Genomic DNA, 57,671 nt, shown 5'->3' on the forward strand with positions numbered 1-57,671 from the left:
GGTTGTTTATCTTTAGAAGTATCATCTTTTTTATTAGTTTTTACATCTTGCTTTTTAGTAGTATCGCTTACTTGAGCTGCCGGTTTTTTAGTATCTTGTTTTTTGTCAGTAGCTGTTTGTTGATTTTTAGAAGCGTCATCTTTTTTAGCTTGATTATCAGTTTTATCATTTTGATTGTTAGTAACAGTATCGCTTACAGGCGCTGAAGGCTTTTGAGTCGTGTCTTGTTTTTTATTAGCATCAGGTTGTTGATCTGTAGAAGCGTTATCTTTTTTGTCCTGACTATCAATTTTAGTGTTTTGATTATTAGTATCAGTATGGTTTACCGGAGCTGATGGTTTTTCATTTTTAGCTTGATTATTACCAGCATCAGGTTGTTCTACATTCATATTATCATTTTGTTTAGCTTGGTTTTGAGTAGCCGTTGGTTCTGGGTCCTCAATAGTAGGGATGACACTTTCTAATTCAATATGTGTTGTATATTCATGATCATATTTTAAAGCAGGTATTACAATATGAACTTTACTAATAATATTATTCATACCTGGTGTTACTTCCATATTTACTGTTTTAGTATCTTTCTCAGTATTATCATCTACAACTGTAGTGGGTAATTCAGTTTCATTTTCATCGAAAAATCGAAAACTCTTCCACCATGAGGCGTTGTCTAAAGTGATTTGGAAGTAGTACTTATCATCTTTTTTTATTACTTTACCAGGATGCTGCACATATTGATCCATGTGAGAAACGTCGTTTGTTTTATCTTTTTGAACTTGGAAATTTAAAGTTTGAGAAAGTTCATTCGACTTTGAATTACTATTGTTTGTATTAGTAGTTGGCGCATTTTGCGTAGTAGCTTGGTTATTTTGAGTATTTGAATTTTGAGTAGCAACCGTATCGGCTGGTTTGGACTGCGCTTGTTGCGCTGATTGATTCGTATTTTTGTTAGTTTGGTCAATAGTTGTAGAGTTTTGAGTACCTTGACTATTATTGCTTTCAGCGGCTTGAGCTTCATGGTGTGCACCAATAATAAGTGCTGAACCTAATGTGATTGAAGCTACTCCAAATTTAAGCTTTCTAATTGAAAAGAAATTATTTAAAATGAGTGTGTTTTTCTTATGTTGATGTTTCATGTTGTGAACAACTCCTATGTAATTTTTATTGATATTATTTATCAATTAACACAAAGATATTATACACTAATATAAAATTAAGTGAATGATTTTTTAATAATTTCATTATTATATTTTAAAACATAAAAAACGAGCTAATCTTGATTAGATTAGCTCGCCATGAAATTTATAACTATTTAGATTCTTTTCTTTGTCTTCTTAATAGTAATAATGATGCAGCTAAAGTTATTGTGCCGAATACAGTAGTAGCGTAGTCTGATTCATCGCTTAATCCAGTTTCCGGTAATTCAGATTTATCTTTTGAACCATTTGAAGTTTTAACCTCATCGTTAACAACAGTTTGTTTGTTATCACTATCAGTGTTGCCAGTGTCTCCACCAGTTTGACCACCTTTGTCTTCACCAGTATTTCGTCCAGTGTCTCCACCAGTTTGAGTATCTTTGTTTGAACCAGTATTTCCGCTAGTGTCTCCACCAGTTTGGCCATTTCCAGGTTTTTGATCAGTACCAGGTTTAGGATTACCGTTTTCATTAGGTGTTGTTACTTCAGTATTTTGATCTGGATTAGCTGTACCAGGTTTAACACCAGCACCTAATTGGCCATTTTGTTCCGGAGTAGTAGGTTTAGCTTGTCCATTATTATTAGTATCTGGTTTTTCTTGATTATCTTGACCACTTGGTGTTGTTTGACCAGGAGTACCAGTTGAACCGTTATTAGTATCAGGAGCAGGAGTTCCTGTAGTACCAGTAGTACCTTGTCCAGATTGGTTGTTTTGATCAGGAGTAACTGTACCAGGTTTAGGATTACCGTTTTCATTAGGTTTAACTTCAGTATTTTGATCAGGATTAGCTGTACCAGGTTTAACACCAGCACCTAATTGGCCATTTTGTTCCGGAGTAGTAGGTTTAGCTTGTTCAGCATTATTAGTATCTGGTTTTTCTTGATTTTCATTGCCAGGAGTACTTGGTTTTTCTTGATTATCTTGACCACTTGGTGTTGTTTGACCAGGAGTACCAGTTGCACCGATATTAGTATCAGGAGCAGGAGTTCCTGTAGCACCAGTAGTGCCTTGTCCAGCTTGGTTGTTTTGATCTGGAGTATCTGTACCAGGTTTTTGATCAGTGTCAGTACCTTGGTTAGGAGTAGTAGCACCAGCATTATTGTTAGTATCAGGTTTAGCGACACCATTGTCATTAGGTTTTACTTCAGTATTTTGATCAGGAGAAGGCGTTACAGTAGTGCCTGCACCATTTTCACCCGTTTGAGTACCTTGACCAGGAGTACCTGTTTGAGGTGTGTTTTGGCCTTGTTGATCATTACCAGGAGTACTTGGTTTTTCTTGATTATCTTGACCACTTGGTGTTGTTTGACCAGGAGTACCAGTCGCACCGTTATTAGTATCAGGAGCAGGAGTACCTGTAGTACCAGTAGTGCCTTGTCCAGCTTGGTTGTTTTGATCTGGAGTATCTGTTCCAGGATTTTGATCAGTGCCAGGTTTAGGTGCAGTACCTTGGTCAGGAGTAGTAACCCCAGCGTTGTTATCAGTACCTGGTTTAGTTTGGTTTTCATTACCAGCTTGGTTTTGATTAGGAGAAGGCGTTACAGTAGTGCCTGTACCATTTTCACCCGTTTGAGTATCTTGACCAGGAGTACCTGTTTGAGGTGTGTCTTGGCCTTGTTGATCAGTACCAGGAGCGCTTGGTTTTTCTTGACCATTTGGCGTTGTTTGACCAGGAGTACCAGTTGCACCGTTATTAGTATCAGGAGCAGGAGTTCCTGCAGTGCCTGCAGTACCTTGTCCAGCTTGGTTGTTATTTTCAGGTGCAGTAGTTCCAGGAGTACCAGTCGCACCGTTATTAGTTTCAGGTGCAGGAGTACCTGCAGTGCCTGCAGTACCTTGTCCAGCTTGATTATCTTTATCAGCAGGTGGAGTCACAGTAGTTCCTGCATTTTGATTGCCAGCCTCAGGTTTAGCTTGTGTATCTGTAGTCCCTGTATTTTGAGCTGTCCCTGTTTCAGTTGTACCAGGTTTAGATTGAGTACCTTGAGTATCTTGTCCTGTAGTTCCAGGTTGTGGAGTTGTGGCAGCATCATTATTAGTATTACCTGGTTGAGTATCTTGATTGTTTGGAGCAGGTGTAGCTTGATTAGGTTTAGTTTCGCCAGGAGTACCTGCAGCATTTTGAGCATTACCAGCTGAAGTACCTGTTTGTTCTCCATGATCTTCTGTATTAGGTTTCTCTTGATCAGTAGTACTAGTACTTGGTTTAGCTGAACCTGTAGTGTCTGTATTAGGTTGTGTTTCAGGTTGAGATGGAGTAGGTGTTCCAGCACCTACAGTACCAGCTTGAGCACCTTGACCTGTACTATTGTTTTCAGTAGTACCTGGTTTAGATGTAGCATCTTGACCAGTCGTTGCCTCTGGTTTTGTTGAAGCTGCTGGGGAAGTTGCATCATTTTGAGGACTAGGAGTCACAGTAGCTCCATTACCTTGATCTGCTGTTTCAGCATGAGGTTTAGCTTGAGTATCTCCAGTAGCTGTAGTTGGCGCAGTTTGACCTGTGCCAGCAGTTTGAGTTCCTTGTGGAGTACTAGTAGCTTGGTTATCTTGTCCGGTAGTATTTGGACTAGGGTTTGTTTGTGTAGCATCGGCTTGATTAGTTTGAGTTCCTGTAGCTTCTGCAGTGCCTTGACCTTGGTGGTCGGCAGTGTTTGTTTTAGCTCCATCTTGACCTGTTTGTGTAGCAGCAGGAGTACCTGTACCAGCTTGATTATTTTGGTCTTGACTTGTAGTGCTCGGTTGACCAGCTGTGTTAACGGTACCTACAGCTTCTCTTTGCCAAGTATTACCTTCCGTGCCTTCTTCAGCATGTGCCTGTCCGAAGAAAAGGAATGAACCTACAATAATAGAAGCAGTACCAACCGTGAATTTTCTAATTGAATAGTGATTTTTCTGAGTGGGTTTGTCATTTGAAAAATTGTTAGGTTTGTTCATAACTTATTCTCTCCTTTGATAAGTAGTTGTCTCAGTTGTCTTTTGAGAAGTTATAGAATTAGAGTGAAATAAAACATTATCCAATGATAATGGTCAAACAATATATTAGCATATTTTTATAACTTTAAACAACTAATTAAAAATATTATCAATTTTATATTGACGTTGATAACTATTTTCATTTATTATTTTTACAAGAATTAGGGTGAGTAATTTATCAAGTTTTATCACTCTTATGGAGGTTGTATAAATGAAAGTGACTTATAAAACGTTAAGTTTTGTTTTAGTTTTAATAATATTTTTAGTGAATTGGGGACCTAATGTAAGTTACGCAGCCGAAGGTAAGTCTATTAATTTTGAAGTTTTAAAATATAATACAAATGATACTTCGATGGCAAATGACTATTTTGAGAAGCCTGCAAAATTAATTGAAAAAGATGGGAAGAAAGTACTTCAAATCACAGTTAATCATAGTCATTGGATTACTGGAATGACTATTGAGGGTAGCAAAGAGAAAATTATTAGCAAAGATGCTAGTAAAGACATGAGAACATCTGAATTTGTGGTAAACAAAGCTTCTGGTAAAGTAAACGGAACAATTGCAGTTTACATCAATGAGCCAGTAAATGGTAAGCCATTTAAATATGATCATCATTACAATATTACTTTTAAATTTGATGGTAAAGATGGTGGAGCGACTGGATCACCAAATATTGTCCAAGATAAATCAACTGCTGAAAATCCTCAAACTAGTGGTGGAATCCCTACATATACATATTTAATTCCTATAGCTTCTCTATTTGTATTAATTACAATTTCAGTTTTGTCATTCAAATTAAAAAAAGGTAATGAATAATGAAATATTGTAGTCGCTTAATGATGAAATTATTCGTTATAGCGTTTACTTTAGGAATATCTTTAAATAATGATACTTATCAAGTAAAGGCTGATGATAAAAATCTATCATCAGCCGATTATTATATTAAAGAAAGCTTTGAAAAAGATAAAAATCATGCGAAACGCCATAGTGATCATCAACAAATTAGAAATAAGATAGAACAAACGATAGAATTTTACGTTCGTAAACAGAATAATAGGGATGTTTCACATATGGATGAGTATGTAAAACATCCTGGTTATATTGTTAATGACGGTAATCAAACATATTTTGTAATGACTTTATTAAACAGAGAATGGTGGGAAAGTTATAAATTCTACCAACATGATAAAGAATTAAAAGTGAAGATTGTAAATGAGGATAAAGAACAAGATACGGTAACCATTCAAATACCCCTTATTAACATAAAAGAAGAAATAAAATCTCGTATCCACATTAAAATACCATCGATACATTACGACCATACGTATACCACTTATATCGTTATGAAACATAGCGAAAAGAATGATGAAAAGGTTAACCACAAAGACGCTCAGAATAACAAGTCTAATCAGTTTGATGATAAAGAGAGCCTAAAAAAAATTTTAAAAACAGAAGAAGGACAATTTAATGAAATAAAAAATGAGAATAGTCATCTAAAAGAGTCAAAACAATCAACTCAACAAGATATGTCGTCAAATCAGATTATCAATAGAGAAGAACAAAATAAATTTTCTAATTCAAATAGCAATCTATCAATTAAACCAAGTACAGATAAACCGAGCTCAGATTCATTAAATCGGACTAATTCAAATACTCCAGCTAGTTTAAATACAAATACTAATTCTAGGTATAGCCAATTGCCTCAACTTAATCCTTTTAAAAAGGAAAAAGATAAACCTAATCCAAGCTTCAATAGAGATGCTGATAAGAAGAAAGTTGCAAAAAAAGACCATAATGAGGATGTACTCCCTAATCATAGAAATACATACTATCTTCTTGGCTCTGTTATTTTATTGGCAATTTTAGCTTTAATCGCAACATATTTTGTTAAAAGAAAGAGTGAGTCGAAAAAATGAGAAAAACCCGAAAAATTTTTACTATCATATTATTTATCGTTTTACTCAGTGGTTGCGAGGCGGATAATAGCAATAAAAAGAAAGATAAAGCTGAATCGAAGGGTATTCGTATCGTACCTACTACCGTCGCTTTAACGATGACATTAGATAAGTTAGATTTACCTATTGTAGGTAAGCCCACATCTTATAAAAAGTTACCAGATCGATATAAAAATGTTCCAGAAGTCGGCCAACCGATGGAACCAAGTGTAGAGGCAGTTAAAAAAGTGAATCCTACACATGTTTTGAGTGTATCTACTATTAAAGATGAAATGAAGCCCTTTTATAAACAGTTAAACATGAAAGGTTACTTCTATGATTATGATAGTTTAGATGGCATGGAGAAATCTATTACTGAACTTGGTAAACAGTTTAATAGGGAGAAGAAGGCTAAAGAACTAAATCATCACCTTAATTCCGTGAAAGCGAATATTGAAAGTAAAGTTGCAAAACAAAAGAAACATCCTAAGGTACTGATACTTATGGGGATACCTGGCAGTTATTTAGTTGCCACTGATAAATCATATATTGGAGATCTCGTAAAAATCGCTGGTGGAGAGAATGTCATACAAGACCATTCTAAACAGTATATTTCTTCTAACACGGAACATTTAGTTAATGTTAATCCCGATATTATATTAAGACTTCCTCACGGGATGCCAGATGAAGTTAAGAAAATGTTCCAAAAAGAATTTAAACAAAATGATATTTGGAAGCATTTCAAAGCAGTTAAAACGGATCAAGTTTATGATTTAGAGGAAGTACCATTTGGTATCACTGCAAATGTAGACGCTGATGATGCTATGACACAGTTATACAATCTATTTTATAAAAAGTGATGGGGGAAATAATGTTACAACACTACTCTAAATTACTCTTTCTAATTTCAATTATTCTCCTATGTGTGACAGTATATGTGTCATTTATTGTTGGTACGATACCTATTTCTCTTAAAGATATATTAACCCAATTTACTACTGGTCATGTTTCTAATGTAGACACAATCATTGATTTAAGATTACCTAGAATCATTATCGCTTTATGTGTTGGTGCAATGCTTTCGGTATCTGGAGCATTATTGCAAGCAGTTTTGCAAAACCCTTTAGCTGACGCGCAACTACTCGGTGTTTCATCAGGAGCACTTGTCATGCGTATGATTCTATTATTGGTGACACCCCAATTATTTTTTGTCGTACCTTTACTTAGTTTTCTAGGAGGAATGATACCTTTTCTATTATTATTTCTCTTAAGTGTGAAATTCAAATTTCAACCGACACGTATGATATTAATCGGTGTAGCAATGTATGCAATGCTAACCGGAGTACTTGATTTATTTGCACAGAATCCATTTCTGAAAATACCTCAAGGACTAACTATGAAAACATGGAATGATGTTAAGATTATCGGAATATCAGCGAGTATAGGTTTAGTAATCACATTGCTTTTAACATCTAAAGTAAATTTATTAGCTTTAGAGGATAAGCAAGCTAATAATTTAGGCTTTCACATTACTAAATATAGATTAATCATTGGGGGCGTAGCTGTACTTCTAGCGAGTGCTTCTTCTGCAATTGTAGGTCCACTAGCTTTTGTAGGCTTAATTATTCCACATATTGTACGTAAGTTAATTGGTAGTAATTATAAAGAAGTGATACCACTATCTATAATTTTAGGAGGATGGTTTGTTGTTACAACTGATTTGTTAGGTAGAACGTTACATCCACCACTCGAAATACCAGCGAATGTCATTATGATGCTTATAGGTGGCCCAATTTTAATCTATCTTATTTGTAAGGGAGCTGTTAATGATGCGAGTTAAGGGGCTTCATTTTCAATATAAGAATGATTCGGAAATTATAAAAAATCTCTCATTAACATTTAGCTCTAGTGCAATTACTTCTATTATCGGACCGAATGGATGTGGAAAATCCACTTTGTTAAAGTTACTTTCTCGAAATTTGAAGCCTTCAAAAGGAGTTATATATTTAGATGAGTTAGATTTGAAAACATTTAGTAAGAAAGCATTTGCACGTAAACTTGCTACAGTACATCAAAAGATGAATATTCCGGAAGGATTCACTGTAAGACAATACATAGAACTTGGAAGATATAGTCATGAAAGTTGGTTGAAAATGGATGTTAAAAAAGAAACAATTGTTCAAAACATTCTTCAACAACTGAATTTAGTAAATCTTCAGAATAAAAAATTGGCGTCATTATCTGGAGGTGAAGCACAAAGAGTATTTTTAGCAACTGCATTAGTGCAAGAACCTCGTTACATCTTATTGGATGAGCCAACCACTTATTTAGATATTCATTACCAATATCAAGTTTTAGATACTATTCGTACTTTAAAAGATCATTATCATATTACTTTTATTATGGTACTTCATGATATTAATCAAGCAATAGAATATAGTGATGAAGTGATTTGCCTAAATGATAAAGGAGTTATTGCGCAAGGTGCGCCTCAAGAAGTGATTAATGAAACAATTTTAAAAGAAATGTATCAAATTGACGCTAAAGTTATAAATGACAGTGAATGTGGCATGATTGTTTGTAGAAAAAGGGTGAGGGATTCAAATGATTAAATTCGTTAGACTTATTCAAATTGTATTAATAGCAGTCATCCTTATCTTTAGTTATCAGTTGTTTAAAACTTATCTTGAAGACAAAGCGTCAGCTAAAAGGTATAAAAATTTACAACAACAATTTAAGTCAGAGTCCCTGTCTAACGAAAATGAGGTACGTCCACAATTTTCTAAATTAGAATCTATTAATAAAGATATTGTTGGATGGATACAACTTAAAGGGACATCATTAAATTATCCAGTATTACAAGGTAAAACCAATCATGACTATTTAAGAGAAGATTTTGATCATGAAAAGACACGTAAGGGAAGTATTTTTATGGATTATCGAAATTCTGTAAAAACTCCTAATTCGAATACTATTATTTATGGTCACCACATGGGTGATAATACAATGTTTGATGTACTAGAAAAGTATTTAAAGCAAAGTTACTTTGATCAGCATCAAAATATTCAATACGACACGAAATATGGTAAATATCAATTGCAAGTCTTTAGTGCATATCGCACTACTACGAAAGATAACTATATACAAACAGATTTTAAAACACCATCTGAATTTCAACATTTTATAGATAATACAAAGAAAAAATCGGAGATACAAACAAAAGTTCAAATTACTAATCAAGACAAGATAGTTACTTTGTCTACTTGCGAGGACGCTTATAACCAAACATCAGGAAGAATTGTTGTTGTGGCGAAGATAGTCAAAATAAATTAACAGAAAAGAGGAAAACATCATGAAATTTATGGCTGAAAATAAATTAAAATTAGATAAAGGAACAGCTCAAGATATAATAGAAAGGTTCTACACAAGACATGGTATTGAAACACTTGAAGGCTTTAAAGGGATGTTTGTAACAAATACTAAAGAACAACCAGATTATGATGAAGTAAAAATTTTAACATTATGGGAATCTGAACAAGCTTTTATTGATTGGTTACAATCAGATGTGTTTAAAAAAGCACATAAAAATGTTCGTCACCAATCAGCAGATGCATCAAGCCCAATTCTTGAAAATGTAGTTAAGAAATATGATATTGGATACCAATACTTTAAATAATGTGTACTGTAATTAAAAGAAGTAAGTGTGATTAATTGAAATTAAAAAAACTTGATTTCGATACAAACTAAAGCAAGTCGAGAGTTTGTTGTCTAAACATAATTGAAACAAATTATGTCAATTTCAAACCTTCGCTTGCTTCTTTTTATAGTAGTAATTAAATTTAAAAATTATAGTGGACTTTGAAATCAATTGATATTAGATTACAATATGAATACATTAACTTAAGAGTTGGAGAAATGATCATGGAACAAATTACGTCTGCTCAAAATAATAAAATAAAAAATGCAAATAAGTTAAAAAAGAAACGTGATCGTGATAAGACAGGTCTAGCTTTAATAGAAGGAATACACCTTATCGAAGAAGCGTATCAAAGTGGTATTGAAATAAAGCAATTATTTGTAATAGAACCTGACAGAACAGATGAGGACCTAATTGATTACGCGAATGAAACATATGAAATTAATATGAAAGTGGCTGAAGCTCTATCTGGTACTGTAACACCTCAAGGTTTCTTTGCGGTGATTGAAAAGCCACATTATAATGATACCGAAGCGCAACAAGTATTATTAATTGATCGAATTCAAGATCCAGGTAATTTAGGTACATTAATTCGCACTGCAGATGCTGCTGGCATAGATTTAATTGTAATGGAAAAGGGTACTGCAGACCCATATCAAGATAAGGTAATGAGAGCGAGTCAGGGTAGTATATTCCATATTCCTATTGTTATTAAGGGTTTAACAACTTACATTAATGAATTTGATGGCCCAGTGTATGGAACAGCACTCGAAGATGCAGTAAGCTTTAAAGAGATAGAGGCTCAATCACGATTTGCTTTATTATTAGGCAACGAAGGTGAAGGTGTAAACCAAGAATTATTACAACAAACAACACAAAATCTTATCATACCCATTTATGGTAAAGCTGAGAGTTTAAATGTTGCTATTGCAGGTAGTATATTACTCTACCAGTTGAAAGGTTGACCCTTTGTTCAAATTTCGGCTATAATAGTTGATGAATTTATTAAAAAATGAAGTATTCATTAGCTATACATCACTGAAACAATTAAATGATCAACCGATAAAAAGACGTAAATTATTTAGAAAGTTGAAAAGGGAGAATAACCGTGACTGAAAGTTATTCCAACTTGAAATAATTTTGTTCATCTTTTTGGTTACTTAAAGAAATTTAAGTCGGAATTGTCATTCCGTTATCAATAGATATACAAGTGTATGCTTAGGCATAAATTTGGGTGGTACCACGGAAAGCTTTCGTCCCAGTTCGATATGGGGTGAAAGCTTTTTTGATGTTGAAGTATTTGAGTTTTCATTTTCAAAAAATAAAATAGTGGCATTAAAAGGAGGAGTTCGGTCATGACTCAAAATGATACGATGGCGGAATTAAAACAACAAGCTCTCGTTGATATTAATGAAGCAGATAATGAACGTGCATTGCAAGATGTAAAGGTTAAGTATTTAGGTAAAAAAGGTTCAGTAAGTGGTCTAATGAAAAATATGAAAGATTTACCTAATGAAGAGAAACCTGCATATGGTCAAAAAGTAAATGAATTGCGTCAAACAATTCAGAATGAATTAGATGAAAGACAAAAGTTATTAAAAGAAGAGAAATTAAACCAACAGCTTGCTGAGGAAACGATTGATGTGACATTACCTAGTCGCCATATTGAGATGGGTTCAAAGCATCCTCTTACTCGCACAGTTGAAGAGATTGAGGATTTGTTCCTCGGTTTAGGTTATGAGATTGTAGATGGGTATGAAGTTGAACAAGATTATTATAATTTTGAAGCTTTAAATTTACCTAAGTCTCACCCTGCACGAGATATGCAGGATAGTTTCTATATTACTGAAGAAATATTAATGCGTACGCACACGTCACCAGTTCAAGCACGAACAATGGAGAAACGTGGTGGACAGGGTCCAGTTAAAATTATTTGTCCGGGTAAGGTGTACCGTCGTGACTCGGATGATGCGACACATAGTCATCAATTTACACAAATTGAAGGATTAGTCGTTGATAAAAATATTAAAATGAGTGATTTGAAAGGTACTTTAGAGTTATTAGCCAAGAAATTATTCGGTGCTGAACGAGAAATTCGTCTACGTCCAAGTTATTTCCCTTTTACAGAACCATCAGTCGAAGTTGATGTCTCTTGTTTCAAATGTAAAGGAGAAGGTTGCAATGTCTGCAAACATACAGGTTGGATAGAAATTTTAGGCGCTGGAATGGTACATCCAAACGTTCTTGAAATGGCGGGCTTTGATTCTAATGAATATTCAGGATTCGCATTTGGAATGGGGCCAGATCGAATCGCAATGTTGAAATATGGTATTGAAGATATTCGTCATTTCTATACAAATGATGTTAGATTCTTAGATCAATTTAAAGCAGTAGAAGATAGAGGTGACCAATAATGTTGATTTCAAATGAGTGGTTAAAAGATTATGTCAATGTTGATCAACCTGTTCAAGATTTAGCTGAAAGAATTACACGCACAGGTATTGAGGTTGATGACATTATCGATTATACGAAAGATATAAAAAATTTAGTGGTTGGTCATGTTGTGTCAAAAGCACCGCATCCAGACGCCGATAAATTGAATATTTGTCAAGTTGATTTAGGCGAGGATGAGCCGGTTCAAATCGTATGTGGTGCTCCAAATGTTGATGAAGGTCAGCATGTCATTGTTGCGAAAGTTGGAGGTCGTCTACCTGGTGGCGTTAAAATTAAACGTGCGAAGCTACGTGGTGAACGCTCAGAAGGTATGATTTGTTCGTTACAAGAAATAGGTATTTCAAGTCACGTTACGCCTAAAGCGTTCGAATCAGGTATTTATGTATTTCCAACAGAAGTGACTCCAGGTACAGATGCGCTTGAAGCATTATATTTTAATGATCAGGTGATGGAATTTGACTTAACTCCTAACCGTGCAGACGCATTAAGTATGGTGGGCACAGCTTATGAAGTAGCTGCTTTATACCAAACTGAAATGACAAAACCTCAAACTTCAAGTCAAGAAAGTGATAAATCAGCCAGTGATGAATTATCTGTTACAGTTCAAAATGAAGATAAAGTACCTTATTACAGTGCAAGAATCGTTCATGATGTAACGATTGCGCCATCACCAGTATGGATGCAAGCACGCTTGATGAAGGCGGGAATTCGCCCTATTAATAATGTGGTAGATATTTCTAACTATGTTCTATTAGAGTATGGTCAGCCACTTCATATGTTTGACCAAAATCAAATTGGTTCACAAAAGATTGAAGTAAGACAAGCAAATTCAAATGAAAAAATGACGACTTTAGATAACGCCGAGCGCGACTTATTAGATTCAGATATCGTTATTACAAACGGCAATGAGCCGATAGCTCTAGGTGGCGTTATGGGTGGAGACTTCTCAGAAGTTACTGATCAAACACGCAATGTTGTTATCGAAGGTGCGATCTTTGATCCAGTATCTATTCGTCATACTTCTCGTCGTTTAAACCTAAGAAGTGAATCATCAAGCCGTTTTGAAAAAGGTATTGCAACTGAATTTGTTGATGAAGCAGTTGATAGAGCTTGTTATTTACTAGAAAGATATGCAACAGGTACAGTGTTAAAAGATAGAGTAGCAGCAGGTGATTTAGGAGCAATGGTTACTCCAATCAATATTACTGCTGAAAAGGTAAACCAAACAATTGGATTTAACTTAAGTGACGATGATATCGTTAATATCTTTGAACAACTCGGGTTTGAAACCCAAAATCAAAATGGACAATTAACAGTTAATGTGCCATCTCGTCGTAAAGATATTTCAATTAAAGAAGATTTAATTGAAGAGGTTGCACGTATATATGGTTATGACGAAATTCCTTCAACGCTTCCTGTATTTGAAGATGTAACAAGTGGATCACTAACAGATCGTCAATATAAAACACGTACTGTAAAAGAAACTCTTGAAGGTGCTGGGCTTGATCAAGCTATCACTTATTCATTAATATCTAAAGATCACGCTAAGGACTTTGCTTTACAAGATCGTCCTACTATCGAATTATTGATGCCAATGAGTGAAGCGCATTCTACGTTAAGACAAAGTCTTTTACCTCATCTTATTGAAGCTGTGGCATACAATGTTGCGCGTAAAAACTCAGATGTTAAATTGTATGAAATTGGTCGTGTCTTCTTCGGTAATGGGGAAGGAGAGTTACCAGATGAAGTCGAATATTTAAGCGGTATTTTAACGGGACAATATGTTAATCATGCTTGGCAAAGTAAAAAAGAGTCAGTAGATTTCTATTTAGCTAAGGGTGTTGTTGATCGTGTAGCTGAAAAACTAAATATTAAATTTGATTATAGAGCAGGTCAAATCCAAGGTTTACACCCAGGTAGAACAGCTATAGTTTCGTTAAATGGAGAAGATATTGGTTTTATTGGTGAGTTACATCCAACACTTGCTGCAGAAAATGATTTAAAACGCACATATGTATTTGAATTAAATTATGACGCTATTATGAGAGTGTCTGTTGGTTATATTAATTATGAACCAATACCTAGATTCCCAGGTGTATCAAGAGATATAGCGTTAGAAGTGAATCATGAAGTTCCTGCTTCAGATTTAATATCTACTATTCATAATAATGGGGAAGACATTTTAAATGATACGTTAGTATTTGATGTATACGAAGGTGAACACTTAGAAGAAGGTAAAAAATCAGTAGCTATTAGATTGAATTATTTAGATACTGAAAATACTCTTACAGACGAACGTGTAACAGCAGTACACGACAAAATTTTAGAAGCCTTACAACAGCAAGGTGCTACAATAAGATAATTAACTAAAAAAGACCTATCCTTAAAATGAAATTTTTAATGAGGATAGGTCTTTGTATATTTAAGTATATTTTTTCTCGATTAAAGCTAGTGCTTTATCTCGATTTTTAAAATGTTTCTTAGATATAGCATCAAGTTGGCTTAAGCCAGATTTTTGAATGATTTTAGCCGCGAATAAGTCAACTTTATTACTTGCACCTTTTGGAACTTCCATTTTAATTTGTTGTGTTATTTGGTTCATATGTTTTACGAAAGCATATCGCGAGATAATACTAGCTGCTGCAATAGCTAGTGATTTTGATTCACCCTTAGTTTCAAATTGAGTTTTTTTAGGAAAAGGTAGTTCGGAAAGTGCATAATGCTGGTATACTTCCCGTTTAGCAAATTGGTCAATCACGATATAATCTAAGTGATCCACGTCAATTTTTTGAACAACATTTTTGATTGCTTCATTATGTAAAACGGCTTTAATTTTTACTTGTGACCAGCCCATCTTCTGACGCTCATTATACTTCACATTATTTAAAGTTAGTAGTGAGTGAGGGATAAAAGTAATAAGCTGTTCAGCTAGTTCAACAATTTTGTCATCTGTTAATTTTTTTGAATCATCCACGCCTAAGGTTTTTAAAACTTGTGCATTTTTCTCTGAGACGTATGCTGCACAGACGGTTAAAGGACCAAAGTAATCACCGCTACCTGCTTCATCACTACCTATGCAATTATATTTATTATATTGAATTGACGACTGTTTAGAGGTAGATGTTTTTGATTGAGAAGATGAATATATAGCTTGATTAGGTAACATGCGTTGAGCTACTAATTCTGCATTCTTTCCTTGGAACATGACCTTTCCTGAATGATATATATTAATTGTAGTGTTTTGGTATTTAGTTCGTGCTCTCATGCCTTGTGGCAATTGAGTTGTTTCAAATTGAATTTGTGATAATAATTGATCTATTTCACTTTGAGTTAATTTATGAACGACATTTCCCATAATAAGTAACCTCACTTTTAATTTCGTACTCATACATTCTATCAAATTTCATTTTCTATCTCATTGATGAATATAACAATATAACTATTAAATGATTTAACATGATACGATGTCTTAAATTGTTTGATAATAGCTACTTACATAATTTTTTACTCTCATGTATAATGTGTGTTGATAAGTAAAAATTGAAGTTAAATCATATAGCTATTTATTTTCAAGATTAAGAAAAAAATCTTGAAGTCTTAAATTATAGAAAGTTAAAATCATTTAAATATTAGGTCAGGAGCAATTAAACATGAGTGAATTTAAAAATAGAATAAATGTTACGATCAACGATCAACATTTCACAATCATTGGCGATGACAGTCCTGAGCATATTCGTTATGTTGCACATCTTGTAGATGAGAAAATGCAAGAATTAGGTCAAAAATCCGCAGGCTTAGATACTACTCGTAAATCGATTTTAACAGCGGTAAATATTATGCATGAGAAAGTTTTACTAGAAGAAGAAAATCGTCGATTACAACAAGAAATCAATCAATTTAAACAAAGTGAAGATTAGATGGTTGTTGATTTAGTTGTCATTATATTGATTTTCTACTTTATGATGATTGGTTTCCGTAGGGGGACGTGGTTGTCGACACTACATTTTATTTCTTCAATCGTATCATTATGGATTGCATCTCAGTTTTATAAGCCTATAGTGCAAAGGCTGATTGTGTTTGTACCATTTCCTAAAACGGTAGCATATGACACATCTTATGCAATTCATTTTAATCAATTGCAACAACGATTTGAAAATATTGTTGCATTCCTTATTTTAGCTACGCTAGCTAAGCTTATTTTGTATCTAATTATTGTTACATTTGATAATATAGTAGCGTATCAGAAACATCAATTAGTTAGTAGAATTATAGGAATTATTCTAGGTTTAATAATGAGCTTAATTGTGATTCAAATTGGACTATATTTTATTTCATTATATCCCGAGCCATTAATTCAAAATCAAATAGCACAATCGTTAATATGTAAAAGGATAATTTTAAATTTACCATACGTATCACAGGTTATTTTAAATTTATAAACTAATTATATAAGGTCAGGACTAGAGCTAACTTTAATGTTGTGTCCTGGTCTTCTTTTTATGGAGAGATGTATATGACTAAAAAAGATGTAATTCAATTGTTAGAAAAAATAGCAACATATATGGAGTTAAAAGGGGAAAACACATTTAAAGTATCTGCCTATCGAAAAGCAGCTCAAAGTTTGGAAATAGATGAGCGTCCTTTAGATGAAATTGAGGATGTTACCGAGCTTAAGGGTATCGGTAAAGGTGTGGGCGAAGTTATCAACGAATTTAGAAATCAAGGTGAGTCTAGCACCTTACAAGCCCTCCAAGAGGAAGTACCTGAAGGATTAGTCCCTTTATTAAAAATTCAAGGACTAGGTAGTAAGAAAATCGCTAAACTTTATAAAGAACTTCATATTATTGATAAAGAAAGTTTACAGAAAGCTTGTGAAGAAGGTGAAGTCAGTAAACTAAGTGGCTTCGCAAAGAAGACTGAACAGAATATTTTAGAAGCAGTTAAAGCACTAGGAGCCAAAAAAGACAGTTATCCGATTGATCAAATGAGAGGTCTGAATAATGAAATTATTGATTTCATTAAAAAGCTTAAACATGTAGATAATTATTCTTCTGCAGGAAGTTTTAGACGTTATAAAGAAATGAGTAAAGATTTAGACTTCATTATTAGTACGGAACAACCTCTAGAAGTTCAACAACAATTGCTTGATATTCCTAACAAAGTAAAAGAAGTTGCAGTTGGGGATACTAAAGTATCTTTAGAGTTATCTTATGATGATGAGACGATAGGTGTAGACTTTAGATTAATTGAGCCTAAAGCCTTCTACCATACGCTTCAACACTTTACCGGTTCTAAAGACCATAACATCCGTATTCGACAATTAGCTAAAGAACGTAATGAAAAAGTAAGTGAATACGGTATAGAACAAGCTGATGGTACATTACTGCAATTTCAAAGTGAAGAAGAGATTTATAACCATTTTGACGTAAATTGGATTGCACCTGCAATGCGAGAAGATGGCAGTGAATTTGATAAAGATTTAAGCGATATCATTTCTTTAGAGGATATTAATGGTGATATTCATATGCATACAACGTATAGTGATGGTGCTTTTTCAATTAGAGAAATGGTAGAAGCAAATATTGCTAAAGGTTATCAATTCATGGTAATCACAGATCACTCACAAAGTTTGAAAGTTGCAAATGGTTTACAGGTAGAGCGTCTCTTACGACAAAATGAAGAAATCAAAAAGTTAAATGAAGAATATGATGAAATTGATATTTATTCTGGTACAGAAATGGATATATTACCAGATGGTTCACTTGATTATGATGACGAAGTCTTAGCACAACTTGATTATGTGATAGCTGCTATCCATCAAAGTTTCAATCAATCTGAAGATGAGATTATGAAACGTTTAGAAGTAGCTTGTAAAAATCCATACGTGCGTCATATTGCGCATCCGACGGGTCGAATCATTGGACGACGACCTGGTTATAAACCTAATATAGAAAAATTAATGAAATTAGCTGAAGAAACAAATACGATATTAGAAATTAACGCGAATCCTAAACGTTTAGATTTAAATGCTGAGACTGTACGTAAATATCCTAACGTTAAGTTAACAATTAATACAGATGCACACCATACGAATCATTTAGAGTTTATGAAGTACGGTGTGGCTACGGCTCAAAAAGGTTTTGTAAAAAAAGATAGAGTGATCAATGCGTTATCACGAGAAGAGTTTAAATCACTCGTTGAAAATAATATTAAATTAAAGAAATAGAGGGATTGCATGAGACAAAAGACATTAGATGTTTTGGAATTCGACAAGATTAAATCCTTTGTTGCGGATGAAACAATAAGTGATTTAGGTCGTGAAAAAGTAGATGCAATGACACCAGCAACTGAATTTGAAACTGTTGAATTTCAAATCAATGAAACTGATGAAATTTCTCAAATATACAATAAACATCGATTACCAAGTTTAAGTGGTTTAGCTAAGGTATCACCACTTATTCATAGAGCGAATATTGGTGGCGTTCTAAATGTGACTGAATTGAATGTAATTAAACGACTTATTCAAGTTCAAAATCAATTTAAGACGTTTTACAACCAACTCTTAGAAGAAGATGAAGAAGTAAAGTACCCGATATTAGATGAAAAGATGAGTCAGCTTCCGGTACTAACTGATTTATTTCAAGAAATCAAAGATAAATGTGATACTTATGATTTATATGACCATGCAAGTTATGCACTACAAGGTATTAGAAGCAAAATTTCTAGTACTAATCAACGAATACGTCAGAATTTAGATCGTATTGTTAAAAGTCAGAGCAATCAAAAGAAGTTATCTGATGCCATTGTCACAGTTAGAAATGACCGTAACGTAATTCCAGTTAAAGCGGAATATCGTCAAGATTTTAATGGTATTGTGCATGATCAATCAGCCTCTGGACAAACTCTTTATATTGAACCCAGTTCAGTTGTAGAGATGAATAATCAAATCAGTCGTTTGCGTAACGATGAGGCTGTGGAACGCGAACGTATTCTTACTGAATTGACCGGTCAAGTAGCTGTAGAAGCCGATTCCATACTTATAGCTGAATCAGTGATGGGGCAAATTGATTTCTTAATTGCTAAAGCACGTTATGCACGTTCGATTAAGGGAACTAAACCTACTTTTAAGAAAGAGAGAACGGTTTATCTTCCCAACGCGTTTCATCCATTATTAGATAAAGAAACTGTCGTTTCAAATACGATTGAATTTATCGATGATGTTGAAACGGTGATTATTACAGGGCCAAATACAGGCGGTAAGACTGTTACTTTAAAGACACTTGGACTTATTATTGTCATGGCACAATCTGGTTTATTAATACCAACGCTTGATGGCAGTCAATTAAGTATTTTCGAAAATGTATACTGCGATATAGGCGATGAACAATCAATTGAACAGTCTTTATCAACTTTCTCATCTCATATGAAGAATATTGTTGAAATCTTACATGAAGCAGATAAAAATAGCTTAATATTATTTGATGAATTGGGCGCAGGGACTGATCCTAGTGAAGGTGCAGCGTTAGCAATGAGTATCCTAGATTACGTTCGCAACCTAGGATCACTTGTTATGGCAACAACCCATTACCCAGAGTTAAAAGCATATAGTTATAATCGCGAAGGTGTCATGAATGCTAGTGTGGAGTTCAATGTTGATACGTTAAGCCCAACCTATAAATTGCTCATGGGCGTACCTGGGCGTTCAAACGCATTCGATATTTCTAAAAAGTTGGGACTTGGCCTCAATATCATTAATAAAGCTAAAACAATGATTGGTACAGATGAACAAGAAATTAACTCAATGATAGAATCTTTGGAAAGAAATTCTAAGCGTGTAGATGAACAACGTATTGAACTAGATCGTCTTGTTCGTGAAGCTCAAGAAACTCACGATGCCCTTGCGAAGCAATATCAACAATATCAAAACTATGAACAATCATTGATGAATGAAGCGAAAGAAAAAGCGAATCAACGTGTTAAATCTGCGACTAAAGAAGCGGATACAATTCTTAAAGAATTAAGAGATTTACGTGACAACAAAGGTGCAGAAGTTAAAGAACATGAATTAATTGATAAGAAAAAACAATTAGATGACCAATATGAAGCGAAGTCAATTAAACAAAGTGTTCAGAAGAAAAAATACGATAAAATTAACGCTGGTGATGAAGTGAAAGTGCTCTCATATGGTCAAAAAGGTGAGGTGCTTGAACTTGTTGGTGAAGATGAAGCAGTTGTGCAAATGGGTATCATTAAAATGAAATTACCTATTGAAGATTTAGAGAAAACGAAGAAGAAAAAAGAAAAACCAGCTAAAATGGTTACACGTCAAAATAGACAAACGATTAAGACTGAACTTGATTTAAGAGGATATCGTTATGAGGAAGCACTAATAGAATTAGATCAATATCTAGATCAAGCAGTTTTAAGTAATTATGAGCAAGTTTACATTATTCATGGTAAAGGCACAGGCGCGCTTCAAAAAGGTGTTCAACAGCATTTAAAAAAACATAAAAGTGTCAGCAAATTTAGAGGTGGTATGCCTAGTGAAGGTGGATTTGGCGTAACGGTTGCAGAACTCAAATGATTAATGATTGATTAATTCAAGCACTGCATTTGATTTTTTGAGAAAATAACGTACAATAAACCCAGTATTATTAGTTAATAAAATGATGTGATGAAGCAAATGAGATAATCATACTTTAATTGAGCAATAGCAATGCAGTTGTTATTAAAGTCTGTTATAATTTGCTCATCATTTAAAAATTAAGGAGGATTGGCATTTATGGCAATCGTAAAAGTAACTGACTCTGATTTCGATACTAAAATTGAATCTGGCGTTAAATTAGTAGACTTCTGGGCTACTTGGTGCGGACCTTGTAAAATGATCGCTCCAGTACTAGAGGAGTTAGCCGGAGATTATGACGGTAAAGCTGATATTTTAAAATTAGATGTTGATGAAAACCCATCAACTGCTGCAAAATACGAAGTAATGAGTATTCCAACTTTAATCGTGTTTAAAGATGGTCAACCAGTTGATAAAGTTGTAGGTTTCCAACCAAAAGAAAACTTAGCAGAAGTATTAGATAAACATCTATAAGAATTATATGACTTAAGACTGGGGCATTTCATTATGTAAATGCTCCAGCTTTATTTTGTTTATAAATAATAATTATAAAAATTAAAAGAAAGGAGGAAAAAATTGGAGGACTATCAAAAGAAAATTAAGGAAAAATTGAATGTAGTGCCGTTAGAACCTGGTTGCTATTTAATGAAAGATAGAAATGACCAAGTGATTTATGTAGGTAAAGCAAAAAAATTAAGAAATCGCCTACGTTCTTACTTTACTGGTGCACATGATGCTAAGACGACCCGACTTGTTAGTGAGATACGAAACTTTGAATTTATTGTGACTTCAAGTGAGACTGAATCTTTATTACTAGAATTAAATTTAATTAAACAATATCAACCGCGTTACAATATTTTACTTAAAGATGACAAAAGTTATCCTTTTATTAAAATCACAAAAGAAAAGCATCCAAGACTGATTGTTACACGCACTGTGAAAAAAGGAACTGGAAAATACTTCGGTCCTTATCCTAATGCGTATTCTGCTCAAGAGACAAAGAAATTGTTAGATCGTATTTATCCTTTTAGAAAATGTGATAATATGCCTGATAAACTGTGCTTATACTACCATATAGGCCAATGTATGGGGCCGTGTGTTTATGATGTTGATTTAGATAAATATGCACAAATGACTAAAGAAATTACGGATTTTCTAAATGGTGAAGATAAAACGATTATTCATAATTTAGAGAGTAGAATGACAAAAGCTAGTGAAGATTTAGACTTTGAACAAGCGAAAGAGTATCGTGATATGATTCAACATATTCACAACTTAACGAAAAAACAAAAAATTATGTCTACTGATAATACAATTAGAGATGTCTTTGGATATAACGTTTCTAAGGGGTGGATGTGTGTACAAGTTTTCTTCATTAGACAAGGAAATATGATAAAACGAGATGCAACAATGATACCGATACAACAATCAGAGGAAGAAGAGTTTTATACTTTCATAGGACAATTCTATAGCTTAAATCAACATATCTTACCTAAGGAAGTTCATGTTCCAAAGAACCTTGATAAAGAGATGATTCATTCAGTTGTAGATACAAAGATTGTTCAACCTTCTCGTGGGGCTAAGAAAGAAATGGTTGATTTAGCTAATCACAATGCTGAAGTGCAACTTGAAAATAAATTCGAGTTAATTGCAAGAGATGAATCTAGAACTATTAAAGCTATAGAAGAGTTAGGAGAACGCATGGGAATTCAAACTCCTATTAGAATAGAAGCTTTTGATAATTCCAATATTCAAGGTGTGGATCCTGTTTCTGCAATGGTGACCTTTGTAGATGGTAAACCAGATAAAAAAGGATACCGTAAATATAAAATTAAAACCGTAGAAGGGCCTGATGATTATAAATCGATGAGAGAAGTAGTACGTCGGCGTTATACGCGCGTTTTAAATGAGGGCTTACCCTTACCAGATTTAATTATTGTTGATGGTGGTAAAGGTCATATGAACGGTGTGATGGATGTCCTTGAAAATGAATTAGGCTTAGACATTCCAGTTGCAGGACTTCAAAAGAACGACAAACACCAAACATCTGAATTACTCTATGGAGCAAGTGCTGAAATTGTACCGTTGAAGAAAAACAGCCAAGCCTTTTACTTACTCCATAGAATTCAAGATGAGGTACATCGTTTTGCGATAACGTTCCATAGACAAACTCGACAAAAAACAGGACTTAAATCAGTCTTAGACGATATAGATGGTATTGGCGCCAAGAGAAAAACTACACTTTTAAGAACTTTTGGGTCAATTAAGAAAATGAAGGAAGCAAATTTAGATGATTTAAAAGGTGCAGGCCTACCTGAAAAAGTTGCTAAAAACCTACAAAAAGCACTACAAAATAAATAAATTTCAAAAAAATGGGCATGAGAATTATTCTCATGCCCAAAAGTAGTATAAAAAATGTTACAATATGGTTAACAAAAGCTAATTTTTTTAAGGTTGTGTGGAAGCGTTTTCTAAATGAGAAATGTTATCAATTAAGTGTTGGTAACTTCAACTATGAGTCGTCACATCTTTATTAAAGAATTCTTTATAATCACTAGCCTTTTACTTTTTTAAGCCATACTTGTGTGGATTTATTTCTCATTTAATTAAAGTGTTTACACGTACAAGTACCAAATAAAGAAGTAAATGTAAGCTAGTCTTTTATATGGAATTTCAGGGCATATTGCATACAATTTTCTGGGAATTAGCAAATTTAAATATTTGTTTCACAGGGGGGACTCCTTTTGGCTCAATCAAAAAACGAATTTTACCTTAGACGACTACATTCGTTATTAGGTATTATCCCAATTGGTGCATTCTTAATTGTTCACTTATTGGTAAACCATCAAGCAACACAAGGCGCAGAGGCTTTCAATAAAGCATCTGGTTTCATGGAATCATTACCATTCTTAATTGTGGTAGAATTTTTACTTATTTATATTCCATTGCTATACCATGGACTTTTTGGACTACATATCGCATTTACTGCAAAAGAAAACATCGGTCATTATTCTCTATTTAGAAACTGGATGTTCTTCTTCCAACGTGTAAGTGGTATTTTAGCTTTCATTTTCATTGCGATGCACTTATGGCAAACACGCTTACAGAAAGCATTTTTCGGTAAAGCAGTAGATTACGACATGATGCATGAAACGTTAAAAAATCCATTATGGGCAATTTTCTATATCATTTGTATCATTGCGGTAGTATTCCACTTTGCAAATGGTTTATGGTCATTCTGTGTTACGTGGGGCTTTTTACAATCTAAAAAATCTCAACGCGTATTCACTTGGATTTCTTTAATTGTATTCTTAGTGGTTTCTTATATCGGTGTATCAGCTATTATCGCATTTATGTAACAACGATGATTTCAACTTAAGTCTTAGATTTTTAATATCAGGGGAGTGACATTTCTATGGCAGAGAAAAAAGTTATTGTTGTCGGTGGAGGACTTGCCGGTCTGATGTCAACAATTAAAGCGGCAGAACAAGGTGCACATGTAGATTTATTCTCATTAGTACCTGTAAAACGTTCGCACTCTGTTTGTGCCCAGGGGGGCATTAATGGTGCGGTTAATACTAAAGGTGAAGGAGATTCTCCGTGGATTCACTTTGACGACACAGTATATGGGGGAGACTTCTTAGCTAACCAACCACCAGTAAAAGCGATGGCTGAAGCAGCACCAAAAATTATACACTTATTAGACCGTATGGGCGTAATGTTTAGTAGAACAAACGAAGGTTTATTAGACTTCAGACGTTTTGGTGGTACGTTATATCACAGAACTGCATTTGCCGGTGCTACAACAGGACAACAATTATTATACGCTTTAGATGAACAAGTTCGTTCTTATGAAGTAGATGGATTAGTAACTAAATACGAAGGCTGGGAATTCCTAGGTATCGTTAAAGATGATGAAGATGCAGCAAGAGGTATCGTTGCTCAAAATATGACAACATCAGAAATTCAATCATTTGGATCAGATGCAGTTATTATGGCTACAGGTGGTCCTGGTATCATCTTCGGTAAAACAACAAACTCAATGATTAATACAGGATCTGCAGCATCAATTGTTTATCAAGAAGGTGCAATTTATGCTAATGGTGAGTTTATTCAAATCCATCCAACAGCTATTCCTGGAGATGACAAATTACGTCTTATGAGTGAATCAGCTCGTGGGGAAGGTGGACGTATTTGGACATATAAAGATGGTAAACCTTGGTACTTCTTAGAAGAGAAATACCCAGATTATGGTAACTTAGTACCTCGTGATATCGCAACGCGTGAAATTTTTGATGTATGTATTAACCAAAAATTAGGTATCAACGGCGAGAACATGGTATACCTTGATTTATCTCATAAAGATCCACATGAATTAGACGTTAAATTAGGTGGTATCATTGAGATCTATGAAAAATTCACAGGTGATGATCCTCGTAAAGTACCAATGAAAATCTTCCCAGCTGTACACTACTCAATGGGTGGACTATATGTAGACTATGATCAAATGACAAATATCAAAGGTCTATTCGCTGCTGGTGAGTGTGATTTCTCTCAACATGGCGGTAACCGTTTAGGAGCTAATTCTCTATTATCTGCAATTTATGGTGGTACTGTTGCAGGTCCTAACGCAGTTAAATATGTTCAAAACATCGAAACTTCTTATTCAGAGTTAGACGACAGTATTTATGAAAAACGCGTTAAAGAAGAACAAGAACGTTTTGACAAGCTGTTAAATATGCGTGGTACTGAAAATGCTTATAAACTTCACCGTGAGTTAGGTGAAATTATGACAGCTAACGTAACAGTTGTACGTGAAAATGATAAATTATTAGAAACAGATAAGAAAATCCAAGAATTGATGAAACGTTATGAAGATATCGATATGGAAGATACACAAACTTGGAGTAACCAAGCCGTATTCTTCACTCGTCAATTATGGAATATGCTAGTATTAGCACGTGTTATTACTATTGGGGCTTACAACCGTAATGAATCTCGTGGTGCACACTACAAACCTGAATTCCCAGATCGTAATGATGATGAATGGTTAAAAACTACAATGGCTCATTATAGAGGTAGAACTGAAAAACCAGAATTTACTTACGAGCCAGTTGATGTAAGTTTAATTCCACCACGTAAACGTGATTACACTAGTAAGTCTAAGGGAGGTAAAAAATAATGGCTGAACAATCAGTAAAAGAAACTCCAGAAACTCAAGGTAATCAACAAACAAAAGAACAGAATCAACAATCTAATCAAAAAACAGTTAAATTAATCATTAAAAGACAGGACAATAACGAATCTAAACCATATGAAGAAACTTTTGAAATTCCTTACAAAGAGAATTTAAATGTTATCGCATGTTTAATGGAGATTAGACGTAACCCTGTTAATGCTAAAGGTGAGAAGACGACTCCAGTCACTTGGGATATGAACTGTCTTGAAGAAGTATGCGGAGCTTGTTCAATGGTTATCAATGGTCGCGCAAGACAATCTTGTTCAGCAATCGTTGACCAATTAGAACAACCTATCCGTTTAGAACCTATGAGTACGTTCCCAGTTATTCGTGACTTACAAGTTGACCGTTCAAGAATGTTCGACAACTTAAAACGAATGAAAGCTTGGATTCCAATTGATGGTACGTACGATTTAGGTCCTGGACCACGTATGCCAGAGAAAAAACGTCAAACAGCTTACGAATTATCTAAATGTATGACATGTGGTGTTTGCTTGGAAGTATGTCCAAATGTAACGCCTAATAACAAATTCGTTGGGGCTCAAGCGATTTCTCAAGTGCGTTTATTCGACTTACATCCAACTGGTTCAATGACTAAAGATGAACGTTTAGATGCTTTAATGAGCACTGGTGGTTTACAAGAATGTGGTAACTCTCAAAACTGTGTGAATGCTTGTCCTAAAGGTATTCCATTGACAACTTCTATCGCAGCTTTAAACAGAGAAACATCATTCCATATGTTTAAATCATTCTTCGGTTCTGACCATAAAGTAGATTAATATCGATTATATTACGACTAAGACGTTAAAGTCTTAGTCGTTTTTTGTTTTAAAAAAATTTCCCATCAATATGAGTGTCTTTTTAAATTAGTATGCTTCTTAGAAATCATTTTCAAAATAGAAAGTAAAACTAGATTCGTAATAATAAACAGTATAAGTCCATTGTGATAAAATAAAGGTTAACTGAAAAAATAAGGATGAAGATATATGAATAAACCTATAGGTGTTATCGACTCAGGTGTGGGAGGTTTAACGGTAGCCAAAGAAATCATGAGACAATTACCAAATGAGACGATATATTATCTTGGTGATATTGGACGATGCCCTTATGGACCTAGACCTGGAGATGAAGTTAAACAGTTTACTACAGAAATTGCTCAAAAATTAATGGAATTTGATATAAAAATGTTAGTCATTGCTTGTAATACAGCAACAGCTGTTGCATTAGAGCATTTACAAACATTGTTGCCTATTCCTGTTATTGGAGTTATTGAACCAGGTGCACGAACTGCGATTATGACGACTAAAAATCAAAATGTTTTAGTATTAGGAACTGAAGGTACAATTAAATCAGAAGCTTATCGTACTCATATTAAAAAGATTAATCCTAACGTCAATGTTTATGGTGTGGCATGTCCAGGTTTTGTACCGTTAGTTGAACAAATGAGATATAATGACCCAACTATCACAAGTATTGTTATTCATCAGACATTAAAACAATGGAGAAACAGTGATGCTGATACTGTAATTTTAGGTTGTACGCATTATCCTCTATTATACAAACCTATTTATGATTATTTTGATGGTGAAAAAACTGTAATTTCTTCAGGATTAGAAACTGCACGTGAAGTAAGTGCGTTATTAACGTTTAGTAATGAACATGCGAGTTATACAGAACATCCAAAACATCGATTCTTTGCGACTGGTGATACCACACATATCAAAAATATTATTGCCGAATGGCTTAAAATGAATGTACAAGTTGAACAAATTACAGTAGGTGAGTAAGAGAAGGGAGTAAGTATAGTTATGTCAGATATTGTCATTGCATCGAATAACAAAGGTAAAATTAATGACTTTAAAGTTATTTTCAAAGAAGATAATGTCATAGGTATTTCTGAACTTTTACCAAATTTCGATGTTGAGGAAACAGGTACTACATTTGAAGAGAATGCTAAATTAAAATCAGAAGCTGCAGCCAAGGTGTTAAATAAGCGTGTGATTGCTGATGATAGTGGGCTTGAAGTGTTCGCACTTAAAGGTGAACCAGGTGTCTATTCAGCAAGATATGCAGGACTAGATAAAAGTGATGATGCTAATATTGATAAGCTATTGGCTAATTTAGAGAATGAATCTGATCGACGAGCACAATTTGTTTGTGTGATTAGTATGAGTGCACCAGGTGAAGAAACTAAAACATTTAAAGGCACAGTTTCTGGTGAAATTACTCATGCAAGACAAGGGACTCATGGATTTGGTTATGATCCAATCTTCTTTGTGCCTGATAAAAAGAGAACAATGGCAGAACTTACTGACGAAGAGAAAAGTGAGATAAGTCACAGAGGAAATGCGATTCAATTGTTGAAAGCGTATCTAGAAGGTGGTCAAAATGAGTAAGTGGATTATTATTAGTGATAATCATAATGAATCAGGGATTTTGTATCACGTGTTTGAAAAGCATCAAGATGCTGATGCCTTTCTACATCTAGGTGATTCGGAGTTTCAATATAATGATACGGAATTAAGTCTATATCATCGTGTTAAAGGCAATTGTGATTTTTATCCTGAATTTCCTGAAGAAGAGATAATTGAAGAAGAGGGTATGAAAGCTTTTTACACACATGGACATTTTTACGATGTCAATCGTACGCGTATGAAACTTGCTGAAAAAGCAAAATCTCTATCTTGCCAATTTGCATTTTATGGACATACTCATGTTGCTAAATATGAGAATATTGCTGGAGTACATGTTATTAATCCAGGTAGCATCTCACAATCACGCAGTAATATAGAAGAAACATTTGCTGAACTTATTATTAATGATACCGGCTCACAGGCTGAACTAAATTTTAGAAATAGAGAAAATAAAATAATAGATACAGTTTTGATAAATATTTAAACAGATAAGCATTAGAAAACGATACCTGCCCGTAAAAGGGCAGGTATTTTTTTAGATTACGACACTTTAGCATTGTTTAAATACAGTTAGGCACAAGTAATGGAAAATTTTAGCGGATTTAATGATTGTTATGCATTTTCTTTTTAGAAGAGCGATATTTAAGTAATTAAAAGATAGCGTAATTAAACTACGCATCTTTTGTGATCAATCTAATTAAACCATCCGCTTTGTGTAAATAATCTTTATTAACTAAAAAATGAGGGATACTACATTTGTAGTATCCCTCATCGTCTTAAAAGTATATTATTAGCGTCCTGGGAGGGATTCGAACCCCCGACCGATGGCTTAGAAGGCCATTGCTCTATCCAGCTGAGCTACCAGGACATTTTTTAACACAAGAATTATTATATCTAAATGGGGGAGTTTTAGCAATAGTTCTCTTATAAAAAATGTTTATATTTTTCACTATAGTAGTGCTTTTTATACTAGAATGTTAATTTATTGTAAAGATGCAAGGAATTTTTAACAATTGAATTGTAAACAATACACTAAGGAATTCCAAACTGTTGTGTAAACGTTTTCATTTCACAGTTTAGACCTTTAAATACCGACTTAAGAAAATATAAACAAATTGTGCTAAATCCGCTTTATAGTATAAGTAACAAAACGATAGATAAACAAACAACACAAGTTCATTCATCGTTTTAAATTAATTAACTCACGCATTATCACATTTTACTGAAGGAGTGTTTGTAATGGAAAAATTATTCGACGCAATTAGAAACACAGTCGATGCTGGAATCAACCAAGATTGGACAAAATTAGGAACTAGCATTGTTGACATCGTTGACAATGGTGTAAAAGTTATTTCTAAATTTATTGGTGCATAATTCAGATTATTAATATCGTTTTAATAATAAAGGAGAGATTATAATGCAAAAATTAGCAGAAGCAATCGCAAACACAGTAAAAGCAGGACAAGATCATGATTGGACAAAATTAGGTACAAGCATCGTTGATATCGTAGAAAACGGTGTAAGTGCATTAACTAAAGTATTCGGTGGTTAATTTTCGATAAATAAGAACTTAATTATAAATAAAATAAACTAAAGGAGAGACTATAATGACTAAATTAGCAGAAGCAATCGCAAACGCAGTAAAAGCAGGACAAGACCATGACTGGGCAAAATTAGGTACAAGCATCGTAGGAATCGCTGAAAATGGAATCAGCTTATTAGGTAAAGTATTCGGATTCTAATTTAATCAACTTACTCATTTTTTAATAAACTACTAAAAGGAGAGATTATAATGCAAAAATTAGCAGAAGCAATCGCAAACACTGTAAAAGCAGGTCAAGATCACGATTGGGCAAAATTAGGTACAAGCATTGTTGGTATCGCTGAAAATGGTATTAACGCTATCACTAAAATCTTCGGTGGTTAATTAGCGAATTTAATAATATTCTAAATCTAAAATATAAATAAAGGGAGAGATTTTAATGACTAAATTAGCAGAAGCAATCGCAAACACAGTAAAAGCAGGACAAGACCATGACTGGGCAAAATTAGGTACAAGCATCGTAGGAATCGCTGAAAATGGTATCGGTTTATTAGGTAAAGTATTCGGATTCTAATATATGATTAGATGGACCAGGGCAAGCGCTCTGGTCTTTTTTTATTTGCAGATTATTTGTTATTATTAAAAAGAATAAGAAGTTTGTTCATTAAAATTTGAAACGGGGATAAATTGTGACATATAAACATATCTTATTAGATTTCGATGGTACAATAGTTGATTTTTACGATGCAGAGGAAAAGGCATTTTATAATATGGCAAAACATTACGGTCATTTTCCGACTAAACAAGATTTCCAACATTTTAGAAAGGTCAATCAATCACACTGGGAAGCTTTTCAACAAAATGAATTGACGAAAGAACAAGTTTTATCTCATCGATTTATTAATTATTTCAATGATTATTACATAGAAGTAGATGGTAAAGAAGCGGATGAGATATTTAGAGATGAATTAGCTAAAGCGCCGCTTAAATTTTTCGATCAAACGATTGAAACTATTAACCAGCTGAAAGATAAACATTCATTATATATTGTTACGAATGGTGTGACAATCACGCAACAGCGTCGTATTGCTCAGACAAATTTTAATGATATATTTAATGGAATATTTATTTCAGAGCAGACTGGTTACCAGAAACCTATGCGAGAATTCTTTGATTACATCTTTAATGAGATTGGAAACATTAATAGAGAGGAAACAATTATAGTTGGAGATTCGTTGACCTCTGATGTTATGGGTGGCCTCAATGCTAATATTCAAACATGTTGGTTTAATTACCGTGAAAAAGAAAATAACTCTAATATACAACCTCATTACGAGATCAGTAATTTGTCAGAACTAATTAATATTGTTGAATAGAAAAAAGCCATTGAATGTATGCTAAATACATTTAATGGCTTTTTATATAACGTTAAGGTTTCCAAATTAATACATCGTGACCTTCAGGGTTTTTAGCTTCGACATCCTCAAAACCATGTTTTAAGAAATAGTCTTTTGAGTTGTTTCTAGCAATGGCTTTGATAGGTTTATTATTTTCTTTAGCAAAATCGATAAGCTTTTTAGCATAGCCACGACCTTGATATTTTTCAAGAACTTCTAATTTCCATAATAAAATGTAATCATCACAATCTGGGAAATAAGTTTCTTCAACTTCGCCTTTGTCGAGTAAAGCCATTCTTGCCGCTAATTTATCTCCTACAAAAATGCCATAAAAAGGTGAATCTGAACTTGCATCTATCATTTGACCTTTTAATTCTTCAACCATATAGAGATCTTTATTGCCGAACTCTCTAAAATCTTCAAAGAGCTCATCAGTTTTATAATTTATCTCTAGATGTTTTACCTCGCTCATATTTTCTCTCCCCTTTAATTTCTTTTCTCTATTATACCTTATTTTAATGTTAACTTTCATTTATTTAAAATTATAGAAAATTCCAGTTTTAAAATGAATATATAAATAAATTTAAGCCGTAAAATTGTCATAAATGAGTATAGTCTTTATACTATATGAGTAATAGTGATACTGAAGGAGTTAAAACATGAAGTGCAATGTAATAAAGTTAAATGAAGATGATCAGTTTATCTCTAAAATAAAAAATGGCGATTCTCAAATTGCGAGGTTTTATGAATATGATGCAAGTTTAAGAGATAGTTTCTCTAAAAGACTTAATACTCCAAATAATGGTAGAGAAGAGCAACTTTCTTCTGTTATAAAATCTTATATGAGTGATTTAGATTTGTCAGAATCACAAATTATGAATATTAAAGATTTAGCTGAGGGAGCTAAAGTAGTAATTGGAGGACAGCAAGCGGGATTGTTTGGAGGACCTCTCTACACTTTTCATAAAATTTTTTCAATTATTACTCTAAGTAATCAACTGACAAATCAATATAATGAAAAAATTATTCCCGTTTTTTGGATTGCTGGAGAAGACCATGATTTTGATGAAGTTAATCATACTTTTGTATTTAATCATAAGAAGGCAACGCTCGATAAGATTAAATATCATACGATGACTCCACCTGAAACTAGTGTTACTCGTTTTACTCCTGATAAAGAAGCTTTATTGGAGTCGCTTAATCAGTTTTTTAAAGAATTAACAGAGACTTCCCATAGCAATGAAGTGTATCAGTTATGTCGTAACATCATCTTACGCTACGAAAATTGGACTGATATCTTCAAAGGACTTCTACATGAAATTTTCAAAGAATATGGGGTATTATTCCTAGATGCTCAATTCACAGAGTTAAGGAAAATGGAAAAGCCTATTTTCAAAGATATACTAGATAAAAGTGAAAAATTGGATCAAGCTTTTCGAGACACACAATCCAAAATTGAAGCACAAGGATTAAATCCAATGATTCAGACAGACACTAATACTCATTTATTTATTCATGATGAAAATATGAGACAGTTATTAAAATATAAAGATGGCAGATTTATTACTAGTAAATCGGAGAAGTCATATTCAAAAGAAGATTTATTTAACATTATTGAAAATGAGCCCGAGAGAATATCAAATAATGTTGTTACTCGTCCAGTTATGGAAGAGTGGTTATTTAATACTGTTGCATTTATTGGTGGACCAAGCGAAATAAAGTACTGGTCAGAATTAAAAGAAGTGTTTAATTTACTTAATGTTGAAATGCCCATTGTTTTACCTAGACTTAGAATAAGCTATATGTATGATAGAACTAAAAAATTATTGAAACAATATAATCTGAAAACTGAAACTATCATTTCATATGGAGTAGAACAAGATAGACAGAAATTTGTACGTGAAAAAGCCTCTCAAGAATTAATAGATGAAGTAGAGCAAATGAAAGTAAAACAGCAACAACTAACTGAAAGATTGAAATCTCAAGTTGCAGGAAATCATGATAATGAATTATTGATAGAGAAGAATAATGAAATTCACCAAGAACAATATCATTACTTGTTAAAACGCTACTTATTAAATGTAGAAAGGGAAAATGATATTAGTATGCGCCAATTTAGAGAAATTAATGAAGTGCTCCATCCAATGGGTGGATTACAAGAAAGAATTTGGAATCCATTACAAATAATGAATGATTTTGGGAAAAATGTGTTCCATCCCTCCACCTACCCACCACTTCATTACACTTTTGATCATATAATTATAAAACCTTGATATAAAGGCGTTTGAACCCGTTTTATCTTTTTGATAAAACGGGTTTTTTTGTGTTTGAGCAAATAAATTGAACTAATTTTGCATAATTAGTGGAGGATAGTGGGGAGATGTGGTAAATTATAAATAAGGTGAGGTGATAAAAAATGTTCATGGGAGAATACGATCATCAATTAGATACAAAAGGACGTATGATAGTACCGTCCAAGTTTCGTTATGACTTAAATGAACGTTTTATTATCACTAGAGGCCTTGATAAATGCTTATTTGGTTACACACTTGAAGAATGGCAACAAATTGAAGAGAAGATGAAAACCTTACCTATGACTAAAAAAGACGCACGTAAATTTATGCGTATGTTCTTCTCTGGTGCTGTAGAAGTAGAATTAGATAAGCAAGGTCGTATTAACATACCTCAGAATTTGAGGAAATACGCTAATTTAACCAAAGAATGTACAGTAATAGGTGTGTCTAATCGTATTGAGATTTGGGACAGAGAAACTTGGAATGACTTCTATGAAGAATCAGAAGATAGTTTCGAAGATATTGCTGAAGATTTAATAGATTTTGATTTTTAAATGGAGGTATTCAAGTGTTTCATCACGTCAGCGTCATGTTAAACGAAACCATTGATTATTTAAATATTAAAGAAGATGGTGTGTATGTTGACTGTACGCTTGGTGGTGCAGGTCACGCCCTTTATTTACTTAATCAATTAAATGATGAAGGTAGACTTATTGCGATTGATCAAGATTTAACAGCCTTAGAAAATGCAAAAGTTGTTTTGAAAGAACACTTACATAAAGTCACTTTTGTTCATAACAACTTTCGAGAATTAACGAATATTTTAAAAGATTTAAACATTGAAAAAGTAGACGGCATCTATTACGACCTCGGTGTTTCGAGTCCGCAATTGGATGTCCCTGAAAGAGGATTTAGTTATCATCACGATGCGAAATTAGACATGCGGATGGATCAAACTCAATCACTATCTGCTTATGAGGTAGTGAATGAATGGTCTTATGAAGCATTGGTAAAGATTTTTTATCGTTACGGTGAAGAAAAGTTTTCAAAACAAATTGCAAGAAGAATAGAAGCTAATCGAGAACAACATCCAATAGAAACGACTTTACAACTCGTTGACATCATCAAAGAAGGTATACCTGCCAAGGCGAGACGTAAAGGGGGACATCCTGCTAAAAGAGTTTTTCAAGCAATTCGAATAGCTGTAAACGATGAATTATCCGCGTTTGAAGATTCAATTGAACAAGCAATTGAGAGTGTAAATGTTAATGGAAGGATTTCGGTCATCACGTTCCATTCTTTGGAGGACCGCTTATGTAAGCAAATTTTCCAAGAATATGAGAAAGGACCAGAAGTTCCGAGAGGGATACCAATTATTCCTGAAGGTTACTCGCCGAAATTAAAACGTGTAAATCGCAAACCGATAACTGCTACTGAAGAAGATTTAGACGAAAACAATCGTGCGCGTAGTGCAAAACTACGTGTTGCAGAAATTTTAAAATAAGGAGTAATTGAAATGGCTGTAGAAAAAATTTATCAACCTTATGATGAAGCAACTCAAACCAGTATTCCACAAAGACAACCGCAATCTCGTCCAGAAAAACAGACTGTTAAAAGAAAAGTAGTCGTACAATTAACTAGATTTGAAAAAGTTTTATACATAACGCTTATTACAGTAATTGCCATGATTAGTATTTATATGCTATCTTTAAAAATGGATGCGTATGATACGCGGGGAAAAATTGCAGATTTAGATCAAAAAATAGAAAAACAATCTAGTGAAAACAGCGCATTAAAGTCTGAAATCAAGAAAAATTCTTCATATGAACGCATTTACGATAAGGCTAAAAAACAAGGTATGAGCCTACAGAACGATAATGTAAAGGTAGTGCGTAGTAATGGCGAAGCGAAAAATTAAAATTAAAAAAAATAAAATAGGGGCAGTCCTTCTAGTTGGTTTATTCGGACTGCTCTTTTTTATATTGGTTTTAAGGTTCTCATATATTATGGTAACTGGTCATTCAAATGGTCAGAATCTTGTGATGAAGGCAAATGAAAAATACTTAGTAAAAAATTCTGAGCAACCAGAGCGTGGTAAAATTTATGATCGCAATGGGAAGGTTCTTGCAGAAGATGTTGAAAGGTATAAAGTTGTTGCAGTTGTCGATAAAAAGGCAAGTCAAAATAGTAAAAAGCCACGTCACGTAGTAGATAAGAAGAAAACAGCTAAACAATTATCTAAAGTTATAGATATGAAAGCTTCTGATATTGAAAAACGACTCAATCAAAAGAAAGCTTTCCAAGTTGAGTTTGGTCAAAAAGGAACTAACTTAACTTATCAAGATAAAGAAAAAATTGAAAAAATGAATTTACCTGGGGTTTCATTATATCCTGAGACAGAACGTTTCTATCCTAATGGAAACTTTGCCTCTCATTTAATTGGTATGGCTCAAAAAGACCCTGACACAGGACAACTAAATGGTGCATTAGGTGTTGAAAAAATCTTTAATAGCTACTTAAATGGAACGCAAGGTACTCTTAAATATATCCAAGATATTTGGGGTTATATTGCTCCTAATACTAAAAAAGAACAAACTCCTAAACGAGGAGACGATGTTCATTTAACGCTTGATTCTAATATTCAAGTCTTTGTTGAAGAAGCGTTAGATGGCATGGTAGAGAAATATGCACCTAAAGATTTATTTGCAGTTGTAATGGACGCTAAAACAGGTGAAATACTCGCTTATAGTCAACGACCTACCTTTAACCCTGAAACAGGTAAGGATTTTGGTAAAAAGTGGGCTAACGATTTATACCAAAATACGTATGAACCAGGTTCTACATTCAAGTCTTACGGATTAGCTGCTGCTATCCAAGAAGGTAAATTTAAACCTAATGAAAAATATAAATCTGGACACAGAGACATTATGGGTTCTGAGATCTCAGATTGGAATAAAGAAGGTTGGGGCAATATACCTATGACTCTAGGCTTCACCTATTCATCTAACACATTAATGATGCATTTACAAGATTTAGTTGGTGCAGATAAGATGAAGTCATGGTATGAACGTTTTGGCTTTGGTAAGAAAACAGATGGAATGTTTGATGGAGAAGCATCAGGCCACGTAGCTTGGGCTAATGAGTTACAACAAAAAACATCTGCGTTTGGACAATCTACGACTGTTACACCTGTACAGATGATTCAAGCACAATCAGCATTTTTCAATAAAGGTAATATGTTAAAACCTTGGTTTGTAAATAGTATTGATAATCCTGTCACTAAGAAAAACTTCTATAGTGGTAAAAAAGAGTACGCAGGAAAACCAATTTCAAAAGATACTGCTGATAAAGTTGAAAAAGAGTTAGACAAAGTTGTTAATAGTAAACAAAGTCATGCGATGAATTATCGCGTTAAAGGTTACGACATCGAAGGTAAAACTGGTACCGCTCAAGTAGCAGATTCAAATGGTGGCGGATATGTTAAAGGTGAAAATCCTTACTTTGTAAGCTTTATAGGTGACGCGCCGAAGAAAAATCCTAAAGTCATCGTTTACGCGGGTATGAGTTTAGCTCAGAAAAATGATGAAGAAGCTTACGAGATGGGTGTAAGTAAAGCATTTAAACCTATTATGGAAAACACACTCAAGTATCTCAATGTAGGTAAATCAAGTGATTCTGCATCTAAAGCTGATTACAGTAAGGTACCTAACGTTGAAGGTCAAGAAACACAAAAAGCAGAAGATAGTATGAATGCTCAGTCGCTCAAACCAGTTACTATAGGTAGTGGTAAGCAAATTAAATCTCAATCTGTCAAAGCAGGGACTAAGATTTTACCTCATAGTAAAGTAATGTTACTTACAGATGGTGATATCACTATGCCGGATATGACAGGTTGGACAAAAGAAGATGTACTCGCATTTGAAGACTTAACACATATTAAAGTTTCCACTAAAGGTAATGGTTTTGTAACTAACCAAAGTATTACTAAAGGCCAAGCGTTGAAAAACAAAGATAAAGTAGAAGTGACACTATCTGCTGATAAAACTGATGATAGTGAAGATGATTCAAATGCAACAGAAGCTAGTAAAAATTCGAAAGATGAAAGTAAGTCTAAAGATAAAAACTCTAAACAAGATTCAAGCTCATCTTCTAAATCAGAATCAAAGGATAGTTCAAGTTCTGACTCTAAAAAAGACTCCAATAGCAATTCAAAAAATAATTCAAGTTCCAGCGATGACAGCTGATTGAACTAAGCAGACAACAGAGGTTGGGATGATCATTTTAGGGATTAACTAAGAGATGGTCCCAACCTCATTTGTTTATGTTTAAAGATTTATATGAAAATAAACCGAAAACTGATAAACTATTAAAGGTTATTTACAATTAACGAATATATTAGAAAGTGAAGAAAAGGAGATTCATATGTTATTTATATATGCGATCATCGCACTACTCATAACATTTATATTAGTACCAGTGCTCATTCCTACGTTAAAAAGAATGAAATTTGGCCAAAGCATTAGAGAAGAAGGGCCTCAAAGCCACATGAAAAAAACAGGAACACCAACTATGGGTGGACTCACGTTTTTAATAAGTATTATTATTACATCTATTATTGCAATCATATTTGTCGATAAATCAAATCCTATTATTTTATTATTATTAGTCACTATTGGATTCGGACTAATTGGATTTATTGATGATTATATTATAGTAGTTAAGAAAAACAACCAAGGTTTAACGAGTAAACAAAAATTCTTAGCTCAAATTTTAATTGCAGTTATATTCTTTGTGCTAGGTGATGTTTTTCATTTAGTTAATTTCACTACAAATTTACATATTCCGTTTACTCATTTTGATTTACCACTCTCCTTCGCGTATGTAATATTTATAATCTTTTGGCAGGTTGGTTTCTCAAATGCGGTAAACTTAACTGATGGACTGGATGGCTTAGCTACAGGGTTATCTATCATTGGATTTGCTATCTATGCAATAATGAGCTTTATATTAGATTCCCCAGCAATCGGTACGTTCTGTGTCATTATGGTGTTTGCATTAATAGGCTTTTTACCTTATAACCTAAACCCAGCAAAAGTATTTATGGGTGACACAGGTAGTCTTGCATTAGGAGGAATATTCGCTACAATCTCAATTATGTTAAATCAGGAATTGTCGCTTTTCTTTGTAGGATTAGTTTTCGTTATTGAAACATTATCAGTTATGATGCAAGTAGCATCTTATAAATTAACTAAGAAACGTGTATTTAAAATGAGTCCTATTCACCATCATTTTGAATTAAGTGGATGGGGAGAATGGAAAGTAGTAACTGTATTCTGGACAGTAGGTTTAATTTCAGGATTAATAGGTTTATGGATTGGAGTGCATTAGAGTGCTGAATTACACAGGATTAGAAAATAAAAATGTTCTAGTAGTTGGCTTAGCTAAAAGTGGTTATGAAGCTGCAAAATTATTAGCTAAATTGGGTGCAAACGTCAAAGTGAATGATGGAAAGGACCTTTCCCAAGACGCACATGCAAAAGATCTTGAATCAATGGGGATAGAGGTAATAAGTGGTGAACATCCTCTTTCGCTACTTGATAATAATCCTATTATTGTCAAAAATCCGGGTATCCCTTATACTGTTTCAATTATTGATGAGGCAGTTCGCAGAGGTTTAAAAATCTTAACCGAGGTCGAATTAAGTTACCTTATTTCTGAGGCACCTATTATAGGTGTGACTGGCACAAATGGTAAGACGACTGTGACATCTCTAATAGGGGATATGTTTAAAAAAAGTGTCTTAACAGGTCGTCTATCAGGAAACATAGGTTATGTTGCTTCTAAGGTAGCTCAAGAAGTTAAAGCTGATGAATATTTGATTACAGAACTTTCATCTTTCCAATTATTAGGTATTGATGAATACAAACCTCACATAGCAATCATTACAAACATATATTCAGCACATCTAGATTATCATGAGTCTTTAGAAAATTATCAAAATGCGAAAAAACAAATTTATAAAAATCAAACTGAAGATGATTATCTCATTTGTAACTATCATCAAAGACATTTAATTGAAACAGAGAATTTAAAATCAAAAACACTTTATTTTTCAACACAGCAAGAAGTTAATGGAATATATATTAAAGACGGATTTATCGTATTTAATGGCGTTCGTATCATAAATGTTAAAGATTTAGTTTTACCAGGCGAACACAACTTAGAAAACATTTTGGCTGCAGTATTAGCTGCTATTTTGGCAGGCGTACCAGTTAAAGCCATCGTAGATAGTCTGACAACTTTCTCTGGAATTGATCATAGACTGCAATACATTGGTACTCACCGTACGAATAAATATTATAATGATTCCAAAGCAACTAATACTTTAGCTACACAATTCGCTTTAAATTCATTCACACAACCTATTATTTGGTTATGTGGCGGTTTAGATAGAGGCAATGACTTTGATGAACTTATACCATATATGAATAATGTCCGTGTAATGATTGTTTTTGGAGAAACACAAGAAAAATTTGCTAAACTAGGTAATAGCCAAGGTAAATATGTAATTAAAGCAACGAACGTTGAAGATGCAGTTGATAAAATTCAAGACATTATCGAACCTAATGATGTGGTGTTACTTTCACCAGCTTGTGCAAGTTGGGATCAATATAAAACATTTGAAGAACGTGGTGAGAAATTTATCGAGAGATTCCGAGCACACTTGCCATCTTATTAAGGAGTGTGAATGCTCATGGATGAAAATAATAAAAACAAAAATGATAAAGTTTCGCGCATTGAAGATTTTACTACATCTAAGAAAGACAATAATGATAAAGATGATGTGAGTCTTTTTAGAAGAAATAAAGATTTTCGTAATAGAAAAAGAAAACGTTTCGGTGACAGAGTTAATAACGATGAATATTCGAATGAGGAAACACAAGAAAATGATGTTCCCTATAATGATTCTCCAGAGATGGAAAGTACTAATGAAGATAAAAAGACTCAATCCGAAAATGAACATGATAAAGATAGTCTAAATCACGGTGATGAAGCAATACAACATCATAAAGACTCTCAAACAGAGATTAATGAAGACAATACAAATGAAGACATCGAAGATATAGAAGAACAATCTCAATCGGATAGTAAAAGTGATGCTTCTGAATCTAGTAAAGATGAGAGTGGTAAGGCGAATAAAGACGTTCATGAAGAGAAAAGTTATAAAAAAGGTTTTATAAATAAGATCCCTTTTATTAATAATAATAGTGATCACAACACAGAAAAAGATAAAAATGAACAACATAAACCTTTAACATTAGAAGAAAAAAGAGCGTTACGCCGAAAAAGACAAAAAAGAATACAGTATATCATTATTACTGTATTAGTATTATTGATTGTTATATTCTTACTTTATATGTTCACTCCTTTAAGCAAGATTTCTAATGTGAATATTAAAGGTAATAATAATGTTAGTAAAAGTAAAATCAATAAAGAGTTAAATGTTACATCTCATTCAAGAATGTACACATTTAGTAAGAGGAAAGCAATTAACAATTTGAAGAAGAATCCTTTGATCAAGGATGTTGAAATTCATAAACAATTGCCTAACACCATAAATGTAAAAGTAACTGAGTACCAAGTTGTTGGTTTAGAAAAAAATAAAGACAGTTACGTTCCAATTATAGAAGATGGCAAAGAATTAAAAGATTACAGTGATGATGTTTCACATGACGGACCAATTATCGATGGTTTTAAAGGAAATAAAAAAACACGAATCATTCAAGCTTTATCTGAAATGTCACCTGAAGTAAGAAGTTTAATTGCTGAAGTTAGTTATGCTCCAGAGAAGAACAAACAAAATAGAATTGAAATCTTCACTAAAGATGACATGCAAGTTGTCGGAGATATTACTACAATAGCCGATAAAATGAAATATTACCCGCAGATGTCACAATCATTAAGTAGAGATGATTCAGGTAATCTTAAGACTGATGGGTATATTGATTTATCAGTGGGTGCTTCATTCATACCTTATAATGGAGCAACAGGTGCTGAGTCTGAATCCGACCAGAATGTAACAAAATCTACACAACAAGAAAGTGAAGCTAAAGAAGAACTTCAAAGTGTTTTAAATAAAATTAATAATCAATCAAAAGATAATAATTAAAAAATTTCGTTAATACTATGTGTTTATAGTTCACAAGCTATTCAACGTATTGTAAACTAAACATAGTGTATTTTAATAGTAATTTGTCAGGAGGTGCCTATCTATGGAGGAACATTACTATGTAAGTATAGATATAGGTTCATCAAGTGTAAAAACGATAGTAGGCGAAAAATTTCACAATGGAATAAATGTGATAGGTACAGGACAAACCTACACTAGCGGTATCAAGAATGGTCTTATTGATGATTTTGATATTGCGAGACAAGCAATCAAAGATACAATTAAGAAGGCTTCAATTGCCTCTGGTGTAGATATAAAAGAAGTATTCTTAAAGTTACCTATCATTGGTACCGAAGTATACGATGAATCAAATGAAATTGAATTTTATGAAGATACTGAAATTAATGGAACACACATTGAATCAGTTTTAGACGGAATTCGTGATAAGAATGATGTAACAGAAACAGAAGTGATTAATGTCTTTCCTATTCGATTCGTAGTTGATAAAGACAATGAAGTTTCTGACCCTAAAGAATTAATTGCTAGACATTCATTGAAAGTTGATGGAGGCGTTATAGCTATACAGAAATCTATTTTAATTAATATGATTAAATGTGTTGAAGCATGTGGCGTAGATGTATTAGATGTTTACTCTGATGCATACAATTATGGTTCAATTTTAACCGCTACAGAAAAAGAATTAGGCGCTTGTGTCATTGATATTGGCGAAGATTTAACTCAAATTGCTTTTTATGAGCGTGGTGAGTTAGTAGATGCTGATTCAATTGAAATGGCTGGTCGTGATATTACAGATGATATTGCGCAAGGCTTAAATACTACATATGATACTGCTGAGAAGATTAAGCATCAATATGGACATGCTTTCTATGATTCAGCTTCAGAACAAGATGTATTCTCAGTAGATCAAATTGATAGTGAAGAACATGTTCAATATACTCAAAAAGATTTAAGCGATTTTATCGAACAACGTGTAGAGGATATATTCTTTGAAGTGTTCGATGTGTTACAAGAACTTGGACTTACTAAAGTAAATGGCGGATTTATTGTAACAGGTGGTTCTGCTAACTTACTTGGTGTAAAAGAATTACTGCAAGACATGGTAAGTGAGAAAGTAAGAATTCATACTCCATCTCAAATGGGTATTAGAAAACCTGAGTTCTCTTCTGCTATTTCGACAATTTCTAGTAGTATCGCTTTTGACGAGTTATTAGATTATGTTACAATTAGTTATCAAGATAATGAAGGATTTGAAGAGGAAGTTATCGAATCTGAAGATAAAGATAACGAATCTAAATCGAGCGGTTTTGATTGGTTTAAACGTAAATCAAACAAAAAAGAGAATCATGAGGAAGAACCTGAATCACCTCGTGAGGAAACATATGAAGACCGCAGAGAACATCACGAAGATGATTATCATCAATCAGAAGGTAAGGACAAAGAAGAAGGTAAATTTAAAAAACTAATGAAATCTCTATTTGAATGATTATTGGCCATTAAGACTAGGAGGAAATTTAAATGTTAGAATTTGAACAAGGATTTAATCATTTAGCTACATTGAAAGTCATCGGTGTAGGTGGCGGCGGTAACAACGCTGTTAATCGTATGATTGACCACGGCATGAATAACGTTGAGTTTATCGCTATCAATACAGATGGACAAGCGCTTAACTTATCTAAAGCGGAATCAAAAATCCAAATTGGTGAAAAGTTAACGCGAGGTCTTGGTGCAGGTGCAAATCCTGAAATTGGTAAAAAAGCTGCTGAAGAATCTCGTGAACAAATCGAAGATGCTATCCAAGGTGCAGATATGGTATTCGTTACTGCTGGTATGGGTGGCGGTACTGGTACAGGAGCTGCTCCAGTAGTTGCTAAAATCGCTAAAGAAATGGGCGCTTTAACAGTAGGCGTTGTAACTCGCCCATTCGGTTTTGAGGGACGTAAACGTCAAACTCAAGCTGCCGCTGGCGTTGAAGCAATGAAAGCTGCAGTTGATACATTAATTGTTATTCCTAATGATCGTTTATTAGATATCGTAGACAAATCTACACCTATGATGGAAGCATTCAAGGAAGCAGATAATGTGTTACGTCAAGGTGTACAAGGTATCTCAGATTTAATCGCTGTATCAGGTGAGGTAAACTTAGACTTTGCCGACGTTAAAACTATTATGTCTAACCAAGGTTCAGCATTAATGGGTATCGGTGTATCTTCTGGTGAAAATAGAGCGGTTGAAGCTGCTAAAAAAGCTATTTCATCACCATTATTAGAAACTTCAATTGTTGGTGCTCAAGGCGTACTTATGAACATTACTGGTGGAGAATCACTCTCACTATTTGAAGCTCAAGAAGCTGCTGATATTGTTCAAGATGCGGCTGACGAAGATGTAAACATGATCTTCGGTACAGTAATTAATCCTGAACTTCAAGACGAAATTGTTGTTACAGTGATTGCTACAGGTTTCGAAGATAAACCGTCATCTCAAGGTCGTAAAGCTACAAGTACTGGTTTCGGTTCAAGTGTTAATAGTAGTTCTTCTAACCAAAGTCATGCTACTCCTAAAGAAGACTCATTTGCTACAAACACTTCAACTAGCTCTCAATCTTCAGAAGGCGTAAGCGAAAGAAGTCACTCTACAAAAGATGACGACATTCCTAGCTTTATTAGAAATAGAGAAGAAAGACGTTCTAGAAGAACAAGACGCTAATTATATAAGATAATTTAGATAAAAAGCCATCAGAGTTTGTACTGATGGCTTTTTAAATTACAGTTTATGAATTACATAATATTACTAATTAATTTTCATGACACCAACATTAAGTATATATTTAAATTATTTATTCTTGTAACTTGTAGTTTAAATGGTAGAAAGTATGATATATAATAGTTTTATAATATACTTAATTGTCATGAATTATAATAATTGCTTTATTAACATTCTCAAATGGTGGTGAAACATAATGACTGAAAAGTTTATAAAGAAAGAACATTATTTAGATTATGATGTAAAACCTACTCATAGTATTAAGCTTGGTTTCACAACTAGAGAGAATGGACTGAGTCATTATCCAGAACACGCTTTTAACATGGCTAGATACGTGGATGATAATCAAGCTAATATTACTCAACATCAAGAAATTCTTGCAAATGAAATAGGCTTCGATAGAAATAATTGGGTTTTCCCAATTCAGACACATGGAAATAAAGTCACAGAAATTACTAAAGAACATCGAGGTATGAATATTGAAGAATTAACTGATGACTTATATGGGTTAGATGGCATTTTTACTTATGATTCCAATATATTATTAACCATGTGTTATGCTGATTGTGTTCCTGTTTACTTTTATAGTGAGAAGCATGGTTATGTGGGCCTTGCCCATGCTGGATGGCGTGGTACTTATGGTGAGATCGTAAAAGAGATGGTTAGAAAAATTGACTTTGATTTAAATGATTTACAAGTGGTTATTGGACCAGCAACATCTAATTCCTATGAAATCAATGATGATATCAAAGGTAAATTTGAAACATTAACAATTGACTCATCTAAATATATTGACTCGCGTGCAGCAGACAAACATGGTATTGATTTAAAAAAAGCCAATGCTTTATTACTTGAAGAAGTAGGCGTCCCATCAGATAATATCTATATTACTGAGTATGCTACTTCTGAAAATTTAGACTTATTTTTCTCTTATAGAATTGAAAAAGGTCAGACTGGACGTATGTTAGCATTTATAGGACGCAAGTAAAGTGAGGAGGAACGATAGTGAGTGTTAAACAAAATTTAAAACAAATTGAACAAGAAATAAGTGAACATTTAGAAAAAAGTTCTAATTCAGCACACCCTCACGTGATTGCAGTGACAAAGTATGTTACAATAGAGCGAGCTAAAGAAGCTTATGAAGCAGGTATTAGGCACTTTGGCGAAAATAGATTAGAAGGCTTCAAAGAGAAAAAAGCAGCATTACCTGATGATGTTGTATTTCACTTTATTGGTTCTTTGCAATCTAGAAAAGTTAAAGAAGTAATTAACGAAGTTGACTATTTTCACGCTTTAGATCGCCTGAGTTTAGCTAAGGAGATTAATAAGAGAGCAGACCATGTTGTATCTTGTTTTTTACAAGTTAATGTTTCTGGGGAAGAATCTAAACATGGTATAGCATTAGACGAAGTTAATGAATTTTTAAAAGAACTGAAAGCTTATGAAAACATCAAAGTAATTGGTTTAATGACAATGGCACCTCTAACTGATGATAGTGTGTACATAAAATCAATTTTCAATGATTTAAGACATAAAAAAGAAGAAATTCAACAATTCAATTTAGAACATGCACCTTGCACAGAATTATCTATGGGAATGAGTAATGACTATCAGATAGCAGTTGAAGAAGGTGCAACCTTTGTCAGAATTGGGACTAAACTTGTAGGAGAAGAGGAGTGAGCCCCTTGGCTTTAAAGGATTTATTTAATGGATTTTTTGTAGTAGAAGATGAAGAAGAAGTTGAAGCACCAGAAGAACGTGAAACATCTCAGACACGTGAGCGTGTACAAGAACGTGATGTTGAATCACGAAATGAAAACAATGTACCATCAACGCAATCACAAAACAGTGTAAACAAACAAAATGCAATCAAATCTGTGCCTCAAAAGAGCACAACAAGAAAAGGTGCAACTTCTGAAGAAAGGAATTATCGTATGAATAATAATTCAAAGAGTAATTCTCGTAATGTTGTAACTATGAACCAATCATCACAAAATTATGCGACACAAGAAAGCTCTAAAATGTGCTTATTTGAACCACGTGTGTTTTCTGATACACAAGATATTGCGGATGAATTGAAAAATAGACGTGCTACTTTAGTAAACTTACAACGCATTGATAAAGTATCTGCTAAACGTATTATTGACTTCTTAAGTGGAACAGTATATGCGATTGGTGGAGATATTCAGCGTGTAGGAACTGATATATTCTTATGTACACCTGATAACGTAGAAGTTGCTGGAAGCATAACTGATCATATCGAAAACATGGAGCAACATTACGAATAAGGAGTCTAATTATGGATATCGGTCTACTTAGTACTATATTCCGATTTATATTATTTTTGGTTCAAATTTATTATATAGGAATGATTATTTATTTCTTCACGTCTTGGGTTCCAAGCATTAGAGAATCAAAAGTGGGGGAATTTCTTGGTAAAATTTATGAACCTTTTTTAGAACCATTTAGGAAAATCATTCCTCCCATTGGCATCATAGATATTTCTTCTATAGCAGCTATTATAGTATTAGTATTATTTCAAAGAGGTTTAGTTTCAATTTTTAACATCATACTTACACATTTATCATAAAAATGAACTAGTTTGAATTTTATATGAGTATTTTAAGCGAGGCAAAGTATTTATTAAACTTTGACCTCGTTTTTGTCATGTGAAATTGAAGTTACCTTAATTGAATGTTGTTAAAATAAAATGTTAGGAGTGTCTCACATCGATATATATCAACATTTTAGAAGAGAAGAACAAGAATTGATAGATCAATTAATAGATAAGTGTAATCAAGCTGAAAATCACTATGCGCCTGTGCTCACTGCATTTTTAGATCCGAGAGGCCAATACATCTTAGAAGTCATCGTGGGGAGTTATGAAATGTTAAAAGTCAACTTTTATGGTGGTCCCTACGCTGAGAGAAAACGTGCTATCATAGCTCCATCATATTATGAGGCACAAGTAGAAGATTTTGAACTGTCACTATTACGAATCGATTATCCTGAGAAATTCGTTTCAATTCAACATCAACATGTGTTAGGCACCTTAATGTCTTTAGGTATTGAGAGAGAACAATTGGGGGATATTATAGTTGCAGATGATATACAATTTGTTTTGACAGAGCGTTTGGAATCTTATATTATGTTTGAATTAAATAGGATTAAAGGTGCCACAGTTAAACTTAATTCTATTCCTATAAAAGATATGATACAATCAAAAGAGAATTGGAAAATTCAAAGCACGACTGTTAGTGCAATGAGATTGGACGTTGTATTAAAAGATATGATCCATAAATCTCGTAATATAGCAAAGCAATTAATAGAAAAGAAAAGAGTCAAAGTGAATCATACTATAATTGATACACCTGACTTTCAATTAGAACAAAATGATCTACTTTCTATCCAAGGATTTGGCAGAGCTCAAATCACTCAAATTGGAGGAAGAACTAAAAAAGATAAACTACACATTACCTATCAGACATTATTTAAATAGTGATGAATTAAGGAGGATATATCATGCCTTTCACACCAAGTGAGATTAAAAATAAAGAGTTTAGTCGAGTGAAGAATGGTTTAGAACCCACTGAGGTTGCTAATTATTTAGATCAATTAAGCACTGAGATTGAACGACTTAAAGAAGATAAAAAGCAACTTGAAAAAGTAGTTGAAGATAGAGACACTAATATCAAATCTTATCAAGATGTGCATCAGTCTGTAAGTGATGCTTTAATTCAAGCTCAAAAAGTTGGAGAAGAAACAAAATTAGCTGCTAATAAAGATGCCGAAGCTACACTTGCTAAAGCTCAAGTTCAAGCTGATAAAATTGTAAATGATGCGATTGAAAAAGCACGTCGTTTATCATTCCAAACTGAAGATATGAAACGTCAATCTAAAGTATTTAGATCTCGTTTCCGTATGTTGGTAGAAGCTCAATTAGATTTACTTAAAAGTGAAGATTGGGATTACTTATTAAATTATGATTTAGATGCTGAACAAGTGACTTTAGAAGATATTCATCACTTAAATGATAATGATCTTACACCAGAAGAACGCGCTATGAAGGAAAGCCAATCTCAAGCAGAGAATAATAATGGAACAACTTCTACTTCTGAATCTTCACGTACGTCTAATAATCAATCAGAGACTTCTACAACTCATAGTAATTTATAAGCATTCTATTGATAAATGATTAATAGATAGAGACGCAATTGAAGAATTTTAAACTTGTAAATGTATTTATGTTAAAAATACATTTTCTTAATGACAATTTATTGATATGATATAAAAAGACAGACGCGTAAGAAACACTAAACATATTCCAGCGAGTTAGGAATGGTGAGAGCCTAACATATCGTTTGTTTCTTATATCACTGGCTTTTATTTTAATATGTTTATGAGAGAACTCTAAGTTGAGTTAAATAGGGTGGTACCGCGGTTTAGCCGTCCCTTTTAATTGAACTTAGAGTTCTTTTTATCATTAGAAGGAGTGAACAGTATGAATTTTAAAGATACTTTATTAATGCCCAAAACTGACTTTCCTATGAGAGGTGGTTTACCTAATAAAGAGCCTCAAATTCAAGAAAAATGGGATGCAGAAGATCAATATAAAAAAGCATTAGAAAAAAATAAAGGTAATCAATCTTATATCTTGCATGATGGTCCACCATATGCAAATGGTAGTTTACATATGGGACATGCACTTAATAAAATTATTAAGGATTTTATCGTCCGTTATAAAACAATGCAAGGATTCTATGCACCATATGTTCCAGGCTGGGATACGCATGGTTTACCAATTGAACAGGCTTTAACTAAAAAAGGCGTAGACCGTAAAAAAATGTCAATTGCTGAATTTAGAGAAAAGTGTAAAGAATTTGCACTTAAGCAAGTAGATATTCAGAAGAAGGATTTCAAACGTCTAGGTGTTCGCGGTGACTTTGATAATCCTTATATTACACTTACCCCTGAATATGAAGCAGCACAAATTCGTTTATTTGGTGAAATGGCAGACAAAGGTTTAATTTATAAAGGTAAGAAACCAGTTTATTGGTCACCTTCAAGTGAATCTTCATTAGCTGAAGCGGAAATTGAATATCATGATAAACGTTCTGCCTCTATTTATGTAGCATTTAACGTTAAAGACGATAAAGGAGTCGTTGATTCAGATGCTAAGTTTATTATCTGGACTACAACACCTTGGACAATTCCTTCAAACGTAGCTATCACTGTTCATCCAGAACTTAAGTATGGCCAATACAATGTAGAAGGACAGAAATTTATTGTTGCTCAAGCCTTATCTGAGACTGTAGCTGATGCTTTAGGTTGGGATAAAGATACAATTCAACTTGAAAAAGAATTTACAGGTAAAGAGTTAGAATATGTTGAAGCGCAACATCCATTCTTAGATCGTACGTCACTTGTGATTAATGGAGATCACGTCACAACAGATGCGGGTACTGGATGTGTTCATACTGCTCCTGGACACGGGGAAGATGACTATATCGTTGGACAAAAATATGACTTACCTGTCATCAGTCCTCTAAATGACAAGGGTGTATTTACTGAAGAGGGCGGCCAATTTGAAGGTATGTTCTATGACAAAGCGAATAAAGCTGTCACTGACTTATTAACTGAAAAGGATGCACTTCTTAAATTAGACTTTATTACACATAGCTACCCACATGATTGGCGTACAAAAAAACCAGTTATCTTTAGAGCGACACCTCAATGGTTTGCTTCAATTAACAAAGTAAGACAAGATATCTTAGATGCGATTGAAGAGACTAACTTTAAAGTAGATTGGGGTAAAACACGTATCTACAATATGATTCGTGATCGTGGCGAATGGGTTATTTCTCGTCAACGTGTATGGGGTGTTCCATTACCAGTATTTTATGCTGAAAATGGTGACATCATCATGACGAAAGAAACAGTTAATCATATCGCTGATTTATTCGCAGAACATGGATCAAATGTGTGGTTTGAACGTGAAGCGAAAGATTTATTACCAGAAGGATTTACACATCCTGGAAGTCCTAATGGTGAATTTACTAAAGAAACAGACATCATGGATGTATGGTTCGATTCAGGTTCATCTCACCGTGGTGTATTAGAAACAAGACCAGAGTTAAGTTTCCCTGCAGATCTTTACTTTGAAGGAAGTGACCAATATCGTGGTTGGTTTAACTCTTCAATAACTACTGCTGTAGCAACTCGTGGACAAGCACCTTATAAATTCCTACTTTCACACGGTTTCGTTATGGATGGTGAAGGTAAAAAAATGAGTAAATCGCTTGGTAACGTCATCGTTCCGGACCAAGTTGTTAAGCAAAAAGGTGCAGATATCGCACGTCTATGGGTAAGTAGTACTGATTATTTAGCAGACGTCCGTATTTCAGATGAAATTTTAAAACAAACTTCTGATGTTTATCGTAAAATAAGAAATACACTCAGATTCATGTTAGGTAATATTAATGATTATAACCCTGAGACAGATCGTATCCCTGAAAATGAATTACTCGACGTAGATCGTTATTTACTTAATCGTTTACGTGAATTCACAGCTAGTACTATCAACAACTATGAGAATTTTGATTATCTTAACATCTATCAAGAAGTTCAAAACTTTATCAATGTAGAATTAAGTAACTTCTATTTAGACTATGGTAAAGATATTCTTTACATTGAGAAGAAAGACTCTCATAAACGTCGCAGCATGCAAACAGTGCTTTATCAAATCTTAGTAGATATGACAAAATTATTAGCACCAATCCTAGTGCATACTGCAGAAGAAGTATGGTCACATACACCTCACGTTAAAGAGGAAAGTGTTCATTTAGCAGATATGCCAGAAGTTGTTGAAGTAGATAGAGAATTATTAGATAAATGGAATACTCTTATGGATCTACGCGACGACGTAAACCGTGCTTTAGAACAAGCTCGTAATGAAAAAGTCATTGGTAAATCATTAGAAGCTAAAGTGGTTATTGGCAATAATGAATCATTTAAAGCTGCTGAATTCTTACAAGAATTTAATGATTTACAACAATTATTCATCGTTTCTCAAGTTGAAGTTGTTGATTCAGTTGAAAATGGTGAAACATATAAATATGGTGATATTCGCATCGAACACGCAGAAGGCGAAAAGTGTGAAAGATGTTGGAACTATAGCGATGAATTAGGTTCTGTTGGAGAACTTGATCATCTATGTCCACGTTGCCAAGAAGTAGTGAAAACATTAGTTTAATTTCTAAATGATTGGTAACCATTAATCATAGACCTGAGGAGATTTTATTATAAAGAAGTCTTCTTAGGTCTTTTATACTTTAAGAAACAAATTGATTAGAAAAATTAAAGTAAGATTTATAAGACTTAAATGAGAAAATGTTGATATATTTAAAAATCTCTTTAAATTCACATCATAAATTAGAAATTTGAATTCTTAAATATATTTAGTCATAATGTTAAAATTATAGTAATGAAATCTTATATATAGACAACCATTCAGAGTACAAGTCATTGTTGAGAGGGTAGAATGATGTTTCATAGTAAAGATGCACATTTCGTTAATGGAATAATAATAAATGTACGTGATATAGAAGTTATAAGAGCCTTTTATGAAGAAGTTTTAGGATTTAATTTTGTTAATGAATCTATGAAGGCTGTTCAATATAAGGTTGGAGCAAACAATCAATATATAACTTTTAATGAAATTCAAAATGGTAGAGAGCCACTCATGTCTGAAGCTGGCTTATTTCATATAGGAATTAAGTTGCCAGAACTATCCTCTCTAGCTGATTTATTAGTACAATTAAGTGATTTTGAGATACCGGTTAATGGAGGAGAACAAAGTGTTGGAACATCACTCTTTGTTGAAGATCCTGAAGGTAATGCGCTTAAATTTTACGTCGATTATGACTTTGAAATGTGGAAATACGATGAAGATAATAGAGTGAAATTGGATATTAGACCAATTAACGTACCTCGATTGTTAAAAGAAGTTTCTAATGAAAAATGGCAAGGTGTACCTAATGAAGCGAAATTAGGTCATTTGCATCTTAAAACTATTAGAATCTCAGAAATTAAATCATATTATCTTAATTATTTCGGTTTAGAAGAGTCAGCTTATATAGACGATTTCTCATTATTTTTGTCCTCAAATCATTATTACAATCATTTAGCAATGAATCAGTGGTTATCAGGGACCAAGCGTGTTGATAATGAAAACACATATGGTTTAGCGTTAATAGATTTTCACTATCCTGAATCTACGCATTTAAATTTAAAAGGACCAGATGGCTTGTACTTCAGGTTTAATCGAATAAAAGATGAATAATTGAGTAAGCTAAATATTTACTAAAATTAAGTTGAGACACGATTAAGTCTCAACTTTTTGTATGATATTATTGCTCAACATTTCTAATAATTAGATTTATACTCAGCAATCTTTTTTTATGTCTTGGAGTAGGATATAATGTTAAGTGTTGTCAAAAGTGACGTTGAACTGAATGGAGGCACATGAATGAAAAAGAAATATTATATTGGAATCTCACTTCTTTTAGCATTTTTAATTATAATTTTTGACCAAATTTCAAAGTGGATAATTGCTTCATCCATGAAAATTGGCGATTCCTACGAAGTAATTCCTCATTTTCTTAATATTACTTCACATAGAAATAATGGAGCTGCTTGGGGAATTTTAAGTGGTAAAATGGGATTTTTCTATATTATCACATTAGTTATTTTAGTAGTTCTCGTGCTGTTTTATATTAAAGAAGCTAAATATAATTTATTTATGCAAGTTGCAATTACCTTACTCTTTGCTGGTGCGTTAGGTAACTTTATTGATCGCGTATTCAATGGTGAAGTTGTCGATTTTATAGATACAAACATCTTTGGTTATGATTTCCCAATCTTTAATATTGCAGATTCAAGTTTAACTATAGGCGTTATCTTCGTAATTATCGCATTATTAAAGGATACAACTAAAAAGAACTAAGGAGGTATACTTTTGGAAACACATGAATTTAAGATCACAGATGAAACACAAGTTGGTCAAAGAATAGATAAATTTCTATCTGAGTCGAATGATGCTTGGTCTCGTAGCCAACTTCAAGATTGGATTAAAGAAGATTTAGTTAAAGTTAATGATAAAGTGATTAAATCAAATTATAAAGTTAAATTAAATGATCATATCATTGTCACTGAAAAGGAAGTAGTAGAAGCAGACATTCAACCAGAAGATTTAGATTTAGATATCTATTATGAGGATGATGATGTGGCGATTGTTTATAAACCTAAAGGTATGGTAGTACATCCATCTCCAGGTCATTATACGGGCACACTTGTGAACGGCTTAATGTATCAAATCAAAAATTTATCTGGTATTAACGGTGAAATACGTCCTGGTATTGTTCACCGTATTGATAAAGATACTTCTGGTTTATTAATGGTTGCTAAAAATGACATCGCTCATCGAGGTCTTGTCGAACAACTAATGGCTAAAAGTGTTAAACGTAAATACACTGCGTTAGTTCACGGTAATATTCCGCATGATTATGGTACGGTAGATGCTCCAATTGGTCGTAATAAGAATGACCGTCAAGCAATGGCTGTAGTTGATGATGGTAAAGAAGCTGTAACGCATTTCAATGTAATAGAGCATTTTAAAGACTATACTTTGATAGAATGTGAATTGGAAACTGGACGAACTCACCAAATTCGTGTGCATATGAAATATATTGGCTACCCGCTTGTGGGTGACCCTAAATATGGACCTAAGAGAACATTAGATATTGGTGGTCAAGCATTGCATGCGGGTGTGATTGGTTTTGAACATCCAGTAACACATGAGTATATTGAAAGAAGTACTGAATTGCCTAATGATTTTAAAGATTTATTAGAAGATATTCGACGTAGAGATGCTTAAAAAAACATGATAAAGTTAAACATTACGAGCGATTTTGTCAACTTTTAGTTTAAAGAAATCATTGACTTATTTATTAAAAAGTTTTAGACTAGTAACAGTTTAAATATAAAAAACTTCGTCTTTAATTGCGAGTCCAGAGAGGCTTCGAAGACATGAATAATAGGAATAATCATGCATATAAATGTGTTTCGCTTAAGAAAGTATGCGCGTTCTTAATGATGAAATACTGTAAATATATACCTGAAAGTTAATTAACTGAGTATAATTAATTTTCTTGAAGTGTGCCTTAACCTCATGTCTTTATTAAAGATATGAGGTTTTTCTATTATAAGAGGTGAAACGATGTCTGAACGAATCATTTTAGATGAAGCCGCGATACAGCGTACAATCACTCGAATTGCACATGAGATTTTGGAATATAACAAAGGCACTGACAATTTAGTACTTTTAGGAATTAAGACACGAGGTGCATTTTTAGCGAATCGTATACAAGAAAAGATTCATTCTATTGAGCAGTGCAATGTACCAACCGGCACAATTGATATTACACATTTCCGTGATGATATTGATAATGTCACCCAGCAATCAGACATCAAAGCATTTGATATCGATGTTGACATTACTGATAAAGTGGTGATTATCGTTGACGATGTTTTATATACTGGTCGTACAGTAAGAGCTTCATTAGACGCTATATTGCTACACTCACGACCTGTTAAAATTGGACTTGCAACACTTGTTGATAGAGGCCATCGTGAACTTCCTATCCGAGCAGACTTTGTAGGAAAAAATATACCAACTGCGCGTGATGAATCCGTTTCAGTTTATTTAAATGAAATTGATCATCAGAACGCAGTCATAATAAAATAATATCCCTTTTAAAGCAGTACGAGAGACTGAAAAAGGTGGAGTAAACAAATTAAGCCATAGTTAAACGATAAAGCGATGATGTAAATCTTTAAGATTTATCATACCTTTACCATTGCTTAATGTAATACTTCGTTAGAAATGTAATCTTTGAGGTGTAAAACCTTATTCGACTACATTTCAATTAGTCTCTTTGCATTCACTGATGTAAAGAGATTTTTTTATGAAAGGAAATGAATGACATGGAAAATGAACAAATGTTTGAGCGCACTGTGAAGCCAGTGCTTGATGTTAGAGACAAACCTAAACCAGCACAATGGGCATTCTTAAGTTTGCAACATTTATTTGCAATGTTTGGCTCAACCGTCCTTGTACCATTTTTAACACATTTACCAATATCAGCAGCATTACTTGCTTCAGGTATTGGAACACTTATTTACATATTAATCACAAAGGCTAAAATACCTGCTTATTTAGGTTCAAGTTTTGCCTTTATCACACCGATTATTACTGGTCTAAGTACCCATAGCTTAGGAGACATGTTAGTGGCTCTGTTTATGAGTGGGTTGATGTACGTCATTATAGGTTTACTTATTAGATTAAGTGGAACTGGTTGGCTAATGCATTTACTACCACCAGTTGTAGTAGGACCAGTTATTATGGTTATCGGATTAAGTTTGGCACCTACAGCCGTTAATATGGCCATGTATGAGAATTCTTCAGATATGAAAGGTTATAACTTAAGTTATTTACTTGTAGCTCTAATTACACTCATAGTCACAATCGTAGTACAAGGTTTCTTTAAAGGATTTTTATCACTGATACCTGTATTAATTGGTATTGTAGTTGGTTATATTGTTTCTATTTTCATGGGCTTAGTAAAATTTGGACCTATTGCCCACGCCAAATGGTTAGATTTTCCACATATATATTTACCATTCAAAGATTACACACCATCATTCCATTTAGGATTGGTATTAGTCATGATACCCGTTGTATTCGTAACAGTAAGTGAACATATCGGTCATCAAATGGTTATCAATAAAATAGTAGGCCGTAATTTCTTTAAAGATCCAGGATTGGATAAATCAATTATTGGAGATGGGGTATCTACAATGTTTGCGAGTATTATCGGTGGGCCTCCAAGTACAACCTATGGTGAAAATATAGGCGTACTAGCGATTACTAAAATATATAGTATTTACGTCATTGGTGGAGCAGCAGTTATCGCTATCATTCTAGCTTTCATAGGTAAATTTACTGCGTTAATTTCATCTATACCTACTCCTGTCATGGGCGGTGTTTCGATACTATTATTTGGTATTATTGCTGCTAGTGGATTGCGTATGATAGTTGAAAGCAATGTAGATTTTTCAAGCAACCGTAACTTAGTCATTGCATCAGTAATACTTGTAGTAGGTATTGGTAATTTACTTATCAATTTAAAAGGTATTGGAATTAATTTACAAATTGAAGGTATGGCATTATCCGCACTTTCTGGAATTATTTTAAATTTAATTTTGCCAAAAGATAAAAAAGAAGAAAATTAAGATTTAATCCATTAGGAGGGCGCTATATGAAAAATTTATTATCTATGGAACATCTATCAACGGATGAAATATATGATTTAGTTACAACTGCAAGCCAGTATAAATCAGGTGAAAGAGCTTTACCGCAGTTTAATGATACGTATGTAACGAACTTATTCTTTGAAAATTCAACAAGAACAAAGTGTAGTTTTGAAGTAGCTGAACTCAAATTAGGATTAAAACAAGTGAGTTTTGAAACGAGTACCTCTTCAGTTAAAAAAGGCGAGTCGTTATATGATACTTGTAAAACATTAGAAAGTATTGGAGTTAATTTATTAGTCATTCGTCACTCTCAAAATGCTTATTACGAGGAATTAGAAAACATTAATATACCTATAGCAAACGCTGGAGATGGAAGTGGTCAACATCCTACACAAAGTTTGCTAGATATAATGACTATTTACGAAGAGTATGGGTCATTTGATGGGTTGAATGTGTTAATTTGCGGTGATATTAAAAACTCTCGAGTAGCCAGAAGTAATTATCATAGTTTAAGAGCATTAGGTGCAAATGTCATGTTCTCTAGTCCTGAAGAATGGGTAGATGAGACATTAGAGGCGCCATACG

General features: G+C 33.5%; 55 protein-coding genes and 1 tRNA gene (1 of these 56 cut by a window edge). 51 read left to right on the forward strand and 5 right to left on the reverse strand.

Annotated features, from left to right (window positions below):
- On the reverse strand, positions 1-1,133 hold a 1,133-nt coding region (locus AC3WQX_RS02905; RefSeq protein ID WP_492739782.1), incomplete at its 3' end, for an NEAT domain-containing protein.
- 172 nt (positions 1,134-1,305) lie between these two features.
- Complete coding sequence (locus AC3WQX_RS02910; protein ID WP_023350451.1) at positions 1,306-4,128, reverse strand: YSIRK-type signal peptide-containing protein; 2,823 nt, start codon at positions 4,126-4,128, stop codon at positions 1,306-1,308.
- Between the two features lie 250 nt (positions 4,129-4,378).
- Here AC3WQX_RS02910 and isdC point away from each other — a divergent pair, with 250 nt between their 5' ends.
- The 10 genes from isdC (at position 4,379) to pheT (ending at position 14,615) form a co-directional block, all read left to right on the forward strand.
- The gene (gene isdC / locus AC3WQX_RS02915; RefSeq protein WP_023350450.1) at positions 4,379-4,984 is read left to right on the forward strand and encodes a heme uptake protein IsdC; all 606 of its coding nucleotides are present in this window, start codon (positions 4,379-4,381) and stop codon (positions 4,982-4,984) included.
- A 20-nt stretch (positions 4,985-5,004) separates the two neighbouring features.
- The gene (locus AC3WQX_RS02920; protein ID WP_492739783.1) at positions 5,005-6,084 is read left to right on the forward strand and encodes an NEAT domain-containing protein; all 1,080 of its coding nucleotides are present in this window, start codon (positions 5,005-5,007) and stop codon (positions 6,082-6,084) included.
- Positions 6,081-6,962, forward strand: coding sequence for a heme ABC transporter substrate-binding protein IsdE (gene isdE / locus AC3WQX_RS02925; RefSeq protein ID WP_023350448.1), 882 nt, complete (start codon positions 6,081-6,083; stop codon positions 6,960-6,962). Before AC3WQX_RS02920 ends, isdE begins: the two co-directional genes overlap by 4 nt.
- A gap of 11 nt (positions 6,963-6,973) precedes the next feature.
- Positions 6,974-7,942, forward strand: coding sequence for a FecCD family ABC transporter permease (locus AC3WQX_RS02930; RefSeq protein ID WP_037560588.1), 969 nt, complete (start codon positions 6,974-6,976; stop codon positions 7,940-7,942).
- Positions 7,932-8,714, forward strand: coding sequence for an ABC transporter ATP-binding protein (locus tag AC3WQX_RS02935; protein ID WP_037560586.1), 783 nt, complete (start codon positions 7,932-7,934; stop codon positions 8,712-8,714). The genes AC3WQX_RS02930 and AC3WQX_RS02935 overlap by 11 nt, the downstream gene beginning before the upstream one ends.
- Positions 8,707-9,435 carry a class B sortase gene (gene srtB, locus AC3WQX_RS02940; protein ID WP_023350445.1) on the forward strand — a complete coding sequence of 243 codons (729 nt, stop codon included), beginning with the start codon at positions 8,707-8,709 and terminating at the stop codon, positions 9,433-9,435. The genes AC3WQX_RS02935 and srtB overlap by 8 nt, the downstream gene beginning before the upstream one ends.
- A 19-nt stretch (positions 9,436-9,454) precedes the next feature.
- Positions 9,455-9,778 (forward strand): antibiotic biosynthesis monooxygenase, encoded by a 324-nt coding sequence (locus tag AC3WQX_RS02945; RefSeq protein WP_002435201.1) that lies wholly within the window; start codon positions 9,455-9,457, stop codon positions 9,776-9,778.
- Positions 9,779-10,023: 245 nt separating this feature from the next.
- A complete protein-coding gene (locus AC3WQX_RS02950) occupies positions 10,024-10,764 on the forward strand; it encodes a TrmH family RNA methyltransferase (protein ID WP_002435147.1) in 741 nt (246 codons plus the stop codon).
- 390 nt (positions 10,765-11,154) lie between these two features.
- Positions 11,155-12,213, forward strand: a complete 1,059-nt coding sequence (pheS, locus tag AC3WQX_RS02955) for a phenylalanine--tRNA ligase subunit alpha (protein WP_002435139.1) — start codon at positions 11,155-11,157, stop codon at positions 12,211-12,213.
- Positions 12,213-14,615, forward strand: coding sequence for a phenylalanine--tRNA ligase subunit beta (gene pheT, locus AC3WQX_RS02960; RefSeq protein WP_002435179.1), 2,403 nt, complete (start codon positions 12,213-12,215; stop codon positions 14,613-14,615). The genes pheS and pheT overlap by 1 nt, the downstream gene beginning before the upstream one ends.
- 60 nt (positions 14,616-14,675) lie before the next feature.
- On the opposite strand, the gene rnhC is transcribed toward pheT, so the two are convergent.
- Positions 14,676-15,608, reverse strand: coding sequence for a ribonuclease HIII (gene rnhC, locus AC3WQX_RS02965; RefSeq protein ID WP_492739785.1), 933 nt, complete (start codon positions 15,606-15,608; stop codon positions 14,676-14,678).
- A 295-nt stretch (positions 15,609-15,903) separates the two neighbouring features.
- Here rnhC and zapA point away from each other — a divergent pair, with 295 nt between their 5' ends.
- From zapA to AC3WQX_RS03025, 12 genes are all read left to right on the forward strand, one after another.
- On the forward strand, positions 15,904-16,170 hold the full coding sequence (gene zapA / locus AC3WQX_RS02970; protein WP_002435154.1) for a cell division protein ZapA: 267 nt from the start codon (positions 15,904-15,906) through the stop codon (positions 16,168-16,170).
- Positions 16,171-16,692, forward strand: a complete 522-nt coding sequence (locus AC3WQX_RS02975) for a CvpA family protein (RefSeq protein ID WP_023350443.1) — start codon at positions 16,171-16,173, stop codon at positions 16,690-16,692.
- Between the two features lie 74 nt (positions 16,693-16,766).
- The gene (gene polX / locus AC3WQX_RS02980) at positions 16,767-18,479 is read left to right on the forward strand and encodes a DNA polymerase/3'-5' exonuclease PolX (RefSeq protein WP_023350442.1); all 1,713 of its coding nucleotides are present in this window, start codon (positions 16,767-16,769) and stop codon (positions 18,477-18,479) included.
- A 9-nt stretch (positions 18,480-18,488) separates the two neighbouring features.
- The gene (locus AC3WQX_RS02985) at positions 18,489-20,837 is read left to right on the forward strand and encodes an endonuclease MutS2 (protein WP_002435268.1); all 2,349 of its coding nucleotides are present in this window, start codon (positions 18,489-18,491) and stop codon (positions 20,835-20,837) included.
- 198 nt (positions 20,838-21,035) lie between these two features.
- A complete protein-coding gene (gene trxA, locus AC3WQX_RS02990) occupies positions 21,036-21,350 on the forward strand; it encodes a thioredoxin (RefSeq protein WP_002435174.1) in 315 nt (104 codons plus the stop codon).
- Between the two features lie 102 nt (positions 21,351-21,452).
- On the forward strand, positions 21,453-23,237 hold the full coding sequence (gene uvrC / locus AC3WQX_RS02995; protein ID WP_023350441.1) for an excinuclease ABC subunit UvrC: 1,785 nt from the start codon (positions 21,453-21,455) through the stop codon (positions 23,235-23,237).
- Positions 23,238-23,620: 383 nt separating this feature from the next.
- Complete coding sequence (locus AC3WQX_RS03000) at positions 23,621-24,235, forward strand: succinate dehydrogenase cytochrome b558 subunit (RefSeq protein WP_002435177.1); 615 nt, start codon at positions 23,621-23,623, stop codon at positions 24,233-24,235.
- Positions 24,236-24,291: 56 nt separating this feature from the next.
- Positions 24,292-26,058: a succinate dehydrogenase flavoprotein subunit gene (gene sdhA / locus AC3WQX_RS03005; RefSeq protein ID WP_002435075.1), complete on the forward strand. Its 1,767-nt coding sequence runs from the start codon at positions 24,292-24,294 to the stop codon at positions 26,056-26,058.
- A complete protein-coding gene (sdhB, locus tag AC3WQX_RS03010) occupies positions 26,058-26,894 on the forward strand; it encodes a succinate dehydrogenase iron-sulfur subunit (protein WP_002435188.1) in 837 nt (278 codons plus the stop codon). The genes sdhA and sdhB overlap by 1 nt, the downstream gene beginning before the upstream one ends.
- A gap of 207 nt (positions 26,895-27,101) precedes the next feature.
- Positions 27,102-27,902, forward strand: coding sequence for a glutamate racemase (gene racE, locus AC3WQX_RS03015; protein ID WP_002435221.1), 801 nt, complete (start codon positions 27,102-27,104; stop codon positions 27,900-27,902).
- Between the two features lie 21 nt (positions 27,903-27,923).
- Positions 27,924-28,511 (forward strand): XTP/dITP diphosphatase, encoded by a 588-nt coding sequence (locus AC3WQX_RS03020; RefSeq protein ID WP_030065269.1) that lies wholly within the window; start codon positions 27,924-27,926, stop codon positions 28,509-28,511.
- A complete protein-coding gene (locus AC3WQX_RS03025) occupies positions 28,504-29,013 on the forward strand; it encodes a YfcE family phosphodiesterase (protein WP_023350439.1) in 510 nt (169 codons plus the stop codon). Before AC3WQX_RS03020 ends, AC3WQX_RS03025 begins: the two co-directional genes overlap by 8 nt.
- A gap of 310 nt (positions 29,014-29,323) precedes the next feature.
- Here the strand turns inward: AC3WQX_RS03025 and AC3WQX_RS03030 are convergent.
- Positions 29,324-29,397, reverse strand: a tRNA-Arg gene (locus AC3WQX_RS03030).
- Positions 29,398-29,768: 371 nt separating this feature from the next.
- Here AC3WQX_RS03030 and AC3WQX_RS03035 point away from each other — a divergent pair.
- From AC3WQX_RS03035 to AC3WQX_RS03060, 6 genes are all read left to right on the forward strand, one after another.
- Positions 29,769-29,903 carry a beta-class phenol-soluble modulin gene (locus AC3WQX_RS03035; RefSeq protein ID WP_002435197.1) on the forward strand — a complete coding sequence of 45 codons (135 nt, stop codon included), beginning with the start codon at positions 29,769-29,771 and terminating at the stop codon, positions 29,901-29,903.
- A 43-nt stretch (positions 29,904-29,946) separates the two neighbouring features.
- Complete coding sequence (locus tag AC3WQX_RS03040) at positions 29,947-30,081, forward strand: beta-class phenol-soluble modulin (RefSeq protein ID WP_002435168.1); 135 nt, start codon at positions 29,947-29,949, stop codon at positions 30,079-30,081.
- Positions 30,082-30,136: 55 nt separating this feature from the next.
- Entirely contained in the window at positions 30,137-30,271 is a 135-nt protein-coding gene (locus tag AC3WQX_RS03045) for a beta-class phenol-soluble modulin (RefSeq protein WP_492739787.1), read from the forward strand.
- A 50-nt stretch (positions 30,272-30,321) separates the two neighbouring features.
- Positions 30,322-30,456, forward strand: coding sequence for a beta-class phenol-soluble modulin (locus AC3WQX_RS03050; RefSeq protein ID WP_002435067.1), 135 nt, complete (start codon positions 30,322-30,324; stop codon positions 30,454-30,456).
- A gap of 55 nt (positions 30,457-30,511) precedes the next feature.
- The gene (locus tag AC3WQX_RS03055) at positions 30,512-30,646 is read left to right on the forward strand and encodes a beta-class phenol-soluble modulin (protein ID WP_002435157.1); all 135 of its coding nucleotides are present in this window, start codon (positions 30,512-30,514) and stop codon (positions 30,644-30,646) included.
- 115 nt (positions 30,647-30,761) lie between these two features.
- Positions 30,762-31,448, forward strand: a complete 687-nt coding sequence (locus tag AC3WQX_RS03060; protein ID WP_023350437.1) for a YjjG family noncanonical pyrimidine nucleotidase — start codon at positions 30,762-30,764, stop codon at positions 31,446-31,448.
- Between the two features lie 52 nt (positions 31,449-31,500).
- Here the strand turns inward: AC3WQX_RS03060 and AC3WQX_RS03065 are convergent, their stop codons facing one another.
- Positions 31,501-31,941, reverse strand: coding sequence for an N-acetyltransferase (locus tag AC3WQX_RS03065; RefSeq protein ID WP_002435175.1), 441 nt, complete (start codon positions 31,939-31,941; stop codon positions 31,501-31,503).
- A gap of 187 nt (positions 31,942-32,128) precedes the next feature.
- On the opposite strand from AC3WQX_RS03065, the gene bshC reads away from it, so the two are divergent.
- The 23 genes from bshC to AC3WQX_RS03180 form a co-directional block, all read left to right on the forward strand.
- Positions 32,129-33,742 (forward strand): bacillithiol biosynthesis cysteine-adding enzyme BshC, encoded by a 1,614-nt coding sequence (gene bshC / locus AC3WQX_RS03070; protein ID WP_023350436.1) that lies wholly within the window; start codon positions 32,129-32,131, stop codon positions 33,740-33,742.
- A 143-nt stretch (positions 33,743-33,885) separates the two neighbouring features.
- Positions 33,886-34,317 carry a division/cell wall cluster transcriptional repressor MraZ gene (mraZ, locus tag AC3WQX_RS03075; protein ID WP_002435248.1) on the forward strand — a complete coding sequence of 144 codons (432 nt, stop codon included), beginning with the start codon at positions 33,886-33,888 and terminating at the stop codon, positions 34,315-34,317.
- Positions 34,318-34,331: 14 nt separating this feature from the next.
- Positions 34,332-35,267, forward strand: a complete 936-nt coding sequence (gene rsmH, locus AC3WQX_RS03080; protein ID WP_002435203.1) for a 16S rRNA (cytosine(1402)-N(4))-methyltransferase RsmH — start codon at positions 34,332-34,334, stop codon at positions 35,265-35,267.
- 12 nt (positions 35,268-35,279) lie between these two features.
- On the forward strand, positions 35,280-35,681 hold the full coding sequence (gene ftsL, locus AC3WQX_RS03085; RefSeq protein ID WP_023350435.1) for a cell division protein FtsL: 402 nt from the start codon (positions 35,280-35,282) through the stop codon (positions 35,679-35,681).
- On the forward strand, positions 35,662-38,007 hold the full coding sequence (locus tag AC3WQX_RS03090; protein WP_023350434.1) for a penicillin-binding protein: 2,346 nt from the start codon (positions 35,662-35,664) through the stop codon (positions 38,005-38,007). The genes ftsL and AC3WQX_RS03090 overlap by 20 nt, the downstream gene beginning before the upstream one ends.
- A 178-nt stretch (positions 38,008-38,185) precedes the next feature.
- Positions 38,186-39,151: a phospho-N-acetylmuramoyl-pentapeptide-transferase gene (gene mraY / locus AC3WQX_RS03095; RefSeq protein WP_492739789.1), complete on the forward strand. Its 966-nt coding sequence runs from the start codon at positions 38,186-38,188 to the stop codon at positions 39,149-39,151.
- 1 nt (position 39,152) lies between these two features.
- Positions 39,153-40,502, forward strand: coding sequence for a UDP-N-acetylmuramoyl-L-alanine--D-glutamate ligase (gene murD, locus AC3WQX_RS03100; protein ID WP_002435137.1), 1,350 nt, complete (start codon positions 39,153-39,155; stop codon positions 40,500-40,502).
- A 15-nt stretch (positions 40,503-40,517) separates the two neighbouring features.
- Positions 40,518-41,933, forward strand: coding sequence for a cell division protein FtsQ/DivIB (locus AC3WQX_RS03105; RefSeq protein WP_037560582.1), 1,416 nt, complete (start codon positions 40,518-40,520; stop codon positions 41,931-41,933).
- Between the two features lie 103 nt (positions 41,934-42,036).
- Positions 42,037-43,437 (forward strand): cell division protein FtsA, encoded by a 1,401-nt coding sequence (gene ftsA, locus AC3WQX_RS03110; protein WP_492739791.1) that lies wholly within the window; start codon positions 42,037-42,039, stop codon positions 43,435-43,437.
- Between the two features lie 32 nt (positions 43,438-43,469).
- Positions 43,470-44,657: a cell division protein FtsZ gene (gene ftsZ, locus AC3WQX_RS03115; RefSeq protein ID WP_002435258.1), complete on the forward strand. Its 1,188-nt coding sequence runs from the start codon at positions 43,470-43,472 to the stop codon at positions 44,655-44,657.
- Positions 44,658-44,910: 253 nt separating this feature from the next.
- Positions 44,911-45,702 carry a peptidoglycan editing factor PgeF gene (gene pgeF, locus AC3WQX_RS03120; protein ID WP_023350431.1) on the forward strand — a complete coding sequence of 264 codons (792 nt, stop codon included), beginning with the start codon at positions 44,911-44,913 and terminating at the stop codon, positions 45,700-45,702.
- 17 nt (positions 45,703-45,719) lie between these two features.
- Positions 45,720-46,394, forward strand: a complete 675-nt coding sequence (locus tag AC3WQX_RS03125; protein ID WP_002435178.1) for a YggS family pyridoxal phosphate-dependent enzyme — start codon at positions 45,720-45,722, stop codon at positions 46,392-46,394.
- Entirely contained in the window at positions 46,391-47,002 is a 612-nt protein-coding gene (locus AC3WQX_RS03130; RefSeq protein ID WP_023350430.1) for a cell division protein SepF, read from the forward strand. Before AC3WQX_RS03125 ends, AC3WQX_RS03130 begins: the two co-directional genes overlap by 4 nt.
- 11 nt (positions 47,003-47,013) lie before the next feature.
- On the forward strand, positions 47,014-47,304 hold the full coding sequence (locus AC3WQX_RS03135; RefSeq protein ID WP_023350429.1) for a YggT family protein: 291 nt from the start codon (positions 47,014-47,016) through the stop codon (positions 47,302-47,304).
- Positions 47,305-47,424: 120 nt separating this feature from the next.
- A complete protein-coding gene (locus AC3WQX_RS03140; RefSeq protein WP_023350428.1) occupies positions 47,425-48,213 on the forward strand; it encodes a YlmH family RNA-binding protein in 789 nt (262 codons plus the stop codon).
- A gap of 23 nt (positions 48,214-48,236) precedes the next feature.
- Positions 48,237-48,890: a DivIVA domain-containing protein gene (locus AC3WQX_RS03145; protein WP_002435215.1), complete on the forward strand. Its 654-nt coding sequence runs from the start codon at positions 48,237-48,239 to the stop codon at positions 48,888-48,890.
- 325 nt (positions 48,891-49,215) lie between these two features.
- Complete coding sequence (ileS, locus tag AC3WQX_RS03150) at positions 49,216-51,966, forward strand: isoleucine--tRNA ligase (protein WP_002435232.1); 2,751 nt, start codon at positions 49,216-49,218, stop codon at positions 51,964-51,966.
- A gap of 291 nt (positions 51,967-52,257) precedes the next feature.
- Positions 52,258-53,055 (forward strand): VOC family protein, encoded by a 798-nt coding sequence (locus AC3WQX_RS03155; protein WP_030065296.1) that lies wholly within the window; start codon positions 52,258-52,260, stop codon positions 53,053-53,055.
- Positions 53,056-53,241: 186 nt separating this feature from the next.
- Complete coding sequence (gene lspA, locus AC3WQX_RS03160) at positions 53,242-53,718, forward strand: signal peptidase II (protein WP_023350426.1); 477 nt, start codon at positions 53,242-53,244, stop codon at positions 53,716-53,718.
- A 12-nt stretch (positions 53,719-53,730) separates the two neighbouring features.
- Positions 53,731-54,648 carry an RluA family pseudouridine synthase gene (locus AC3WQX_RS03165; RefSeq protein ID WP_049326412.1) on the forward strand — a complete coding sequence of 306 codons (918 nt, stop codon included), beginning with the start codon at positions 53,731-53,733 and terminating at the stop codon, positions 54,646-54,648.
- Between the two features lie 342 nt (positions 54,649-54,990).
- Positions 54,991-55,518, forward strand: coding sequence for a bifunctional pyr operon transcriptional regulator/uracil phosphoribosyltransferase PyrR (pyrR, locus tag AC3WQX_RS03170; protein WP_002435073.1), 528 nt, complete (start codon positions 54,991-54,993; stop codon positions 55,516-55,518).
- Positions 55,519-55,757: 239 nt separating this feature from the next.
- Positions 55,758-57,065: a uracil-xanthine permease family protein gene (locus tag AC3WQX_RS03175; RefSeq protein ID WP_002435254.1), complete on the forward strand. Its 1,308-nt coding sequence runs from the start codon at positions 55,758-55,760 to the stop codon at positions 57,063-57,065.
- Positions 57,066-57,091: 26 nt separating this feature from the next.
- Positions 57,092-57,671, forward strand: partial view of an aspartate carbamoyltransferase catalytic subunit gene (locus tag AC3WQX_RS03180; RefSeq protein WP_002435230.1) — the 5' portion only. It continues 302 nt past the right edge of the window; 580 of the gene's 882 nt are visible here — the first part of the coding sequence; the start codon lies at positions 57,092-57,094; its stop codon lies off the right edge, out of view.

This window comes from Staphylococcus sp. FW104-15G4D, assembly GCF_058790135.1.

Bases quoted from the DNA above. Each gene is read 5' to 3' on its own strand.
- isdC (WP_023350450.1), top strand. From the start codon at position 4,379: ATGAAAGTGACTTATAAAACGTTAAGTTTTGTTTTAGTTTTAATAATA.
- AC3WQX_RS03090 (WP_023350434.1), top strand. From the start codon at position 35,662: ATGGCGAAGCGAAAAATTAAAATTAAAAAAAATAAAATAGGGGCAGTC.
- zapA (WP_002435154.1), top strand. From the start codon at position 15,904: ATGAGTGAATTTAAAAATAGAATAAATGTTACGATCAACGATCAACAT.
- AC3WQX_RS03035 (WP_002435197.1), top strand. From the start codon at position 29,769: ATGGAAAAATTATTCGACGCAATTAGAAACACAGTCGATGCTGGAATC.
- AC3WQX_RS03025 (WP_023350439.1), top strand. From the start codon at position 28,504: ATGAGTAAGTGGATTATTATTAGTGATAATCATAATGAATCAGGGATT.
- pgeF (WP_023350431.1), top strand. From the start codon at position 44,911: ATGACTGAAAAGTTTATAAAGAAAGAACATTATTTAGATTATGATGTA.
- AC3WQX_RS03065 (WP_002435175.1), bottom strand. From the start codon at position 31,941: ATGAGCGAGGTAAAACATCTAGAGATAAATTATAAAACTGATGAGCTC.
- AC3WQX_RS03045 (WP_492739787.1), top strand. From the start codon at position 30,137: ATGACTAAATTAGCAGAAGCAATCGCAAACGCAGTAAAAGCAGGACAA.
- ftsL (WP_023350435.1), top strand. From the start codon at position 35,280: ATGGCTGTAGAAAAAATTTATCAACCTTATGATGAAGCAACTCAAACC.
- mraZ (WP_002435248.1), top strand. From the start codon at position 33,886: ATGTTCATGGGAGAATACGATCATCAATTAGATACAAAAGGACGTATG.
- ftsA (WP_492739791.1), top strand. From the start codon at position 42,037: ATGGAGGAACATTACTATGTAAGTATAGATATAGGTTCATCAAGTGTA.
- pheS (WP_002435139.1), top strand. From the start codon at position 11,155: ATGACTCAAAATGATACGATGGCGGAATTAAAACAACAAGCTCTCGTT.
- rnhC (WP_492739785.1), bottom strand. From the start codon at position 15,608: ATGGGAAATGTCGTTCATAAATTAACTCAAAGTGAAATAGATCAATTA.
- bshC (WP_023350436.1), top strand. From the start codon at position 32,129: ATGAAGTGCAATGTAATAAAGTTAAATGAAGATGATCAGTTTATCTCT.
- sdhB (WP_002435188.1), top strand. From the start codon at position 26,058: ATGGCTGAACAATCAGTAAAAGAAACTCCAGAAACTCAAGGTAATCAA.
- sdhA (WP_002435075.1), top strand. From the start codon at position 24,292: ATGGCAGAGAAAAAAGTTATTGTTGTCGGTGGAGGACTTGCCGGTCTG.
- AC3WQX_RS02935 (WP_037560586.1), top strand. From the start codon at position 7,932: ATGCGAGTTAAGGGGCTTCATTTTCAATATAAGAATGATTCGGAAATT.
- mraY (WP_492739789.1), top strand. From the start codon at position 38,186: ATGTTATTTATATATGCGATCATCGCACTACTCATAACATTTATATTA.
- AC3WQX_RS02975 (WP_023350443.1), top strand. From the start codon at position 16,171: ATGGTTGTTGATTTAGTTGTCATTATATTGATTTTCTACTTTATGATG.
- ileS (WP_002435232.1), top strand. From the start codon at position 49,216: ATGAATTTTAAAGATACTTTATTAATGCCCAAAACTGACTTTCCTATG.
- racE (WP_002435221.1), top strand. From the start codon at position 27,102: ATGAATAAACCTATAGGTGTTATCGACTCAGGTGTGGGAGGTTTAACG.
- AC3WQX_RS02930 (WP_037560588.1), top strand. From the start codon at position 6,974: ATGTTACAACACTACTCTAAATTACTCTTTCTAATTTCAATTATTCTC.
- AC3WQX_RS02950 (WP_002435147.1), top strand. From the start codon at position 10,024: ATGGAACAAATTACGTCTGCTCAAAATAATAAAATAAAAAATGCAAAT.
- AC3WQX_RS03140 (WP_023350428.1), top strand. From the start codon at position 47,425: ATGTTAGGAGTGTCTCACATCGATATATATCAACATTTTAGAAGAGAA.
- pheT (WP_002435179.1), top strand. From the start codon at position 12,213: ATGTTGATTTCAAATGAGTGGTTAAAAGATTATGTCAATGTTGATCAA.
- AC3WQX_RS03105 (WP_037560582.1), top strand. From the start codon at position 40,518: ATGGATGAAAATAATAAAAACAAAAATGATAAAGTTTCGCGCATTGAA.
- isdE (WP_023350448.1), top strand. From the start codon at position 6,081: ATGAGAAAAACCCGAAAAATTTTTACTATCATATTATTTATCGTTTTA.
- polX (WP_023350442.1), top strand. From the start codon at position 16,767: ATGACTAAAAAAGATGTAATTCAATTGTTAGAAAAAATAGCAACATAT.
- trxA (WP_002435174.1), top strand. From the start codon at position 21,036: ATGGCAATCGTAAAAGTAACTGACTCTGATTTCGATACTAAAATTGAA.
- AC3WQX_RS02910 (WP_023350451.1), bottom strand. From the start codon at position 4,128: ATGAACAAACCTAACAATTTTTCAAATGACAAACCCACTCAGAAAAAT.
- AC3WQX_RS03175 (WP_002435254.1), top strand. From the start codon at position 55,758: ATGGAAAATGAACAAATGTTTGAGCGCACTGTGAAGCCAGTGCTTGAT.
- AC3WQX_RS02945 (WP_002435201.1), top strand. From the start codon at position 9,455: ATGAAATTTATGGCTGAAAATAAATTAAAATTAGATAAAGGAACAGCT.
- AC3WQX_RS02985 (WP_002435268.1), top strand. From the start codon at position 18,489: ATGAGACAAAAGACATTAGATGTTTTGGAATTCGACAAGATTAAATCC.
- srtB (WP_023350445.1), top strand. From the start codon at position 8,707: ATGATTAAATTCGTTAGACTTATTCAAATTGTATTAATAGCAGTCATC.
- AC3WQX_RS03145 (WP_002435215.1), top strand. From the start codon at position 48,237: ATGCCTTTCACACCAAGTGAGATTAAAAATAAAGAGTTTAGTCGAGTG.
- pyrR (WP_002435073.1), top strand. From the start codon at position 54,991: ATGTCTGAACGAATCATTTTAGATGAAGCCGCGATACAGCGTACAATC.
- AC3WQX_RS03135 (WP_023350429.1), top strand. From the start codon at position 47,014: ATGGATATCGGTCTACTTAGTACTATATTCCGATTTATATTATTTTTG.
- AC3WQX_RS03155 (WP_030065296.1), top strand. From the start codon at position 52,258: ATGTTTCATAGTAAAGATGCACATTTCGTTAATGGAATAATAATAAAT.
- lspA (WP_023350426.1), top strand. From the start codon at position 53,242: ATGAAAAAGAAATATTATATTGGAATCTCACTTCTTTTAGCATTTTTA.
- AC3WQX_RS03055 (WP_002435157.1), top strand. From the start codon at position 30,512: ATGACTAAATTAGCAGAAGCAATCGCAAACACAGTAAAAGCAGGACAA.
- AC3WQX_RS03050 (WP_002435067.1), top strand. From the start codon at position 30,322: ATGCAAAAATTAGCAGAAGCAATCGCAAACACTGTAAAAGCAGGTCAA.
- AC3WQX_RS03040 (WP_002435168.1), top strand. From the start codon at position 29,947: ATGCAAAAATTAGCAGAAGCAATCGCAAACACAGTAAAAGCAGGACAA.
- ftsZ (WP_002435258.1), top strand. From the start codon at position 43,470: ATGTTAGAATTTGAACAAGGATTTAATCATTTAGCTACATTGAAAGTC.
- AC3WQX_RS03020 (WP_030065269.1), top strand. From the start codon at position 27,924: ATGTCAGATATTGTCATTGCATCGAATAACAAAGGTAAAATTAATGAC.
- AC3WQX_RS02920 (WP_492739783.1), top strand. From the start codon at position 5,005: ATGATGAAATTATTCGTTATAGCGTTTACTTTAGGAATATCTTTAAAT.